Origin of the sequence: Glaciibacter sp. 2TAF33, from assembly GCF_052114945.1 — a bacterium.
In the GTDB taxonomy this organism is placed as follows: domain Bacteria; phylum Actinomycetota; class Actinomycetes; order Actinomycetales; family Microbacteriaceae; genus Cryobacterium.
Window position 1 is genome coordinate 1 of sequence record NZ_JBFRFS010000014.1, and the last position, 57,671, is coordinate 57,671.

The following is a 57,671-nucleotide window of genomic DNA, read 5'->3' on the forward strand; positions in this document are numbered from 1 at the left end:
CATCACCGAATACATCCACTGGTACAACACCGACCGGATATCGACAAAGCTCGAGGGCCTGAGCCCGGTGCAATACCGAACTCAGGCCCTCGCGGCTTGATCCCCTGCTAACGTCTGAATAACCAGTCCAACTTACGGGGACCAGTTCACCGTCCGGGGCTTCTTCATTTGTAGCTCTCAGCGCGTGTGCGCCTCAGCGTTACGCGGTGGCGCGCTGGCGACGAACGATGTTCAGCACGACGACGAGTGCGAGGCCGAGGACCAGTGCGCCCGCTGCAGCCCAGATGAGCAGCATCGGAGCGTCGTAGCCGGTGCTGGCCAGACCGTTGGTGGATGCAGCGCCTGAGTCGACAGCTGCGACGGTGATCGCGGCGGTTCCGACGGTGCCAGACGAGAGGCCGGTGGCCGTGGTGGTGTAGGTGCCGGTTGCGCCAGCAGGCAGCGTGACTGCGACGCTTGCAGCGCCGCCAGCCGTTGCGGTCTTCGTGAGGCTGACCGTGGCAGCCTTGAACACCGCGAGGGTGGCGGAGCCTTCACCGGTCACAGCGAACGAGACGGACTCGCCGGCGGTGAAGCCGCTCTCGAAGGTGACGTTTACGGTGCCGCCGGGAGTGGCAGCCCCTGACACGGCCACGTCAGACGACGGGACGTAGCCAGCAGCGTTAGCTGCAACCGGTACTGCGAATACTGCGAGAACGGCGAGTGCGATCGCAGCGAAAGATTTCTTGCCCATGTGAGGTGCCCCCAGAAAGTTGATGATCATCGTGCGGAACCCGAATAGCGTCACACGAAACGTTCTCTCACCATAGAGGAGATTCACAGGTTAACGCCAACTCCGCGGGATCATTTCTGTAAATTACAGGTGTCGATTGGGTTAAGACGTCCCCGACGAACGCATTCGGGCCAAGCCAACCGAATGTCAGCACAGTGCTCTCGCCGGGTGCGAGTTCTACGCTCACGAGGCTCACGGGATGTGCTGAGTCCGTTGTGGGGTGATAGGCGATTGCCGCGCCATCACGGGTCAGACCGAGATTTTGCATCCCCGGTACCCCGTACACCGACACCAACGTCTTCACGTTCCCGGGAGCCACACCGAACGCTCCCCCACCCGTCACATACTCGGGCAACGCCGTGGCTGCGTCTGCTGGCGCGGTGTTGGTCAACGTGACGCTGACCCCATAATTGGGGCGTTTATCCTGGCGGCAGGTTACCTGGCCAACGCCTATCTTCACGTCCAGGTACATGTCCATCTTTGCCCCAGTGGCATCGTTCAGGTACACCCCGAACCGATTGGTGTGCGCATCGCTCCGCGGTAACCCGCCTGCCAGCGCGGTGTCCGCCAGAACCGCCTGGTCCTCCTCGTGGGCACTCCACACCAACATCCGATGTTCGCCGCCCGCCTTCGCCAAGGCCTGGATCAGGGCTTTCGGGTCCGTATTGCCGCTTGAGACGGCGGAGAAAACCGATGCGGCCGCCGCTGCGAAGAACGCGTCCTGGTCCTGTGGATCGTCGTATCGCGCATAAGCGTCACTCAGAAGCAGCTTGACGGCGTTGTCCGATGACAGCACGTCACCGGTGGACAGGGTTATCGGGCCTGTTGCCTTCAACAGGTAGCTCAGCGCCACCGGATCGATGGACAGCACGCCGTCGGCTTCCACACCGTATTGCAATCGCCACATCTCACGGGCGAGTTTGCCCGAGGTCGCGAAGTCTGGCGTGAGCGTGACGTCTTGCATGTACTGGCCCATGATGTCGCCGTAAATTCCACGGCTGTCCGCGGGTAACTCGAGAACGGGCTCTTTGTAGCGCGGAAAACTGGAAGCCGACGCCTGCTGCGTTAACTCCATGCGTCCGCTATCGGTGTGGACGAGGGCAACCGCTCCCGGAATTCCACCCGAGGCCCGTAGCTCTGCCGGATTTTGGAAGAGCAACAAGTAGTTGCGCGGCCCCGAAGCACCGAGCATGGTCGGAATAAGGCGTACCGCGCGGTCCGCCACGCCAACCGCATCGGTTGCGTTTTCGACGGCCGACTGCAGCTCCGCTCTTGCATTCGTTACCACGGAGATGGTGCCCGACGTGTCGATCGACCGCACCTCACGTTCCGCACGGGCGAGTGCCGCGTTCGCCGCAGCCACGTGCGTCTGGGCGTCTATGAGGGGCTGCACGTTCACTGCTCCGTCGACAGGCTTGAAATCACTCACCTGAATCCCGCTAGCGATAGCGCTCAGCGGCTGGATCGCCTGGGTGGAAATATCATCGACGACCGCCGCCAGCTGGCGCACAGCCCGAAGGTTCTCACCCAGCATCGGCACGAATTCGAACATTTTCCAAACAGGGTCGCTCGTGAGACTGGCGGCACTCGCCGCGTGCGATGAAAGATCCTTGGATGCCTGGCTGGCTCCCCCCGCGTTACCTGCGACGATTTCATCCTGGATCTTCGCCGCCAGCGGTACTGCACTCTGGAGTTCCGTTTTGGCGAGGAGCGCTCGCACGCCGACCCACATGAGCGCACCGATAACCACCACGCAAAGCGAGCCCACGATCCACCATCCCAAGACGCGGCCACGGGACCGGGTTCTCAAGCGGCGTCTGGCCGCGCGCGAGGGTGTCATTTCACATCATCCAAATCAGAGCCTAAGTAGTGCCGCGGATTCGCCGGCACCTCAAGCTACTGACGAATCGCGCCGACGTGGTCGCGGTACCACTTCACAGTGGAACGCAGGCCCTCTTCCAGACCTATGGCCGAGGTCCAACCCTCGTTGGCCAGCTTGGACACGTCGAGCAACTTTTGCGGAGTTCCGTCGGGCTTAGATGCGTCCCAGGTTGTGGCTCCCGTGTAACCCACGACTCGTGAAATCGTTTCAGCGATCTCGGCGATCGTGACGTCTGACCCAGTGCCGACGTTGACCTGTTCCGGCCCGTCGTAGTTCTCCAGGAGATGAAGGCACGCGGCAGCCATGTCGTCCACGTGCAGGAACTCGCGCCGCGGCGTACCGGTACCCCAGTTGGTCACCGTCTCCGCGCCGGACTTCACCGCTTCGTCATAACGCCGAATGAGCGCCGGAAGGACGTGTGAGCCCTGCGGGGAGAAGTTGTCACCGGGGCCGTAGAGGTTAGTAGGCATGGCTGAAATCCAAGGGAGCCCATACTGGCGGCGCACGGCTTGCACCTGCAGTATGCCGGCGATCTTCGCGATGGCGTATGCGTCGTTGGTGGGCTCAAGATGCCCGGTGAGCAGCGAATCCTCACGAATCGGCTGCTCGGCGAGCCTGGGATAGATGCAGGACGAGCCCAGGAAGAGGAGTCGTTCAACGCCGTGTTCACGGGCGGCATCCAAGACGTTTACCTGAATGCGCAGGTTGTCACTGAGGAAGTCGACCGGGTAGGTGCTGTTCGCCAGGATTCCGCCTACCTTCGCCGCGGCGAGAACGACGTAACGAGGCTTGGTCTCGGCGAAATACGTGAAGACCGCGTCACGGTCCTTCAAATCCAGTTCAGCCGAAGACCTTCCGATGAGGTCGGTGAAGCCTTCGGCCTGCAGCTTCCGCCAGATGGCAGAGCCGACGAGGCCGCGGTGTCCGGCAACATAGAAGCGAGAAGACCGGTCCAACGGCGCCGGTTCGAACTCAACGCGGTCGCGCTCGTCGGGAACCAGCTGAGCCTTTTCACTTGCCATGGCTAGTTGGTCCCCCAGCTCGCGAGTTTGACCTCGTCGATCCAGTGTCGGCCGGCGTGCTCGAGCGCGCAGATGTCGGCATCGACCATGATCCGCGCGAGCTCTGCCGTGTCGACCGTGGATATCCAACCGAGCTTCTCCCGGGCTTTCGAGGCGTCGCCAACCAAGGCGTCTACCTCAGTCGGCCGAAGGTAGCGTTCGTCGAATTTGACGTGGTCTTCCCAGTTGAGTCCAGCGTGGCTGAATGAGGTTTCCACGAAGTCACGCACGGTGAAGTGGCCTCCCGTTGCTAGCACGAAGTCCTCGGGTTCGTCGGCTTGGAGCATGCGCCACATACCCTCGACGTATTCGGCGGCATAGCCCCAGTCGCGGATGGAATCGAGGTTTCCGAGATAAACGTGTTCTTGCTTGCCAGCCTTGATGGCCGCGACGGCCCGGGTGATCTTGCGGGTGACGAAGGTCTCGCCCCGCCGAGGCGACTCGTGATTGAACAGGATGCCGTTGACCGCGAACATGTCGTATGCCTCGCGGTAGTTCTTGGTCACCCAGTAGCTGTATACCTTTGCTGCGCCGTACGGTGAGCGCGGGTAAAACGGCGTGTCTTCATTTTGCGGTGGAGGCGTGGCTCCGAACATCTCGGAGCTTGATGCCTGGTAATACCGCGTCGTGATCCCCGACATACGCACCGCCTCGAGGAGCCGGATGGTCCCCATGCCCGTCGTGTCACCGGTGTGTTCCGGCTCGTCGAACGAGACCCGTACGTGTGATTGCGCAGCAAGGTTGTAAACCTCGTCCGGCTGAATCTCGGCAAGGAGGGTTACCAGACGGGAGCCATCGCTCAAGTCGCCGTAGTGCAAGAAAAGCTTGGCGGTGGGATCGTGCGGGTCAACGTACAGGTGGTCGATGCGCGATGTGTTGAAAGTCGAGGCACGCCGAATCAGACCGTGTACCTCATAGCCCTTCGCCAGCAGCAGCTCGGCCAGGTACGACCCGTCTTGGCCAGTAATGCCTGTAATGAAGGCGCGTTTTGACACAATTTCCCCAATAATAAATGTCGGCAAGGGCGGCCGCGCTAGCGGCCGCGCTCCGCTGCCAAGCTTGTCAGTATCCCAGCATAGCGATTGAGCGCGGCCTCCTCGCCGAGCACTTCTTCGCGATACCGCAGGCCACTCGCACCGAGTATTTGCGCACGTTCGGAATCCTGTCCAAGAGCCACTGCCGCATCGAGGAGCGCCTGTGGGTCGCCCGCCTCGACGACCGTGCCCGCGCCCGCAGCATCGATTTCACCTGCGGTCACTCCGCACATGTCTGTGGCTGCGAGCACGGGGCGTCCTGCATTGAAATAGGAGGTCAGCTTGCTGGGAACAGCCATCTCGGAGACACCGGGCTTCTCGTTGACAAGTAGGACGTCCGCAGCAGCGAGGATGCTCTGAAAAGCGTCATCGTCGAGAGAATCGATGAATTGTAGTCTGGCGATTCCGTAGGCGAGTTCGTGAAGGCGGTCTCGTTGACTGCCATTGCCCAGCAGAACGAATCGCACTGGCGCACCTTGAACATCTGAAAGCCGTGCAGCGTCGATGACATTCTCGAGCCCCTGCTTGGCACCCATGTTTCCGGCATGAAGCACCACCGTTTCCTCGTCCCTCCAGCCATGCCGACAACGAACCGCCTCACGATCGACATATACCGTCGGCTGAAGATGAGTCCAATTGCGAACGACTTCGATTTTCGAGGGATCGACACCGAGTGAGTTCGACACGTAGGCCGCGAATCGTTCGTGTATGACGACAACTCGCGTGGCGGCCTTCAGCGTTTTCGACTCAACCCACGTCATCAGTCGCGCGACAAGCCCACCGCCCGCGCCCGTCTCGGTGATCCCCAAGCTGTAAAGGTCTTGCACCCAAACCACGACAGCGGGCTTCGCTGGGCTGAATCGTGCTCGCAGAACTGCTACAGCTGTCGAAAATAGCGCAGGCGAGACCATTACTACGATGTTTGGTCTTCCCCATCGCGCAAACAAAAGCCGGGCGCCAAACGAGAGTTCGGAGATCAGCCGCCGCACACCCTCAGGGCGGGTTGGAAGGTAGTGACGCAAGCGACTAACCCGCACGCCGTCGATGTCCTCACGACGTGACCATTGGCCGTAACCTTTCCGGAAAGCCCATTCCGGATAGTGCGGATGAGTAGTCAAGACACGCAAGATCATCCCGCGTTCGACTAGACCGTGGGCGAGAGACCCGGTATACGGAGAGATGCCGGTCGGCTCCGGAGGAAAATTCAGTCCTAGAATTGCTATTCGGGTAGTCGACGGCATTCTTCGAGACTATGCGATCAGGGAGTGACGAAATTTCGGGGGGGGCTTAGTGGACAACGAGCAGTCTCCACTGCCCGGGGAAATCCCAGTCATCAACTTGGCGCACGCACCAGGCGAGCGCGCTGCGTGGGACCGTCCAAGGTTTTTTGTCTTTCTGTGGGCGGTAGTCGAGTTGATCTTTGTAACAAACCCCTGGCAGATCAGCTCTGGCCTCCGCGTACGCATCCTTCGCCTCTTTGGCGCTGAGATTGGTAGCAAGGTAGTGTTCCGCCCGCGAACTCGCGTCAAGTTTCCGTGGAAACTCCATATCGGCGACCGATCTTGGATCGGCGAAGGTGTCTGGTTCCACAATCAAGATCAAATTCATGTCGGTTCCGACGTTGTCATCTCCCAGGAAACCTTCTTGACAACTGGTAGTCATGCCCACCGCGGCAATATGGCCCTGATCACCCGACCGATAACGATCAGCCATGGCGCATGGATCACATCGAGGTGCGTTCTCCTAGGCGGTACAAACATCGGGCAATCGGCGCTTGTGAAACCTGGAACAGTGGTTGGCGGCGATGTGCCGCCGAATTGCATCTGGGGTGCGCCAGCGAGCGCGCAAGCTGTGAATTTGGGCCAACGCTTCGCCGCGTAGTGCATACGAATGGAATCGAAAACAGAATGAGCACCAACAAAATCCCCGTGACAGCAATCGTTCTGACGAAAAACGAAGAGGCAGGGATCGCCGAGACTCTAGGAGCGCTTCACGAATTTGATCAAGTGATCATTGTTGACTCTCACAGCTCGGACGGCACGATCGAGATCGCACAGGCCAACGGAGCCGAGGTTTTTCAATTCACGTGGGATGGCAAGTATCCCAAGAAGAAGCAATGGTCGCTCGACAACGTCAACGCAAAGCACGATTGGGTCCTTCTTTTGGACGCCGACGAGAGGCCAACGACGGAGTTCATCGTGGAGATCAAGGCCCGACTCGATGAGATGTCGGATCGACGATTCGCCGCCTACGACATACTCCTGTCATACAGATTTGCAGGGCGTTTCTTGAAGCATGGACACAGGGTGACGAAGAGGTCGCTTCTTGACCGGAGGCAGACTCGATTCCCCGTCATCGATGACCTTGATGCGCCAGGAATTCGCGAAGTTGAGGGTCACTATCAACCTGTCGCAGTAGGTCGCGTTGGTGCCTTCCGAAGCCGGCTACTCCACGACGACCGCGACCCAGTCCAAAGCTGGTTTGATCGACATAATCGATACTCGGATTGGGAGGCCTACCTGGCTCAGAACAAGGCGTTAAAGTCAGACATCGCTTCGAAGCGCACAACTAAAGGCAGAGTGTTCGATTCGGTGCCATTCAAGCCCGTGGCGTTTTTTTTATACTCATATGTGGCGAGGCTCGGTTTCCTCGATGGTCGGTCCGGCCTCGACTATGCGATCGCACTTTCCACCTACTATTGGCAGATTTCGGTAAAATCCAGGGAGCTTGCGCGTGTCGGGGAATGACCAACCGATTCGCATCGCGCAGTTCGCCAATACAATCGCTATCTCTGATGGCGGTCCTGCGCGTAACTCGTTCGAACTGAACTTAAGCCTAAACGCCCGCCCAGGGGTGACCGCAAATCTCTTCTGGTTTAGAGGTACCGAACGTGAGTCCGTCCTTAGTTCGGTAGATGAGTCCCAGTTGCCGTCGCCGGGACCTCGCCATATCGTTCCAAGATTGAGGGAGCCAGGCCGGATTCTGCCTCTCGTCAAGGTATTCAACGAAATCACAAACTCGGACTTTGTCATTATTCACGGCTACTACATTTTCTGGATTCCACTCGTAGTGCTGCTGTCGATGCTGGCGCGTAAGCCCGTCGCCGTAATGCCACACGGCGCGCTGACGACCCGACAGCAACGACTGAGCCGTCCGAAGAAGGCGTTGTTCGAATGGGTTGCCGGTTGGCTCATTCGCCGATATGCCTCAACGTTTGTGACCGGTTCGGAATCGGAAGCTGAAGCGATTCGAGCACGCTTTCCGTCAAGCAGTGCACAGACTGCTGGCGTAGGCACGACAATGCAGCCTCCAGCGAATTATGCCGGGCTACATGCGCCAATTCGCTTGCTATCTGTTTCGAGGATCTCCAAGAAAAAGCGCATCGACATGATGCTCAACGCGGTTGCCCTTCTTCGTTCCGAAAATATCGAATGCGAACTCACTATCGCGGGCCAAGGTGATCCAGGTATCGTGAAATCCCTTCGAGATCAAGTGCATAAGTTGGACATCGAGGATTGCGTAAAGTTCGTCGGTCAAATTGATGGAACCGCCAAACGCAATCTTCTTTGGAATTCTGACATCTTCCTGTTGCCCAGTGATGATGAGAATTTTGGCATTGCGCTTGCCGAAGCGCTCGCGCATGGCCTGCCTGCCGTTGCAAGTCAGCACGTAGCCGCAGCGTCCGTCATTCGCAACAATCCCGGTGGACGGATTATGCACTCCCACTCCCCTGAGGCGCTGGCGCACGGAATCGTTGAAATCTCAGCTAGCCCGCTTTTTAGCCAAGCGCGAATGTGCGCGTTTGCTGCCGCGGAGCGCTCCTTTTCTTGGGGACAAGTTGCTGAATCGTGGGTTTCGATCCTTAACGCCACCCGGAGACCTTGAGTGTTACTTGGCCTTGACGGAACAATCTCGTGCGGTCTCCTGCCGTTTCATGCTGGGGAGTCCTGGCTTGGGGACCCGAGAAGACAGACGGTGGCTCGCATCACGTTGAAGCCGCTCCAGAAATAGTCCACGCGGAAGCATGTTGAGCCGGAACTCGCGATCGAGCGAGACTTCTGGTTCCGCGCAAGTGGTCAATTGTTGGGACGTCGGAGAGACCTGCGGCGCATTGACCTAGCCAGCTACGTGGCTCGCAGCCCGCGTGAAGCTTCAGGACGCTGAGCTCGAAGTGGACATGTCTACGGAAGGTCGCGATGAAGAAGCGCTGTCGAGGGGTTTACCCCTGCGCAAGCCCAAGTCAGTGAGGAGCATGGTTAGGACGCCGACGGTCAAACGGTAACCGATAACGCGTTTACGGCCACCAACGCATGACCTTTGCCCCAGGCAAGGCGAGCAGAATCGGATCGATTATCGGCTCATAGCCCGTTCTAATTCCGGAAAACCGTGGCCAGACGCAGGACCGTTGGCTACTTGGTTCTTATGAACATATCGGTCCAAGTTCGCCCGATTGCGTCCCAACCGAACGCGTCAACCGCCTCGCTGCGAGCACTCTTTCGCCGTTCAGCGAAATCACTTGAGTTTGCAAGCTCCCGGATTGCTTCGGCGATCATCGGAGCAGTCGGGTCAGCGATAATTATTCCAGCGCTGGTCGACATAAGGGCAGAGGCGTCAACTTGTGCACTTACTATGCTCAATAGTCCGTGCGACATCGCTTCGGCAAGTCCAATTCCAAAATTCTCGTCGTCACTAGGGAGCAGGAAAATGTCCGATGATTTCAAGCACTCGCGCTTCCCTTCGCCACTGATCATGCCGACAAAGTCAATCTTGTCTTCGAGTTCCAACACTCGAGCTTGCGCTTTCAACTCTCTTTCCAGCTGAATGTCGCCAGAGCCGGCAATCACGAGCTTCACAGCAGTGCCAGCATCGCTCAACTCCCCCACGGCCGCAATCATGAGGTCAATTCTTTTCTTCCGCGCGATTCTAGAAAGGGATAACAGCCGGACCGGTGAATGGCATGGTCCGTCTGCATAGCCCGACAAGGGGATAGTCGTCCCGGCACCAGTCACTTCTACACGCGCATGGGGGATTCCAATCAGAAGCTCGTCGCCCTCACGCTGCGACATGACAATGAATCGGCGGACTTGCCTGTCGACTGCCCAACGAGAAATAAGCGTGAAGAGCCACTTCTTAATTCTCGAAGTATTCCGTTGGTGCAAAGTCAAGGAACCATGTGGGGCTAGGTAGATTGGCGTTCCAAGCGCTCGAGAAATGAGCGTCAAGGGCGGGATCCAAGGAAGGTAGTACCCGTCGATAATGATGGCGTCGGATTCCCGTACCTGGCGCAGTAGCTCCACTATTCCGATCGAGGCTTTACCCGAGGGGGTCATCCGAAAAAATCTAACCGAACTTGACTCAGCATCGCCGGGAAGCGGTTCGGCAAGAGAGTTTGGCATTCTCGGACGGATGCTCACGAGTCGGGCGTGCACCCCAGCCCTCCGCAGAGCGTGGTGTAGATCTAAGGAATACCTAGCTGGTCCGCCGTCGCTCTCAGCGAGCGTATTGCAGAACTGTAAGACCTTTATCAAACTGAAATCCCCAAATCCCATTTGCGTCGGCAAGAATGCAGCGACTCAGCAGCCTACGACAAGTAGTAGGCGCGTAGTTTCCAAATGGAGTGTCGCGCACACGTTTTTTCCTGCGGTCTTGTACGCACGTAAGTATGAGGCGCCGCGCCCCTTGACCTCTCGGCCCGCGTCGGCGCTCTAGCTGGTTCACAGATCAACACCCGCGAGCAAGCTGGGAAATTCGCTCGGTTCTGATAACGATCGTTCGGTTGAGTCAGCCGTCCATCGACCGATAGGTTCGAATAGTTGCATTCGAACCATCGACCGAGGGTCCAACAACGGCTGTTCACTCCCGGCGCACCGTCGACAGAACCTGACACGATCGAGGCAGTCTACTTTCCTCAATTTCAGGGAGCCGACGGCTGGAAATCGCGCGCTGCCTTCTTGACACTCTTGCAGGTGGTTGCCCCTCATCGAAGAGTGCCGGGCACCCTTCCTGCGCGGGATATGATCAATTGGGTACCAGGGGTGGTTCTGCAGCTGAACTCGGCGGCGGGTACGAGCACGTTCTGATCAATTGAAAGGACGAATGTGGGGGTCTATGCCGTCCAGATGAGCGGCGACCGCAACGCGGTTCCGGCCTTCCTGCGGATTTCCCTCTACGCACTGCTGATAGTCGGAGCAGCCCTTAGCGTCCCTAGCATTGGAACCTATTCGCCTTTGCCTGTCGAGACTCTACTCGATGCATGGATCATCGCATTCATGGTGACCTACCTAGTGCGCGGATCGATCCGTACGACAGGACTACTCCTACTTCTGGGCGGATATTCGCTGACACGAATCATTCCGGCTCTCGCATCAGAGTCTCCAATGGTGGATTTCTTTCAGGCGTACCGCTGGCTCCTTTACTTGGTCGCTTTTGCTTTTGCCGTCGGCCGAACCTGGGGACCTGCGAGATCGCTCGTACGGCTGATGTGGATCCTGCTCGGGCTTGCCCTAGCGAAGACCGCACTCACCCTTTTGACGTTGGGGCCGGGTGCACGGTCTGGGCTACTGACCGAAAACAACTTTGAAATCGCGCTGTTCTCCGGTCTGGTCGCGGTGCTATATTCGCGCCTAACGGATCGCAGTCGGTTCTGGGCCATGCTCTTACTCGGAGTTCTCGTCCTCACTTCGGGCTCCCGTAGTGGTGCGATTGCATACGCGATCCTCGTCGTCTACGTAATCCTGCAGGCCAAATCTGCGAACCTATTCGTTCGCTACCTGCTCGCGTGCACGCTGCCCGTCTTAGTGATTGCCTTGGTGCAGGTCTTCGAAAGCCGCGCGCAAAATGGAGGGATAGACCGTCTAAATTTTCTTAACGTGTTCCTCGGCGAGACGCAGGCTTGGAACGTTCTCACGTGGCTGTTTGGGACCGCTCCAATTACCCCGCTTAGCTCAGGCGGGTGCGGTCGTCTGTCGTTTTATGTCAACCTTTTTTCGTCGACCGGAGATGGACACTGTTATTCAGTCATCTTTCACGCGTTCGTAATGCGGGTGGCCTTCGACGCCGGGATCGTCGGACTTATCATCGCGTTTAGCGTGACCTGGTACACACTTCGCCGATCCAATGTTGAGCTCGGCTTGAGCGCAACATTACTTCTGCTCGCGTTCACCAACGGGCTTTCCGTAAGCGGACTGAACAATCCCTACGTCGCACTGCCAATCCTGCTTGCCATCGCAACCGCTACTGGCACTTCGATCGTTGAACTTCCCGCTTATGACACTCGAACAAAGCGACGAACTCCGGAATCAGTCAGGTGAATCCGGAGGGAATCTGCCGGATTTCGCCTCAGTTTCCTCTGCCCTCTTTTGCCAACTATGCGAACCAGATCGTTCCCGGGCCGGCGCAAAATTATTTGGGCTGGCAGGTGTGGGAAAGCGCTCGGTTCCTCGCTCGCGAAGCAACCGATGGTCGCCGTTGGGCATTTGCGTAGACCATGCCCTGGACTAGTGTGGCCGCCCGAACGAGTCTCCTAGCATCATGTCGCGGATGGCGGTCAAAGCTCCTGAAGCGTTGTGACCGAAATCCTGGTTCTCCCCTTACGTCGTTATTGAGGACACTGCTATCTGCTCACCGAGCTATACGCCTTCGGTGGACCGCTGGCAACGAAGAGTTCTGCCGAAAATCTGCGGGTGAGGAGCGCTCAGAGTCAAACGAGTTGACGAGTGTGCACCGAAACGGCCACCTGAAATTCGGTGTGCGCCGTTAGAGTTTCGCATCAATTCCTCCGCGCAGACGTCAATACTTCGCCCCGTTCGCAATTTGGTTTCCTACAGACCTCAGGCGGCGTGTTACTCACGCCACACTAGGTTGGGCCTGACCGAAGGACGGCAGCGAGATCATTACGCCAAAAGCTGCACACTTCAGCAGAAAAATCACAGCGAGGAATGCGGCTCCGATCGCCGCTCCTCCCCACATAACTCCAATCCCAACACCGAAGAGCGATATCGGTGCAAACAGAAGGCCGAGTCGTCCTACGGCGACCTCATGCCCTTGGCTCTGGAGAATTGCTCCGAGGGGTGTCGACAACGCGATGAATGTCATTCCAAGCATCGACCAAGCAAGAGTCGTCCCGGCTATGCCGTAATCGGGCCCAAATAGTGTGCTCATAATCTGCGACGAGAACAAGATGGTGGGAATGAGTGCGATAAGCCCCACCGCCAAGGTAGCAAGCGCCACTTTCCCTGCTGCGCGTCTCGCCGCTATCGGAGCTAATCGGGCACTGTGAGGCATAAGCAATGTCCCCAACGCTCCTGGGATGAGAAGAAGGGGACTGGTTATTCGCGCCGCGGCGGAGTAGATCCCACCGACTGTGGCTCCCGCCACGACTGCAACGAGCGTTGTGTCCAAGATCCGCGTCTGACCCGAGAGGTTATTCAGCATATATGGGAACGACGCCCTCACAAGCTCGCGCCAGTGCGTTGGAGAACAGCTAGACCATGAGGGTGCTGCCTTACGGAGCACCCATCGGCGCAGGTGGGCCTGCGCCGCAATACAACCGAGCAGGTACGAGAGCCCATACGCGAAAAGCCCATCGAGGCCAATCCAACAACCCACCACCAGGAGCACGAGGCCAAGCCCGCGGCGCAGCAAAATTGACACTCCGGGCGACCATCTATCCCCGTCAGCGACCGCGACCCCTAAAGCCACGTCGATGTTCTTCTCAAGCGCAAATGCCACCGTAAGGGGCAGGACATAGACAAGTGAGGACCCAGCTGCAGCGTACACCAGCAGCGACCCAAGAAGGAATATGATGCCGGATGCGGCCGTTGATATTCGGTTTAGCCTCAGAGCACCGCGGACCCGGTCGTTTTGACCTAGCGCCCGCGACTTCGTCACGAACGAGGCCAGGCCCAGATCAGCGACGGCGAAGGTTACGACTGCAGCTGCAGAAAATGCCGCGACGAGTCCGAAATCAGCCACGCTCGCCAACCGGGCGACGATGATCAGAGATACTGCTTGCGCCAAACTTGCCAGGCCTCGCGCTAACACGAGGTTTGTTAACTGCTTTCGCATGCAAAGCCAATTCGAATAGAGATGATCACGACGGGTTCGGCCGAAGAACTGTTGATCAACGCTCGGCCGATGAAGAGCGGTGCGTCGGGCCGCTCGTCGTCACTCGCCCTATGGTTCGTGTGAAGTACAGACCTCCCAATTTCGACTTAGCGGGTATGGCTCTTGACTGAACGTACAGACTGTTATTGCTGTCCAACCTGCCGGATAGTGTTGCGCCCATCCCGGTCACAATTGAATCCGAAACGTTGGTTCCAGGAGTTACACAAGTGTTGGACGAAATGAGACAGTAACTTCCAATTGTGATTCCCTTTGTTTTTTGCTGCGATTCCTCCCAGTTGATGCCGTGAGTGATAAAGGTGCTTCTCACGCCGGCGATCGTCGTAAACTCACCCACCCGCAATCCACCGCTGACATCCGCATAGTGCCGCGATGTAAACGCACTATGGGCGCCCAAGGTGAAGGATCCTGCTCCACCAGCAGCAACGAGTTCTTTAGACGCAGAGACCCAATTCCACTGACCGACCCCGCTGTGCTCCGCGAGGCTAAGACGCGCAAGATCTCTGAAAACGTTGAATGGCCCGATTCGAGCTCCCGCTCCCATGGAGAGGTCGCCCACATTTAGAATGAGGCAAGGGCCTATGGTCGCTGTCCGGTCTATTGTGTACCCGAAGCATTCGAGTGCGCGATTCTTGCCTCTTGATGCGGGCAGCATGCCAATCGCGACGATAAGCATTTTTCGCAAGCTGTTCATAGAGTGACTCCGTAGTTAACATGACGCGCGATCGCGTGCCTCTGTCTAGTCGGGGGGTTCCTGGACCCACCGCGCCCCATCACCTCAACGCCGAAAATGACGTAAAGTACACGCCTGCGACAGCTCATTCGGAACGCCACTGGGCGTCATGGGCCCGATTCTTGTTACCCCGAAAACCAGACATTAGTATGCTCCGTTCGGAGCTAACACCGCCTTTAATGTCCGCCAAAGAATCACCAGGTCTCCGGCCAATGACCAGTTCTCGACGTAGTAAAGATCGAGCCTCACGCTGTCGTCCCACGATAGGTTTGAGCGACCGCTTACCTGCCAGAGACCAGTTACACCAGGCTTGACCAGGAATCTGCGGTGTACGTGAGTCTCGTACTTCTCCACTTCGCTTTCCAGCGGAGGCCGCGGGCCCACCAACGACATATTTCCACCGAAGACATTGAACAACTGCGGCAGTTCATCAAGGCTGAATCGTCGGATGAAACGCCCAACAGGGGTAACCCGCGGATCGTCTCGCATCTTGAACAGTACGCTGTTACCTTCTGCACGCTCAAGACCGCGCAACGCTGGAAGTTTCGCTTCGGCATCATCAATCATCGAACGAAACTTAAGCACGGTGAACCGCTTGCCGTTGAACCCAACTCGATTCTGCCGGAATAGTACTGGTCCGGACCCGCTCAATCGAACCGCAATGGCGATCACCGCGAACAGTGGTGACAAGAGCAAAATGAAAATCCCAGATGCGACGAAGTCCAGAGCACGTTTCGTGAAAAGCTTGCGGCCCTCGTAGCGCGGCGTCTCAACATGTATGAGTGGCAGTCCGGCCACAGGGCGCGTATGGATACGCGGGCCGCCAATGTCGGTCAGGCTCGGAACCACGACGAGGTGCTGCCGGCCAGGTTCCAGACTCCAACTGAGTTGCCGCATTCGTTCGGGGGAGATATCGCCGTTGCTCGTTACGACCACGGTGTCCGCGCCTGTAACCTCTATGCTCAGCTGCAGATCATCGACATCCCCGAGCACCGGAATCGTAGTTCCGGGAACATAAGCCCGCGTGAACGCGCTTGGCACACAAGCGCCGACAACCACGTAGCCTGCTGCCGGCTGTCGAGCGAACTCCCTAGCGATACGTGCTGCCGACACGACCGAACCAACTAAGAGCACCTTCGCTGAATAGCGGCCATGATGTCGCTGCACCCCCAGCCATTGGCGCCACATCCAGCGCGAGAACATAAGCACGACCATCCCAAATGGGAAGGCGATGATGATGTAGCCGCGGGCGAGATCGATCTGGAACAAATACGCGACGATCGCCAGCAATCCGAAAAGCCGTACCGAGGCGCTCGCAATGAGCTTGTACTCGTCCGGTCCGGTGCCCAGGATGCGAAACTCTCGAGTGCCGAAGATGCTGAGCATGAGCATCCAGCAGGTAATGATGATGATAGAAACCGTCGTGTAGCTCACCGCAAGGGCACCGCGGTCGCCGCGGAAAGCTACCGCGGCGGTATCAAAGCCGAACCAGGCTATTTGCACGCCAAAGACTACCCAGATCAGTACCAGCAAGTCCGTTAGCGAGAGGCGGGCTGAATAGACTCTGCGCCAGTCTCGATTCCGCGTTTTACGTTCGGCAGACACAACTACATCCGTCGATTCCTCGCCCACTGTCCCCCCAGACTCCATGCGGCCGCGATAACCGTAGACGCGGGTTCTACTTTACCCCGCCGATGTCCCCTTTTAGACCGACACCCGCTCGGGGGGGGTAGGACTACCGCCAGGTCGCGCCGTTGTCCGCGGACCGCACGAGAGAGCTGGCGGCCCAAAGCCAGATTGTTCCTGAAGCATGTGAGAGGGCGACGTTACCAGAGAGGGTCTCGGCGGGCTCGACCAACGGGTAGCACCCAATTGGAGTCGAGGCTAGCTCGTTCGTGAGCGAAAGAATCTGCACCCCAGCGCAATCTGCGCGGCCGGCCGAAGCCGCGAAGTATCCGGTGTCAACGGCCGCTAGGGCGATGGCGCCGGGAATTGTTGCGGGCCCTGACCAGGAGCTGGCGGTATCCGCTGTCGTGTATCCCTGACCATTGGCGCAGAGGACGGCGGCGGACTTAGAGTCTCGGGGCGCCAGTGCTACAACAGCGTCACATGGCGCCGCGTGGTCCCCTGTTGGACTGTGCACGCGAGCGCGATCTGCCGGGTCAACGTACCAGGCGCTGTCGAGTTCCTTGGGGTAGGACGCATAGTTGTCGCCGGCGATGAACGTCTTTACGAACTGCGGGGCGCAATTGGCTTGCGCAAGACCCACCATGGAGGCCACTTTTTCGCTTGTGACCATGATGCGCTGCAGCGCGGTGACCTTGGCCGGCCCGGTGGCATTCGTGGACTTCCACGTGGCGCCGCCGTCCGTGGTGAGTTCGGGTGAAGCTGTGGCTTCGGGGCAGGCTCCGGTGGTAGCGCGCCAAGCGGTGTTGGCGTCAAGTGCAGCGAGGATACGGGTCGCTGGGACGGGCACGACCTGTGTGTCGACGGGCGTTGGTTTCGGAGTAGCGGTAGGGAACGTGGTCTCGACAGGCTCGACCACCGCTGGTTCGACGACTGGAGAGAAGGGTCGCGGCTCGGCGGCATCGGCGTTACTGCGAGCGGCGCCAAGGGCCCAGACTATAAGGAGGATGTCGGCAAAGATGAACGCGCCGACGGCGACGTAGATCCAGAGACGGCGACGGGATGTGTCCTTGGGAACATAGCGGGGCGGCCGACGAGTTGTCATGTTTAGGCTCTCCGAATCGCTCGGGCGAAGCCGGTGGTAACCGTTGTCACCGCGTCGTCTATTGCGTGTCCCGCTTGCTCGTAGATCGCTTGCGACTGACGGTAGGGGTCGATGATGTCGTCGTCGTCGGCATGCACCGGCGGCGGGGCATAACCGCGGGTGGCGGCGATCTCGGCGGTGAAGTTGCGGAGGGTCTCGACAAGCTCGACCACCGCGACAGGCTCGACCGCATTGGGCCAGGCAGGGTCGACGGCGTCAATGAGGCGTGCGAACTGGTTGAGGGTGAAGGTGCGGCGCAAAGCGCGCGGAACAATGGAAACGGTGTCCGCGCGGTGCTGGCGGGTCGCTGTGAGGATGAGATCGGCGCCGTTGATGAGGTCGGCAGTGATCTGCCGAGCGGCGTGGCCGGCAGGGTCACCGCCATAGCGCTGGGAGAGTGAGGCAGCCTCGGGCGTCATCTCGTATCCCACGAGAGCCCCGGTTCCGGCGCTGTGGACGACGGCCGGGATACCGGCGGCAGCGAAACGGGCCCGAATCAGCTGCTCGGCCAACGGGGAGCGGCAGATGTTGCCAGTGCAGACGACGAGGACCGTGAAGGGCTTGGTCTCGACCGGCTCGACCAACGAACCAGGCTCAGACTCGGACGGTTCACCCATCGGCTACTTCTTCAGCCGCTCACGACGAGTGGTCGTCTCATCGACGATAGCCACCTCGTCGCCATAACCGTACCCATAGCCGTAGCCGTACCGGCCATAACCGTACGCGTCCGGACCCTTGGTGGGGAGCATCGTGAGTACAAGGCCGGAGACAGGGGCGCCCACGTTGTTGAGCGCCGAAATCGCACCCGTGAGCTGGTTCTTCTGCGTGCGCCCTGCAGCGACGATGATGATCGCGCCACCGACACTCTTGGCGAGAATGGCAGCATCCGTCACGGGCAACAGCGGCGGCGCGTCGAAGATCACGACATCGAAGGCTTTGTTGAACTCCGCGATGTAGTGCTCCATCCGAGCGGAGCCCAGGAGTTCGCTCGGGTTCGGCGGTACGTGGCCGGCAGGAAGGACGTAGAGCTTGTTTCTGCCCCACGGCTGGATGACGTCCTTGAGTTCGGCGCGACCGATCAGCACGTCGGTGAGACCGACTGCGCCCTCGAGGCCCATGTAGTCCGCGATCTTGGGGCGGCGAAGGTCCGCGTCGACCAGCAACACACGCACGCCGGTGTCGGCGAGTGCGATGGCCAGGTTCGCGCCGGTGGTGCTCTTTCCTTCGCTCTCGATGGACGAGGTGATCACGAAGCTGCGGTCGACTCGACCCACGTCGAGGTACTGCAGGTTCGTGCGCAGGGTGCGGAACGACTCCGCGCGCGGGCTGCGCGGGTCGACGTGCACGATGAGCGGCCGCTCCTGCGCCTTGGGGTCGAATACGATGCCACCGAGGATCGCCACGTCGGTGATCTGTTCCACGTCGTGTTCGTTGCGAATGCGGGTCTCGAGCGTCTCGCGGAGAACTGCGATTCCGACACCGAGCGCGAGACCGATCAGCGCGCCGAGCGCGATGTTAAGCGGCACGTTGGGGCTGACCGGCACGGACGGCACTGAGGCTTCCTGGGCACGCGTGAGTTTGACGGGCGACACCGAGTCTGATGCCTGCGAAGTCTCGAAGTCCTCCACGACAGCGGTGAGGCTTGTTGCCGTAGCGTTCGCTATCTTGGCGGCGGTGACCGGATCCGTGTCGATGACGGTGATGTCGATGATCGAAGTGTCGAGCGGAGCGGATGCGGTCACGTGCTTCGCGAGGTCATCAGTGGGGATGCCGAGATCCAACGAGGCGATGACGGGCAACAGCACGACGCTGGTGGTCACCAGGTCTGAGTATGTCTTTACCCGCTGCACCGTGAAGCTGGCGCCCTGCTGGAGTTCTGACGTTGTACCGCTGGACTGCGTGGAGACGAAGACCTTGGCGGTGGCGCTGTACTTGGGCGTCTGCAGGATAGAGAAGGTGGCGGCGGCGCCGATTCCAACGAGCGCGAGCACGAGGATCAGCACCCAGCTCTTGCGCAGGATGCGAATGTAGTCGCGAAGTTCCACTCAGCGGCCTTCCTCTATATATAGGTACGAGGCCGTGCCGTGTGCTGGTGCCCCCATGTTATGTTGCCACACAATTCACGCCGGGCTCTGCGTAACGCACCACATGCCTTCACCCAGTGCGCGTGACAGAGCGGGTGCCCCGAGGGGCCAGGCGGATAGTCGCCTGGCCCCTCTCGACTCCATCGGTTTTGCTTAGGCTGCGGCCGTCAACGAAGTCCCCGTGAGGCGCTCGATGACCTGCGACGACGAGGCCACCGTTCCGAACATGGGCATGATGGCCATGGACGCGGCGTGCGCCGCCTCGGAGAACGAGGCACACATGTCTTCGACGACCGTGACCTGCAAGCCGGCGTCTGAGCCGTGCCGGGCCGTCGACTCGACAACGATACTGGTGGCGACTCCACCGATGATGACGTCGCGGATTCCCTCGGCGTGCAGCACGTGCAGCAGTGGCGAGCCGACGAACGGGTCGACACAGGCCTTGTCGAACACAGGCTCGCCGGCGAGGGGCGCGAGCTCGGCCACGATCGCGGCTTCCGGGGAATCCCGCAGCATCGCGCGGGAGTTCGGGTAGCCGTCAAACCGCGCCAAGCGGTTGGTGCGCAGCAGATAGGTCTCATCGAAGGCGAGTCGCACGTGCACGATGAACGCGCCCGACTCTCGCGCGGCGGCAAGAACCGCCTGCGCCTTGTCGATCACGCCGCGTTCCGCGACCTGGGCGGCGAGCGCGGCGGCCCGTCCGAGTGGCCCCTGGTCGACGAGTGCGACCTGGTAGTCGAGCATCAGCAGTGCGGTGCGGGGAGGTGTAGTCATCGTTCAGCTTTCCGTTTCAGTGAGTGGTGTCGTACGTGGATGGGGGTCACCAGGCCGACCAGCCGCCGTCGACATAGACGACCTGGCCGGTCATGTAGTCAGATGCAGCGGATGCGAGCAGCACGACCGGCCCGGCGATGTCGCGGTCCGGGTCGCCCAGGCGGCCGAGCATGGTGCGCTGGGCGAACCAGTCGAGTTGGTCGGGGTCGTTGGCGAGCCCGGCCGTCATCTGGGTCGGGTAGAACACCCCGGGCGCGACGCAGTTGACCGTGATTCCATGGCGACCGAGCTCCGAAGCCAGTGACCGGGTGACATTGGCGATCCCCGCCTTTGACGCGTAGTACGCCGACTCGGGCACCGGCCCGACGCGTTCGGCGTAGACCGTGGAGAGGTTGACGATCTTGCCCGACGCTTGTGCGGTCATCCGTTTGCCCGCCTCACGGTTGAGCAGCCAAGTGCCGGTGAGGTTCACCCCGATGACCCGCTCGAATTCCTCGAGCGACGTTTCGTTGTAGGCCTTCCGCAGCATGACGCCGGCGGCATTCACCAGGATGTCCACCCGCGCGTGGTCGCGGATCACCGCGTCGAAGAGGCTGGTGACCTGCTGTTCGTCGGTGACGTCGCAGAAGTTCGTGGTCGTGGCGGGGCCGCACTTCTCTTTCGTGCGTTCAAGGTCGGCCGCGCGCTCTGGCTGGTCGGCGAGCGAGACAGTGGCGCCCTGCTCGGAGAGCGCACGTGCGATGCGCCCTCCGAGCCCTCCTTCTGCCGCGCCCACGACAAGAGCGATCTTGCCGTCAAGGCTGAACAGGTTGCTCATGCCGCGTGTACAGGGTTGACGACTGAGTCGTTCATCGTGCTCCGACGGACTCGGAGTCGATGATGCTCGCCGGCGAGCCGGAGGCCCCGAGCGACGATCCGCGGGTCTCCTTGAACGCCCAGGCGACCAGTGCCAGCACACCGAACAGTCCGGCGCTCAGGAAGATGATCGGCTGGTAGCCGAACACCGGCAGCAGCGCGGCGGCGATCAGGGGCGGGAAGAACGACATTCCCCGGCCGACCTGCAGCGCCGAGGAGACCGCGGTGGCGCGAATCTCAGAGGGGAACAATTCGGTGAACAGCGCGCCGAACACGGCAGCTCCATTGGAGCCGGCGAAGAGGATGAAGAACGGGATGAGGATCCACGTTCCCTCCAGCAGGTGCGCCCAGGAGATGGCAAGGATGAGGCCGCCGATGCACGCCGTGCCGGCCAGGATGCTCAGGGTGGCGCGGCGGCCGATGCGGTCGCTGAGCAGCGCTCCGCCGTAGCAGCCGATGGCTCCGGCGACCGCGGTGAAGATGAGCCAGGTGGATGCGCCGGCCACGGAAGACCCGTTCTTCACCAGGTAGGTCGGCAGGAACGAGGCCAGTCCGTAGTAGGCGAAGAACTGCAGGGCCGCGGCGAGGAAGCAGAGCAGCCACACGCGCACAATGTGTCCGGTGATCTTCACCCGAGCCCGGGTGGCCTTGGCGTTCTTGTCCCGGTTGAGCCAGATCTCGGACTCCGGCGTGCTGCGACGAACCCAGAGTGCGAAGAGCACCGGCAGGCCGGAAAGCACGAACGTCCAGCGCCAGCCGATGGCGGGTGCGACGTAACCGCCGACCAGCGCGCCGGCCAGGATGCCAACGTAAATGCCGCCATAGAGCAGTCCGCTGTACCAACCCCGGCGTTTCGCCGGCGCCGTCTCGGAGACGAGCGTCTGGCCGACGCCGTACTCGCCGCCGATACCTGTAGCCGCGAGCGCGGTGAGAACCAGCAGGACTTCGTAGTTCGGGGCCAACCCGCGAGCAAGGGTGCCGAGGGAGAAGATGAGGATGGTCACCATCAAGACCTTCTTGCGGCCGATCTTGTCGGCCAGGTAGCCGAAGAACACACCGCCGATGGCCAGGAACAGGAGCTGGATCGAGAAGAGGAAGCCCACCTGCACGGTGCTGAGATGGAATTCGATCGCGATCGGGATGACCAGCATCGTCATCAGGAATACTTCGTAATAGTCGAAGACCCAGCCGATGAATGCGCCGAGGAAGGCTCCGCGCTGGGCCTTGTCCAATCTGATCTTCGTGCCAACAGGTGCTGTGACAGTGCTCATACGTGAACCTCTTCGTTCTGGTTGATGGTGGTGGTGCGGGACGTGTCATTCACTGCGTTGCGTCCGGCCATGCGGCCGAACGTGATGGACCTCATGACGGATGTCGACCCTGCGTACGCCTCGTAATAGAGACCGGTCATTTCTCCGGCCCCGTACAGGCCGGGGATCACGTGCCCGTCGGAGGTCACGACCCGTGCGGCGGTGTCGGTTTTCACTCCCCCGAAGGTGAAGACGTTGGCGCAGATCTGCGGGTAGGCGAAGAAGGGTCCGTCGACCAGCGGACGGGCCCAATTGCTCTTTGCCGGCTGGCTGTCGGGCTGGGCAGCGAGACCGTCGAGGCCCTTCGAGTCGAACCCTTCCTGGTCGAGGAGGCACGCGTTGTTGAAATCGGCGACCGTCTGCACGAGCGAGCCGGCCGGGAGCGAGAGGAGAGCCTCGAGTTCCTCGATGGTGTCGGCCGAGTATGGCTCGACGTCGGTTCCGATCGCGTGTTCGTAGCCGGGGATTCCCTTCACCTTCTGGTCGAAGACGGCGTACGCGATGCTGTCGTCCTCCTGGGCGATCTGGCGGGCCAGGCGCTCATAGGTGAGGTCGACGGTTTTGGCGCCCTCGTCGATGAAGCGTTTCCCTGACGTGTTCACGATGATGCCGTACGGGAAGGTCATGACGACGGCCTCCGCCACTGAGCTCCGCGGGTCCTTGGGCTCGGCGTGGAACAGGTCGAACTGTCCAGCGGTGCCGGCACCAACCTCCAGCGCCATCCGGAGTCCGTCGCCCCGGTTGTTCTGTCCGCCGCGGGAGATCGGGGGGATGCGGTACGCGTTTCGCCCTACGTACCGGGTCATGAGTTCCTCGTCGCCCTGGAATCCACCGCACGCCAGGATCACGTTCGACGTGCCGTAAGCGTGGGACCGCCCGTCGGAGTCCAAGACGTTGAGGCCGATGATGGCGCCGTCGACGTCGGTGATGAGGTTGCGGGCCGTCGTCTCATAAAAGATGGACGCCGAGGTGCGCTCCAGCACCTCGAACAACGGTTCTACGATCTGGATTCCGCCGCCGACGGGCTGAAAGCGCGTCGACGAGGCGGTCAGGAAGATGGTGGGAAGCTGGGCCAGTTTCACGCCTTGCTCGAGCAGCCAGGTGAAGGCGGCCGGGACTTCATGGGCGAGTACTTCGTAATAGGTTCGGTCGGCGTAGCTATTCGACGACTCGACGCCGTATTCGACCAGGTTCGGCACCGGCGACGTCGGGCTCTCCAGCCGCAGGTAGGCGCCGGACCAGCGTGTGTTGCCTCCGCGGATGTCTTTCGTCGAGCGTTCGAGAACGGCGACCCTCGGTTCCGGGCGGCCTGTTCGTTCTGCCTCCTGGATCGCGGAGAGCGCCGCGGAGAGTCCTGCTGCTCCTGCGCCGACGACGATGACGTCGAATTGCTCCTCAAACTGTTGCTTCATGTTCCACTCCTTTGTGATTCGGGCGTGCGATGTGGGCGGCTCTCACCCGTGTGCGCTGGTGCTGCGGTGCGGTGACGCGGTCAGGCGCGCGGGTTGAACGGGTCCTTGACGCCCTGCCCCATGTCGACCCAGATGCTCTTCTCCTCGGAGTATTCGCGCAGAGCGTCAGGGCCGTTCTCGCGGCCGACCCCGCTCTGCTTGTATCCGCCGAACGGCGTCGAGTACCCGGTCTTGCGGTAGTTGTTGATCCACACGGTGCCCGCCCGAAGTTTGGACGCCATGCGATGCGCACGTTGGACGTCCTTCGTCCAGACGCCGGCCGCGAGCCCGAACTGGGTGTCGTTGGCGATACTCACCGCATCGTCTTCGTCGTCGAACGGGATGATCGCGGCGATCGGGCCGAAGACCTCCTCCCGGGCGATGGCCATGTCGTTCGACACGTCCGCGAAGACCGTCGGCCGCACGAACAGGCCGTTTTCCAGCCCATCCACGGTGGTGGCGACGCCTCCGGCGACCAAACGGGCGCCCTCCGCCCTGGCGACCTCGATGTAGTGCAGGACTTTCTCGTATTGGGGGCGGGAGGCGATCGTTCCCATTTCGGTGGTCTCATCCTGCGGGTCGCCCACCCTGATCCGGTCGGCCCTCTCGGCCAGCTCTGCCACCACCCGCGCGTAGATCGACTTCTGCACGAGGATGCGCGAGCCGGCCATGCAGGTCTGCCCGCTGGCACCGAAAATGCCCGCGACCAGCCCGTTGAGCGCACTGTCCAGATCCGCGTCTTCGAACACGACGTTCGGGGACTTGCCGCCGAGCTCCAGTGACACGCTCTTCAACGTGTTGCCCGCGGCGGAGGCGATGGCCTGCCCCGTGGCAGTGGACCCGGTGAAGGCGACCTTGTCGACCTGCGGGTGAGTTGTGAGAGCCGTTCCCGCGGGATTGCCCAAGCCGGTGATGACATTGAACACGCCGGCGGGCAGCCCGGCGTCCCTGGCCAATTCTGCGATCCGGATGGTCGAGATGGGCGTGATCTCCGAGGGCTTGGCGATGACGGTGTTGCCCGCTGCCAGAGCAGGGCCCAGCTTCCAGGCCAGGAGCAACAGCGGGGAGTTCCACGGGGTGATCGCCGCCACGACGCCGAGCGGTTCGCGCACGGTGTAGTTGAGCATGTCCTTGAGGTGGGTGGGGTTCGTGTTGCCGAGCGGCATCTGCGCCAGCCCCGCGTAGTAGTTGAAGTATTCGGGCATGAGCCTGGCCTGCCCGGCCATCTCGCGGATCAGCTTGCCGTTCTCGTCGACCTGGAGCTGAGCAATCTCGTCGGCATTGTCGGCGATGGCCTGCCCGAAAGCGATCAGGAACTTCGCCCGGTCGGCGGGGCGCCAGGATCCCCATTCGCCGTCGAACGCCGCGCGCGAACTCGCGACGGCCCGATCGACGTCTGCGGTTGTCGCATTCGGGACCCGAGCCCACACTCGCCCGGTGGCGGGATTGACCACGTCTATGACGTCATCGTGATCGGGGTGCACGTGCTGGTTGTCGATGAAGTATCCGTAGCTGCGCACAGCCACGGCAGTTTCGAGAGTCGATGTGTCCACGAGGTCCTCCTTGAGCGTCATTGCTGGGGCAACCGCGGGTCGTTTTGCGCTTTCGCGGGCAGCCGCTAGCCAATGTAGCGGATCGTCCTACAATCCACCAAACCTACAGTGGGACTGATTCGCGGTACGCTGGGCACAGAGATCAACGTGAAGGGAGGCCAAGTGAAAGCCATCAAGGCATTGGCGGTGCGAGAGCAGAGCGTGAACGCGATTCGCGCGTCGATCATGAGCGGCGAACTGGCCCCCGGGCAGCGGTTGGTCGAACGCGAACTCTGCGAGGCGCTCGACATCTCCCGTAACACGCTCCGCGAGAGTTACCGGCAGCTGGAGGCAGAGGGGTTTCTCGAGATTCGGCCGCACAAGGGGCCGATCGTCGCGGTGATGAGCGACGACCAGGCACGCCAGATCTACGAGGCGCGTGAGGCGCTGGAGTGCTACGCGGTCAGGCGGTTCACGGAGCGTGCAAGCGATGACGCCGTGATCGAACTACGTGTGGTTGCCGACGAGTTGGCTGCAGCCGTCTCCGGCGGAAACGCGCACGACGTCGACACCTGGAAGACCCGGTTCTACGAGGATCTCTTCGATGGGGCGGAGAATGATTTCCTCCACGACCAGGCGCGATTGATGTACTCCCGGCTCACCCGCCTGCGGGCTCGCTCGCTGTCATATCCGGGCCGTGCCGCCCAGAGCGCAGGCGAGATCCGCGGCGTGATCGCGGCCATTGAACGCCGTGACGCAGACCGCGCTGCCGACCTGTGGTGCGATCACGTTCGCCATGCGGCGGCGGCGGCGCTCAGCTCCCCCGTGGACCCCATCGTGGAAGCACCCACTCTCGCAGCGCTGTGATCGCCGAGCACACGATCGCCACTTCCGCGATCCAGCGCCAGGAGCTACGCATCCGCTTTCAGTGCCGCGACAAAAAGCGAAGCAGCCTGCCGCCAGGAACTCGAGCCGCCCGCCGCCAGCAGGCATCGTTCGGAGGCGAGCGCATAGGCGTGCGGCTCGACGAGTGTTCTCACCGCGTCGGCGAGGGCCTCGACGCTCACACTGTGCGCGACCACACCGCTCTGCGTGTCTTCGACCTGCTCGATCAGGCCACCGACCGGGGTCGCGACGGTGGGAACCCCGGCGGAGAGGGCCAGGCCGTGAACACCTGATTGGCTTGCCTCACGGTAGGGAAGAACCAGGACGTCGATCTCGTCCATCACCTGCGGAAGGCCGGACTCGGGGATCCACCCGATGCGCCAGTCGATGATCGCGCTCGTCGACTCCACGACGGACGCCGGCACGTCGCCGCGGCCGGCGACGATGCCGCGCACGTTCATCCCTTCGCTCGTGAGCGAACGGATCAGGTCGATGAACAGGCCGAGACCCTTGTACTCAACGATCCTGCCCACGAAACCCAGCCTGAGGGGCGTGTCACCCCGCCCATCGAGCCGCCTCGGTTGAGCGGTGGGGGCGTCTGCCCCATGAGGGATCACAACGATCCGCGTGTTCCGACGGGCAAGCCTCGGCTCGAGCGCATCCTTCGTGGCGACCGAGTGCACAACGACGACATCCGCTCGACGGAGTTCGAGATTCCGGCACAGCCGAAGCGCCCAATGCTGCTCCCCGGGATGCTCCGCCGCGTCGTGGATCGATGCCACGAACATGGTGCTCCGGGGGAGGAAGAAGAACGTGCAGACCGTCTGCCAGAGCGAGCTCATCGCCGAGTAGACCGTTGTCACACCCCGGCGCTTGAGGAGGCGTCGCATGCGCATGCCGAGGAGGCAGAGACGCGGCGAACACAGCACCAGGCCCCAAACGGTGCGATACGTGGTCACCGGCAGGGTGTTGGCCAGTTGCAGGTCGTCGAGGCCCAGGATTTCAGCGTCTCTGTTGAGGGAGACGTAAACCGCACCCGGCCATTTGCCTCTGAGTGCTTCCGCCATCCGTACCGCAAAGCGGGGTCCGCCGCCTGATCGCCCCCAGTGCATGACGAGGATGGGACTGGTCAGTTCTGTTCGCTCCACGACCGAGCCGGCTGCGGGTTCGTCAAGTCGTGAGCGGCTCATGCGTGGCCCTGACGTTACTCTCGTCCTCGTGGGTTGCGCCGTACACGTACTGGCCATACTCGTGGAGGTCCGGCCCCCGTGTCGGCAACATCGACATCACCACACCCACCATCTGACTGCCCACCCGCTCAAGCGCGCTCACCGCAGCGGCCAGCTCGCGTCGGTTCGTGCGGCCCGAGGCGACCACCATCAGCGCCCCGCCGGACAACTTGCTCAACACCGCGGCATCCGTCACCACCAGCAGGGGCGGAGCGTCGATCAGCACGATGTCGAACTGTGCGGTCAGGGTCGCCAGCACTCTGGCCATGGCGACGGAGCCGAGCAGCTCACTCGGGTTCGGAGGAATCCGACCACTCGGAAGCACATAGAGGCCGCCGGTGCCCCACTGCTGAAGCATGTCGGCAAGCTCAACCCGCCCGATCAAGACATCGGTCAGCCCCGCTGCGGCCTCGAGCCCCATGTACTCTGCCAGCCGCGGGCGCCGCAGGTCACCGTCGACCAAAGCCACCCGTGCGCCGGTCTCCGCCATTGCGATCGCCAGGTTCGCAATCGTCGTGCTTTTCCCCTCGCCGGGGATTGCGCTCGTCACGACGAAGCTGCGGGGCCCCGATTCCACATTGATGAACTGCAGGTTCGTGCGCAGGCTGCGAAACGACTCGGCTCGAGGGTTCTTCGGGTCGAAGCGCACGACGAGGGGTCGTTTCGGCGTCTCGGGGTCGTAGGTGATTGCGCCCAGCATCGGCGCGTCGGTGACGAGCTCCACATCGCGCAGGCTGTGGATGCGGGTGTCGAGCAGGTTGCGCACCACAGCGAGCAGGATGCCGATTGCGAGACCGGCGATGAAGCCGAGAACAATGCCCAGGGGCACATTCGGACTCGCCGGGGTCTCGGGCACCAGGGCCGGTTGGATCGTTGTCACCGTGACTGGATTGCTCACCCCGGCGGGCTTTTCGATTTCGTCGATGACGGCGTTGCTGAACGTTCGACCGATGGAGTTCGCGATCGCTGCGGCCAGCTGAGGATCGCTGCCTGCGACCGCGACGTCGATCAACACTGTTTCGGCGGGCGAGGACGCCTCCACGGACTTGGCCAGCTCGGCCGCCGTGATGTCAAGTCCGAGGTCTGAGACCACCCGATCGAGCACGATTGCGCTGTCGATGACCGCGACGTATGAGCTGACCGCCTGCCGGGCGAAGTTCGTGCCCTGGGCGAGTTCCCCGGTTCCCGCACCGGCGGCAGAACGCACCGAGACGTACAGGCGCGTGTTCGCGACGTATTGCGGGGTGACCACGAAGGAGTATGCAGCAACGCCAGCGGCACCGACCAGCGTGCACACGACTATCAGGATCCAGCTCTTATGCACAACCCTGATCAAGTCTTGAAGCCCCACGCGCCCTCCAGAGTGGTTCGCAACAGGGAACCGCTGGTAGCGGGAACTCCCACCCGCCTATAGTGGCACACGTACCGGGAACGGCGCGGAAGGTCGGACAGCCAAGTGACGAGAACATTCCTGGTGGCGGGAAGCCTCACCAATGCCGTCTTCACGGTATCGGTGCAGCTGATCGCATTGGCCTTCCTGGCGCCCGCCGAGTTCGGCTTGTTCTCGTTCGTCTACTTGTTCTTCGGCCTGGGATTGTCGATGTCGCACTCCCTGGTCATCGACGTGTGGGTGCGCAGCAAACCCGGAACCATCGCGTGGCGAACCTACGCCTCCGTCCTCATGTGGCTGGGCCTCGCCCTGTCGTTGATCGCCTTCGTCGGCGCCTTCGCCGTCTCGCGCTCCGTTGTTGACGCCGTCGCCGTCGCCGTCGGCATCGGAGCCGGCGTGTATCGCAACGGATCCCGGTTCTACTCCGCGCGAGAGTTCAGCTGGCGTCACGTGATCGTGCCGGATGCCGTCGGCTGCGTCGTGCTCCTCGGTGCGTTCTTCTCGCTGGCGGCGGTGACTGGTTCGTTCCAGTCCGTGCTTGTCGCATGGGCGCTCGCGCAGTGCACAGCCGCGCTCCTGTCCCGGCGTGCCACGCCGCTGGCTCCCCGCGCACTCGCCCACTGGCTCACCCACAATTGGAGAGTCATTCGGCAGCTGTGGCTGGATTCGTCACTCCTGGACGCGAGCGTGATCATCACGCCACTGATCGTTTCCGGATTCATGAGCCTGTCGAACTTCGGCGTCTACCGTGCCATCTCGAGCGCGGCGCTGCCGGTGCGACTGCTGCTGTCGCCGCTGCGCCCGAACATCAGCAACCTGCCGCTGCGGAGTTTTCAGAGCACCAGGACGACGCTGGCCATCCTGGGTGCTGGCGTGTCGTTGGGTGCCGTCGTGGCGTTCCTCTTAATAGGGGTACACGCCTCGGGAATTCTGCCGGGCTCGATCCTGCCGCATCTGGCGGACTACGCGGTCGCCGCCAGCGTCTTCACCGTCGGGAACCTGGTGTCCAGCGTCTACTACGTGGCCGCCCGGTCGCACCTCAGCTTCGACAAGGTGCGCTCGGGGCGTTACTTCGAGACGGCGGTCATGATCGTGGGGCCGTTGGCCGGCCTTGCTGTCGCCGGAGTCGCCGGCGCGGTCTGGGGTTTTGCGATCAGTTCGGTGTTCGTCGCGGTGAACTGGCTCCGGATCGCCCGCCGCCCCCGCTGAGCGCCGCCCAGCACCAACGGCAGCAGCAGGAACACGCAGGCCCCTCGCATCCGCACGATGATTCCGTAGTTCGTCAGCGACAGCGACATGCCGAACAGGAGCAGGGCGACCGCGAGCAGCGCCACCATGCGCACGCGCCGCCGGCCCTCGAAGGTGAGGCTGCGGATGGCGAGAATCAGCAACACCAACCAGGCAATCGTGTTCGTCGCCACCCAGATCCAGGCCGGAGCCAGCTGGATCTCCCACGGGTAGGGCCCCAGCACCACTCGCGGAAAGACCTGTGCGGCGGTCGAGAGGAGACCGAGCAACCCGGGCTGCAGGCTGCTGCTAGCAAATCCGGTCGTCGCATCCGCTGAAATGTAGACTCGGTTGGCCTGGAGAAACTGCTCGGAGAAGCCGAGTCCATCGAGCACCGAGCCCAGGACCGTTGAGGCAATGGCCACTCCGGCTGCCATGGTCAGCGCCACCATGAAGTATCTCTTTTTCGCGAGCAGGATGCACACCATCCACGACATGGCGAGCGCGGTGATCACCAACACGGCAAGCGAAGTGCGAACCGCGAACAGTGCCCCCGCACCGACGAGAATCGGCCAGACGGCGTGAGCCCGGCGGCGGGCGAGCGCCACGGCGCCGAACGCGAGCATCGAGATTGCCATCCAGCAGAGGGCTTCGCGCATCAGCGATGGGCCGAGCAGGGCGATCAGGGGAGTGCCGAAATACCAGAGGTACAGGGCGGTCGGCGAGAATTTTCCCCACAGCAGTTTTGCGGTGCTCGCGACGAAGACCGCGCTCACTCCGACCGCGATGCAGTTCAGCAGGATCCCGACGAACGGCACGCGTCCCACCAGGGAATACGCGGCTCCGAGCAGCAGCGGCCAGCCTTCCTTGCCGCCGGTCAGCTCGGCGTGCAGCCGCTCACCGTGTAAACGCAGGGAGACATCCACTGCCTGCAGGTCATACTCGGGTCCGTCTGCGCCGAGGAAGAACGGGCCGAAGATCATGGTGATGATGCACCCGATCACCACGAGCCCCGTGAACACGGTCACACCGTAGCGGGCGAGCCCCAGCATCCGCATGCTCAGAAAGCCGACCAGCCCGAGGCCGGCCACGAAGACGATCACGCATGCCAGCCAGGCGACGAGCATCTCGGCAGAGCCGAGGTGCGCGTTCACGTCACCGAATATCATGGTCCCCGTCCTGGCCGGCTCGTGATGCCTAGCGACGCCCTTGGCTCACAATGCTAGTGAGGAATCCATGGATCTCGGTCGCCACGGAGCGTGTGTCAAGGCCGGCCAGGCCTTCCTCCACCTCATGGATACGACCAGACCTGACATCACGGCGGATGAGGTCGGCGAGTCGACCGGGACTCGAGTCGACCCCCAGAACGGCTCCCGGGATGTCGCGGACCCCCTTGACGTCGTATGCGTAGGTTCGCCGCCCCATCGCGAGCGCCTCCAGCATCACCCGCGGAAGTCCCTCCCATTTCGCCGTGTGCAGGAGCGCGTCGGACTGTGAGAGGTGCCGGGCCACGTCGCCGCGTCCCAGCAGCGATACGGCGTCGGTGAGGCCTTCGTCGGCGACCTGTCGCTGGACGGAGTCGTACAAAGGGCCGTCGCCGAGCATCACGAGACGGGCGTCAACACCGGCATGGCGCAGGTGCATGAGCACCTCCACCGCCTGGTGCGGCCGTTTCCGCTCACTGAACTCCCCGGCCCAGAGCAGCGACGTGAGATGGTAGGAACTGCCGGCTGTCGGCGGGAACCGGGCCGCTGGGAAACGGGCCAGTGGAACACCGACGCCCCAGGGCAGCCGGAGAAGTCGCGCACCCGGAACGCGGGCGGTGAACCATGCCTCGTCGTCGCTGTTGATCGTCACGACCCCATCGGCCCGTCCGACAAGGGAGGCTTCGATCGCCTGCCACAGGAGTTCCCCGGCCGCCTCGCCTTCATTCCAGTGCAGGCCATGGCAGAAGTACACCACCGGGACCGGCATGCGCCGCACCCGGGCGAGGGCCGAGGCGGTAGCCGTGTTGGTGACGAGGATGTCGGCGCCGGTCTTCCGCAGCCACCGGCGCAGTTCCGTCGGGGCGAGAAGGTTGGACGGCGCCGGCCGGCGGGTGAGCCGGCGAAGCCGGGTGAAGTCACCCACACCGGATGCCGTGGACGCCCCGGTCAGAACGGTCGAGCCTCGCGCCACCCATTCGCTGACGATCTCGGGGAAGAAGGAGTCCAGCGTGAGGCCGACGCTGGAGATCAGTGCGATCTTCACCGCAGTCCTCGGGCGGGGATGCCGACGACCGTCGAGCCGGGCTCGACATCCCGGGTCACACAGGCGCTCGCCCCGACGGTGCTGCCACGACCGACGACCAGGCCTTGCAGCACCACGGCGCCCGCGCCGATCAAGGCGTCTTCAAAGACGAGCACGTCGCCGGAGATGATGGCGCCTGGGTTGACGGAGACGAAGTCGCCCAGTTCGCTGTCATGGCCGATGGTGGCGTTCGGATTGATGTGCGCGTGAGTGCCGATGCTCACGTTGGTCGACACCTGTGCGCCGGCGCAGATCACGGCTCCCTCGCCGATGCGAGCCTGGGAGCCCACCACCGCCGACGGATGGATCAGCGTTGCGGCAGTGTGGCCGGCCCTCCGAAACTCCGCGGCAAGTTGTCGCCGCAGAAGCGGGTTCCCGACTGCGACGACGTACAGCGCGCCGGTTTCGCCGGACAGGTCGCGGGACATCCATTCCGACGGTGTGGCGATGACCGCGACACCGCGCGCTTCGAGGCGCCCACGATTGAGGTCGCTGGGCTGGTGGTCGAGCACCCCCAGGAGCTCGTATTCCGGCTCTGGCGCGCTCGCATTGATGGCTGCGACCACATCCAGGGTCTCGCGTCCGAACCCCCCGGCACCGATCACGACCAGGGGTCGGGTCACCACGCGTCCGCCGATCGTGACGAGCCGTGGAATTCAGTCATGGTCGCGTGTCCGGCACTGGAAATTCCCTCCCGCGTGAGCACGGACTTCACCGTCATCCCCACGATCTTCAGGTCGAGTGCGGCGTTCCGATTGTCGATGTAGTGGATGTCGAGGGCGAATTTCTCATCCCAGCCCAATGCGTTCCTCCCACTGGATTGGGCCAGCCCGGTGATGCCGGGCCGAACCTCGTGGCGTCGAGCCTGTTCCGGGCTGTACCGCCCCAGGTACTGCACCAGCAGGGGTCGCGGACCCACCAGACTCATCTCCCCCCGCAGCACGTTCACCAAGGTGGGAAGTTCGTCCAGGCTGGAGGCGCGGAGAGCCCGGCCGAACGGCGTCAGCCGCTGTTCGTCGGTCTGCAGGCCCCGCTCGATGTCGACACTTTTCATGCTGCGGAACTTGTAGAGCCGGAACACCCTGCCTCCGCGGCCGGGCCGGTCCTGCGTGAACAGGACCGGGCCGCCGAGGTTCACCGCCACCGCTATCGCGATCAGGATGAGGACGGGCGAGAGCACCAGGAGGCCCACCGCCGACGCGACCAGGTCAACAGCCCGTTTCACGAGGTCGTAGGTGTGCCGGGTGTGGGCGGCGGCCAGGTGCCGCCCGGTCATCGGCGGCCCTCCAGGAAAGCGCGAATGCACCCGTGTACCCGCTCGATCTCGGATTCACGCAGCGCGGAGCCGCTCGGAAGGGTCAGCCCCCTGCCGAACAACGCCTCCGACGTGCCGTTCACGACCCGGCGCGCGTCGGAGAAGACCGGCTGAAGGTGCATCGGTTTCCACATCGGGCGACTCTCGATGTTCTCGGCCGCGAGGGCCAGGCTGAGTTCTGCCGGTTCCCAGCCGGCGCGCTCGGAGTCGACGACGATGGCGGTCAGCCAGAAGTTGTCGTTCTCGTCGTCGTCGCCTCCGAAGATCTCGACGCCGTCGGCTTCCGTGAACAGGTCACGGTACCGTTCGCGCATCTCGCGACGGCGACCGATCATGGCATCCAGCCGGGACAGTTGTGCGCGCCCGAGGGCGGCGAGCAGGTTGCTCAGCCGGTAGTTGTACCCGATGTCGACGTGCTCGTAATGAGCCAGCGGCAGCCGAGCCTGGGTCGCCAGGTAGCGCGTCTGTGCGGCGAGTTCGGCGTCATCGGTCAACAGCATGCCGCCACCCGACGTGGTCATGATCTTGTTGCCGTTGAATGAAACGACGGCGGCGTGCCCGTGCGACCCGGCCGGGCGTTCGGCATGGCTGGCGCCCAGCGATTCCGCGGCGTCGGCGAGAACGGGGAGTCCGTATTCCGCGGCGATCGCGCAGATCTCGCTGTAATTGGCGGCCTTGCCGAGCAGGTCGACGGGGACGATCGCCGCCGCCGACTCACCGTCGTCGGCGAGTTGTTCGAGGGCCTGGCGCACCAGTGCGGGGTCGATGTTCCCGGTGTCAGGCTCGCTGTCGATGAAGTACGGTTTCGCTCCGGTGTAGGTGATGGCGTTGGCCGTTGCCGCGAAGGTCATCGTGGAGGTGAGCACCACATCGCCTGGGCCGATGCCGAGCCCGAGCAGTCCGAGGTGCAGGCCGGCGGTGCCCGAGCTCACCGCCACCGCATGCTCGACGCCCACCCGCGCGGCCAGCTCGGCTTCGAACGCGTCGACGTCGGGGCCGAGCGGCGCAATCCACCCCGAACGCACGGCGGCGAGCAGGTATTCTTCCTCACGCTCGCCGACGTCGGGCGAGGACAGGAAGATCCGGCCGCTCATGCGACTCTCCCCCGGTTGAGCACCCAGTCGGGTGGGGGGTTCTGCACCCCGCACCGGCATCGGGCGTCCCACGCCGACTTGTCGAGCCGCTGCGGCGGGATGGCGTCGATGGACGTGTGCGAGATCTTGGGGTGGATGGGACGCTCGTCGGATTCGTTGTCGCCGATGAGCTCCTCATGCAACTTCTCGCCGGGTCGCAAGCCGGTGAAGACGATGGAGATGTCGCGGCCGGACATGTCGATCATCCGCCGGGCGACATCCATGATCTTCACCGGTTCACCCATGTCGAGGATGAGCACTTCAGCCGGGCGTCCGATTCCCCCGGCCTGGATGACCAGCTGGCATGCCTCGGGGATCGTCATGAAGAACCGGGTGACGTCGGGGTGGGTGACGGTCAGCGGTCCCCCCGATTCGATGAGCGAGGTGAAGGTCGGCAACATGGAACCCCGGCTGCCGATGACGTTCCCGAACCGAACCGAGAGGTAGCTCTGCCCGGACTCCCGCGCCGCCCAGGCGGTGAGCCGTTCGGCCAGGTATTTGGAGTAGCCGAGCACGCTCGTCGGGTTCGCCGCCTTGTCGGTTGAGATGTTCACGAACGTTGTGACGCCGGCCGCCCGCGCCGCGTCGAGCACGTTCCGGGTGCCGAGCACGTTTGTCTTCCATGCCTCGTCCGGGTACTGCTCGAGCATCGGCAGGTGTTTCAGTGCCGCAGCGTGGAAGACGACTTCCGGCCGGCGTTCGGTGAAGATCGCGCGGAGCGCGTCGGGGTCGCGGATGTCGGCAAGCACCACATCCTTGGTGTCGAGCAGGCCGTGCCCGAGGATGGAGAGCTGCGCCACCTGCAGGCCGGTCTCGTCACGGTCCAGCATCATGAGCTCGGCAGGACCGTATTTGTGGATTTGCCGGCACAGTTCGGAGCCGATCGAACCCCCGGCACCGGTGACCAGGACCCGCTTGCCCGCGAGGTATCCGGCGATCGACTCGACGTGGGTGTTGACGGGATTGCGGCCGATGAGGTCTTCGATGGACAGGTCACGAAGGTCCCGGAGCCGCGACTTGCCACCCAGTACCTCTTCCAACGGCGGGAGCAGCTTGACCTGGAGCCCGGCGGTGGCGGCGGCATCCGAGATGCCCCTTAATAGAGAGGAGTCGGCCTTCGCGATGGTCACCACGAGCGTTGTCGCTCCGGTGGCGCGAGCGATCTCGGCGAGCGCCGTCCCGCTTCCGAGTACCCGCACCCCGTCAATCCAGGTGTTCCGCTTGAGCTGGTCGTCGTCGATGATTCCGACGGGCAGGTACCCGGAATGGCGGTCCGTCTTCATCCGTCTGATGATCGACGCGCCCAGGTAGCCGGCACCGTAGACGAGCGCCCGTTGCACGTCTCCGGTCGGCGCCAGCGACCGCTCAACGTGCAGCCGTTCCAGGTAGCGGATGGCGCCCATCAGGACGAACGCGATCGGCAGGGCGATGAACACGGTGCTCCGGGGCACGCCCACCGTCGCGCCCGCCAGGAGGAGGGGCCCGCCGACCACCGCCGTGACGGCGACAACGGAGGCCAGGAGCGCCCGCACTTCGGCGAAGCTGCCGTATGCGTGTCGCCCCTGGTACAGGTACGACAGCCACCCGGCGATCAATTGGACGACGCACGCCGCACCGGCCACCGCCAGCAGCGGCACCCATGCGATCGACCCCGGCTGGAATTCATGACGAAGGGTTTCGGCGCCGGCCAGCGCGACAGCCCACGCACCGGCATCCGCTGCGTAGTGCCGACCGAACCTCACCAGGGGCGCCGATCGGCGGACACCCCGAATCGAGAGTGGTGTGAATACGGTGATCGCCATGTCGCACTACCGCTGCCGAGTCGTCGTGGCGCTCAACCGACGACCTCGATGGCGGAGACCTTCGGCTGGTTCACGCTGGCCGAGAAGTCGATGTTGAGAACGCCATCGGTGACGGTGATCGTGTTGGTAGTGACGTATGCGGTCATCGGGGCGACCCGCGCATTCAGGTCGAGCGCGTTCACCTCGACCGGGCCGCCCTCGAGGTTCGCGTTGAAGACCCGCTTGCCCGTGCCTCCCGCACCCCCACCGGTGGCGCCCCAGTAGATCTCGGCGAAGTGCAGCTTGACCGTGTAGGTGCCGTTGGGTACCGGTATGGCGTAGCCGAAGGTGCCGAGGTTCGCAACGGAGCTGCGTTCGGTGAGGTAGATGACGTCGTCCGTGGTGCCGGCGATCTGGGTCACGGCCGGGTTCGAGTAGGTCTTGCCCCCGGTCGAGTAGGTGTCGGCCAGCCATGCCACGCCGTTGGTGGTCACCGCAGGTCCGCCCGCGTTGATGCGGATGGCCTGGGGCACCGCCACCGAGGAGATGTCGACGCTGATGCTGGTCAGCGGCGCCGAGGCGTTCCCCGATGCGTCAATCGCCAGCACCCGGTAGTAGACGGTGTTGCCGAACGGCAGTGCCGCGTCACGGAACGTCGTCGCCGCCAGTGGAGCGGCGCCGCTGATGTTGGTCCAGGGGCCGTTCGCGGCCGAGGCCCGTTCGACGCGGTACCCCGCGAGGTCGGTCTCGGTCCTGGCCGTCCAGCTGAGGTTCACGCCGGTGCCTTGAAGCACCCCGGCCAGCCCGTTCGGCTGCACCGGCGCGACGGTGTCGGACGGCGTGACCGGCAGCACGTTCGTCACGAGGTACACGTTGTCCTGGAAGTCGCAGTTCGTCGGCCCGGTGCCGCACTGGTTGGGGTGGTCGATGTAGTCGTGAACGGCGAGCCAGGAGCCGGGCACGATCGCCCCGTTCCGGTCCCGGACCGGGAACGTCTTCACCGCCATGAAGGTGGCGTTGTTGGTGTTCTGGCCCGCGACGGTGATGTTGAAGTTGCCGGTGGGGTTGGTGCTCAGCTGCGTCGGTCCGCTGAGTGCGTTGTTCAGCGGCAGGACCGACTGTCCCCAGGCGGGGTTGTGAGTGGAGCTCGCCCCGTTGATGTTGATCGTCTCGGTCGCCGTGCAGCATCCGTGGAACGCCGCGAGCTGGCGCGCCTGCACCGGCTTCGACGGGTCGAGGCGCTTCCACTGGCCGGACCGCACCTCTTCGCCGTTCAGCGGTGAACCCTGGTTCTCGGAGCCGTTGCCGAGGCCACCGTCAGAGAGCGGCCCGACGTTCGTCGTCATGTCGAACAGGCTGATGATCTGCGGAAGGGTCAGCTCATTGGTGCCCTCCGGGCTGGGCATGTAGCCGCCGCGCAGGTTCACCGTGGTCATGGCCTTTGCCGGGTCGCTGGAGGCCACGGTGATGGTCGCGCTCCGCACTCCCTTGGCGCCGCTCGTGGCGATGAACTTCGCGGTCAGCGGTACGACGCCTCCCGGTGGGATCACCAGTGGCAGGGCCGGTGGGGTGACCAGCTCGAACTGGGTGGGGCTGGTTCCGCCGAGGGCCAGGGACGTGATGCGGAGGTCCTTGGTTCCGGTGTTGCCGAGGTTCACCGTCGCGGTCTCGGTGGTGGTGTGGGTGGTCTTGCCGGCGTTGATCCGGTGCATCACGAGCGTGTCCTCGTAGAAGCCGGGGACGACCTCGGTGCCCTGGCGGGTGGCGCCCTGGTTGCGCAGGGTGAGCGTGCCGCCGATGTTGAGGATCTCGAACTGCACTTCACGCACGGTCTGGCGCCCCCCGTTGTCGGTGGCGGTCACCGCGAGGGTGTGGGTGCCGACCGTGTTCAGCACGAGCGGGGACGTGTATGCCGTCTCGGCTCCCGCGTCCAGGCGGTACGTCAGGGACGCGAGGGTGGCACCACCGGCGACGGATGCCGCGATCGTCACGTTGGCCGCGCCCCCGCTGAAGGCGGTTCCGACGTCGGCGCCGTTGGCCTGGATCGTGATGGCCGGTGCCGACAGGCTTGCGCCGGCGATGGTGATCCAGTTCAGCTTCGTGTTGACCCCGGTGGGGGTCAGCGTCAGCTTTCCGTCTGACACATTCACGGTCGCGGAGCCGGTGGCGAACGGCGTGGTGCCGGTCGGTGCGAAATCGGTGATCAGCGGGGTGTTCTCCGCCTTGATGCCGTGGATTGAGTCCAGGAAGCCGGCGTCACCGACCGAGACGGCCACCGTGTAGGTGCCGTTGGCGATGGCGTACTCCCAGGTCCCGTCTGTGCCCCCGGCGGGAATGGTGCCGCTGGTGGTCATCGCCTGCGTGATGATCAGGGTCTGGCGCAGGCGGTCCCCGGTCGGGAATGCGATGCCGGAGGCCGCGGTGGTGCGATCCCGGGTGGCGACCGACCGGTCGGCCGGCACCCCGTCGATCAGCCAGCCATAGCCCTTCGCTGCGGAGAACGCCTGGCCGGTGTCGGCCTGCCATCCGCTCGGCACGGCGGATGCCGCCGGCTGGAAGTTGATCTTCGTCTGCGGCTGGGCGGGCGGCCCGTCCAGGCCGTCGCCCTTGATGGACACCCAGTTGATCTTGGTGTTGGTGCCGTTGTTGGTGATGGTCAGCTTGCCGTCGCTCACCGTCACGGTGCGCACACCGGTCTGGAACGGCGTCGTGCCGGTGGGCACGAACCCGGCGACAACCGGCTGGCCTTCCGCGCTGACGCCGTGGGTCGAGTCGATGAAGCCGGCGTCGCCGACCGAGACGGCCACCGAGTACACGCCGTTGGGAACGTCGTATTCCCAGGTGCCGTTCGTGTAGGTCGGCTGGCTCGCGTTGTCGAGGAAGGCGAAGCTCTGCAGCAGCGGGTCGGCGGGGAAGGCGATTCCCGACGTCGGAGCCGTGCGGAGGCGGGTAGCGGCAGAGCGGTCGGCGGGCTGGCCGGTGGCGGCGTTCAGCCAGCCGTAACCGCGAGCGGCTGAGTAGGCCGTGCCGGTCTCGGCGGTCCAGCCGGCGGGTGTCGGAGCCGCCGTGGTCTGGAAGTTCACCTTGACCTGGGCGCCATCCGTCGGGTCGTCATTGACGGGCCCGCCGGTGACCGGCACCACGTCGATGTAGCCGATCTTGGTGTTCTTGCCCCCGATCGCGTCCACGGTCAGCGCGCCGTCCGTGACGGTCACCGTAGCGGTGGCGGTTTTGTGCCGGGTGGCGGTGCCGATCGCACCGGTCGGGGTGAACAGGTTGATCAGCGGGGTGCTCTCCAGGTTGATCTGGTGGATCTCGGGATCGGATGTCGATGGTTGCGGATCTCCGACGCCGACCGTGACCGTGTAGTCGCCGTTCGGAAGCGCCAGCTCCCAGAAGGCACGGCTGACGATGCCGTTGAAGGTTCCGGCGACGTCCGCCGACTGCATGTGCATGAAGCTGTCCAGACGTACATCAGGCTGGACGGTGCCTCGATCACGCCCGTTGCCCGGGGTGGTTCCTCCGACCGACAGGTCGAGGTTGTTCTCCGTGACCTGGTCCTTCCAGCCGAAGGTGAGGCCGCTGCCCTGGTCGGGCCGGGTGCGCGGTCCGTACGCCTGACCGAAGTCGCGGAGGTAGCCCGCCGCGAGGTCGCCGGCTGCCGTGGTGAAGTCGACCTTCACCGCCCCGTCGATCGAACCGGTGTCGGTGACCGGCTTCAGGCCGGTCGCGACGAACAGGTAGTCCTGGTAGTCGCCGTTGCTGGCGTCTTCGAACGCGATGATGTACGTGTTCGGCAGGAGGGTGCCGGCCCGATTCTTGGCCGGGTATACACGGGCACGGTGGGCGATGCCGGTGTTCAGGCGGTCCTCGGTGAATCCGGTGCGGGAGAAGACGTTCGAGTGGTAGTACAGGCCGAACGTCTCGCTGCCCGGGTTGAAGCTCGTCATGCTTCCCGACGACGTCGGGGGAAGAAGGGACTGGTAACCCGCCGACGAGATCTGGCCGACCTGGTGCTGGTTGGCCGCGGTGCCGTCGCCGGTGTACCAGCCGAACGGGATGTTCTCGTTCGGCGCGTAGAAGGCGATCGGGGTCATGGTGACCGAGGCGGTCCCGCTCTTCACGAACAGCGGCTCGAGTACCTCGTCGCCCTTCGCGGTCGGGGCGACTCCGCCCTCAAGGTTGCTCCAGCCGACATTGACGTTGTAGCCGAGCGTGCCGAGCACGTTCTGCAACGTGGGTTCGTTTGAACCTTCGATGCCGAGCATGGTCAGGCCGTAGACGCCCACCGTCACCGAGGAGGTGCCGGCCGAGAGGGTCAGCTGCGCCTGCCGCTGCCCGACGGTGCTGCCGGGGTTGAACCTCAGCCCGACCGTGGTGCTGGCCCCGGCCGCGAGGGTGGCGCCGTTCCCGGAGACGACCGAGAAATCGCCGGCGTTGGCTCCGCCGAGGGCGGCGGTCAGGGTGACCTGGTCACTGCTGCCGTTGGTGACGGTGATGCTCTTGATGGCCGAGGTGGTGTTCCTGACCCCGGAGAAGATCATCTCGTCGTGGGACGTCGAGATCTTGGCGGCCTGCTGGCTGGCCGGTACGCGGAGCAGGTAGAGCTTCTGGCTGTTGCCGCTGCGGTCGTACTGGTTGACGTACAGGTTGCCGTTCTTGGTGTCTTCGACGACCTCGAGCGGGTCGTTGAATCCGCCGACGCCCTGCATGGTCGTGTTGGGCACACCGGTGATGCCGGTCTCGATCTGGCCGCCCAGGATCTTGCCGGTGGCCGCATCGGGCTGCAGGAAGATCAGGTCGTTGTTGTTCGAGAATCGGGTGGTGACGAGCCGGCCCTTGAGCTGGCCGCCGAATGTCTCACTCTTGTACTCGAGCGAACCGTTGGGTGACTTGTTGAACTCGTAGTCGTAGGCGATTCCCCGGTAGTTCGGGTCTGCTTTCACGCCGACCGGGTACTTCGATCCACCTTGCCCGGGCGACAGCGGCGGCTTGGCCGGGTCGTTGCCCTCGTTGAGCACCCACTCGCAGCGGGTGGGGTTCGGGTGGCCGTAGTAGCCGCCCTCGACCACATCGAAGAGCAGGTCGCGCTGGGTCGGCTGGTTGCCGACGGCCGGCACTGAACCGCCGGTGTAGTTGCGCGCGACACACTGTGCTGTCACGTCCTCGCCGTTCACCGTGGAGAACCCGGGGATTCCCGGTGCCGCCACGCGGGTGAACGTGCCATTGGCGTTGGCGGTCACGCCGGGTGTGTTCGCACCGCCGGCGGTGCCGTTGGTGGCCACGTAGAGGTGGCCGTTGGAGTGCCAGACGAGGTCATAGGCGTTGCGGATCCCGGTGGCGTAGAGCTTGAGTGGCGCCCCGGGAGCGTACGGGTTGTAGGTTCCGCCCTGCGCGGTCTTCACGCTGATCGCGCCGCCACCGGCTGCCGCCGCGGCGACCTGGCTGTTATTCGGGTCGAACACCAGGGTTGCGGCGGTGAGGAGTTGCTCGCCGCGCTGGCCCCACGCGTTGTCGAGATCGCCGGAGGCCTGGTTGGAGCCCTGCTGGAAGTAGATGCGGCCATCGGGCCCGTAGGTCATCGAGTTCGTCAGGTGATCGGAGAGCGAGCGAGGCAGTTCGCTGAACACCTGGCGGCGGGTCTCGAGGTTGGCTCCGGTGAGCAGGCTGATGCCGCTCACCCATTGGCCGGACTCATTGAAGTTGGCGGTGGTCGTGGTGACCCACAGCTTGAGGTTCCCGGCCGTCGCGGTCTTGTCGAAGACGAGCCCGACCATCGCCATACCGGGGTAGCCCAGGTTCTCCAGGTTGGAGAGCGTGCCATCGGCGTTGACCGTCATGCGGAACAGGCCCTGGCCGATCGTGGTGCCGTAGAGCTTGCCGTCGGGGCCGAAGGCGAAGGACGCCCAGTACTTGCCGGCGCCGATGGGGAGCTCCACCTTGTCGAAGGCGATGTTGGTCAGGGGGGTGAATCCGGCTCCGCCTTCCACGACGCCGGTCCCGGTGGTGAACACCGAGGTGAAGGGCACGAAGGCCGCGCCGCGGTTGTCGTGCACGCCGCCGGTCACGACAAAGCGGTAGCTGGTGCTCGGCTTGAGCGGGTTGTCGGGCGCGAGGGAGATGACGTCGTTGCCGCCGGAGCTCCCGACCGTTGTCGGAACTTCGGTGCCGCCGGGCAGCTCGTACAGGTGCACGTTGCCCGGCAGGGTGCCGGCGTCGACGCCGAACCCGGCGTATGGCACGCGGATCGTCGCCGAGACTCCGGCGTTCACGTCGTGGTCGGTGGTGCGGTTGTCGGGGAGGACGGTGTCCACGTGCGGCGCACGGGGGATGGCGACGACGTCGACGTAGCCGATCTTGGTGTTGGTGCCGCCGCGGGCGTCGATGGTCAGCCGGCCGTCCCACACGCCGACGGTCGTCGTCACGGTCGTGAACTCTGCTGCCGCCCGTCCGATGAAGGATTCGATTCCCACCGACCCTTCAACGTTGATCACGTGCGTGGAGTCGTAGGCGTTCTCGGCACCGGGCTCGTCGCCGACCCCGACGGTCACGGTGTAGAGGCCGTCGGGAACGGCGAGCTCCCACACCCCTTCGGTCTTGATGCCGGCGGTTCCGGTCCCGCCGTTGGCGTCGCCGTACTGCATGTGCACGATCGAGTCGAGCCGCTTGTCGACGCCGGCCCGGCCACGCTCGCGTCCGTTCGTGACGAGGCTGAGGTCGTGGCCGTCCACGTCACGCCAGCCGTAGGAGAGGCCGGCGCCCTGGTTCGGGCTGGACCGGACTCCGTAGGCCTGGCCCCAGTCGGCCACATACCCGGCCGCCGGTACCGCATTCGTGGCGGTGAAGTCCACCTTGATGTTGGTGTTGTTCGGAACCTGCGGCACCGCAACGACTTCGTTGGAGCCGGCTGATTCGTTGCCGGCGAGGTCGACGGCGGTGACGGCGTAGAAGTAGGTCGTGCCGTTGGCGACCGTGGGGTCGGTGAATGAGACGCCCGCGACCGGTGCGGCGCCGGAGACGACAGTCCCACCGATCCGGACGGCCGGCTCGAGGGCGCGGTAGACCCGGTAGCCGATGGTGTCGGCGGAGGCGGAGGCGACCCAGGTGAGTTGGACCGATGCGTTTCCGGCCACTGCCGCCAGCGCTGTCGCAGCTGCGGGCGCCTCGGTGTCCGGGGTCACCGAGTAGAGCCCCGGTGCCTCATTGGACACCGCTGATTCGTTGCCGGCCGCGTCAACAGCCGTCACCACGTAGTAGTAGGTGGTGCCGGAGGTGACGCTGGCGTCGACGTAGAACGGCTGGGTGAGGAGGGTGGTTCCAGACTTCGGCGTGCCGGTCGCGGTGACACCGGGAGTGGTTCCCCGGTAGACGCGGTACCCGGTGGTGTCGCTTGACGTGCTGGGCGTCCAGTCGAGGCGGATCGTCGCGTTGACCGGTGAGGCGACGGCTCCGGTCGGCGCGGCTGGCGCCTCGACGTCGGCGCCGGCCTTGTTGTAGTCGACGATGATCTTTGCGTCGCCCCAACCCTGGTAGTACTCGACGACCACGATGTGCGGTCCGCCGGTCAAGGTGGCGAAGCCGGTGTGGGTCACGTCGCCGCTCTGGCCGTACCAGGCGTCGATGACAACTGTGCCGTCAACGTACACGCGCACGCCGTCGTCGCTGGTTGCGGTGAACGTGTAGTCGCCGGAGCCTTCGTTGATGGTCTTGGTGAAACGTGCCGAGTAGATGCCGGAGCCGACACCGGCCGGGCCTGAACCGGATGCGTAGGCCTGGTTGACCCGGCTGGCGCAGTCGGAGACCACGGGGAGACCGGAGAGCGACGTACCGGCGAAGTAGTCCACCGACCATTCCGCGGCGGTGCATCCGCTCACGACCTTGTGGTAGTCGACGATGATCTTCGCCCCGCCCCAGCCCTGGTAGTACTCCACCAGGATGATGTGCGGGCCGTCGGTCAGGGTGACCATGCCGGTGTGGGTGACGTTGCCGCTTTGGCCGTACCACTCGTCGATGACGAGGGCTCCGTCGACGTAGACACGCACACCGTCGTCGCTTCGGGCGCTGAACGTGTATGCGCCCGCGCCCTCGTTGATGGTCTTGACGAACCGGGCCGAGTAGATGCCCGACCCGACGCCGTCTGGTCCCTCACCGTCGTTGAACGTCTGGCTGAGGTCGGCGAAACAGTCGGACTTCACCGCGGAGCCGGCCAGCGATGTCCCCGCGAAGTAGTCGACCGACCACTCCGACGTGCTGCAGCCGGAGACGACTTTGCTGTAGTCCACGATGATCTTGGCGTCGCCCCAGCCCTGGTAGTACTCGACCACGACCGTGTGCGGGCCCTCGGCCAGGGTGACTGTGCCGGTGCGCTGGACGTCGCCGCTCTGTCCGAACCAGGAGTCGATCACGGCGGCGCCGTCAACGAAGACCCGCACGCCGTCGTCGCTTCTGGCCGTGAAGGAGTAGGTTCCGGCGCCGTCGTCGATGGTCGTGGTGAACCGTGCCGAGTAGATGCTCGAACCGACTCCGTCGGGACCGGAGCCGGCGGCATAGGTCTGGTTGATGTCGGACACGCAGTCCGTCACGACCGGGAGCCCGGCGAGCGAGGTTCCGGAGAAGTAGTCGACCGACCACTCGGAGGTGGTGCAGGCGGAGACGACCTTGGTGTAGTCGACGACGATCTTGGCGTCGCCCCAACCCTGGTAGTACTCGACGACGACCGTGTGTGGGCCGTCGGTCAGGTTGACCGCGCCGGTGCGTGCGATGTCGCCGCTCTGGCCGTACCAGGCGTCGATCACCGACGTGCCGTCGACGAGAACGCGAACGCCGTCATCGCTCAGGGCAGTGAAGGTGTAGGCGCCCGCGCCGTCGTTGATGGTCTTCGTGAAGCGAGCCGAGTAGATGCCGGACCCCACTCCTGCTGGGCCGCTCCCCGAGGGGAACGCCTGGTTCACGTTGCTCACGCAGTCCGTGACGATCGGCGTGCCGCCGAGCGACGTGCCGACGAAGTAGTTGACCGACCACTCCGTGCTGAGGCAGGCGCCGGGGATGACGGGCTCGTCGGGGATGTCGACGCGCACGGCCGCCGATGCGGCGGAGTTGAGGCCGGCGGAGCCGAGGGCGACTACGACGTAGAAGTAGGTGGTTCCGGGCTGCACGGTCGTGTCCGTGTAGGAGAGACCGGCGACCGGGGTCGCTCCGTTGAGCGGGGTGCCGTTGACCGCGACGTTCGCGGACGAGCCGCGGAACACGTTGTAGCCGGCTGATCCGGCGACGGCGTCCCAGCTGAGGAGGGACTTGTCGGCGGTGTTGACGCTTCCTGACACGTTCGTCGGGGCGGCCGGGGCTTCGGGTGCGGCGGGGATCGCGATGCTGGCCGGGGCGGATGCGGCGGAGGCCGGTGATCCGTTGCCGAGCGCCACGACCACGTAGTAGTAGGTGGTGCCGGCGGTGGCGCTGGTGTCGGTGTACGCCGTCGTGGTCAGCGGTGCGGTGTTGAGTGCGCTCCCGGTGGTGTCGACATCCGCCGTGGTGCCGCGGAACACGTTGTACCCGATGGCGCCACCGACGCCCTGCCAGGCCAGGTCGACCGTGGCGGGGGTGGTGAGGGCGACGGTGAGACCCGTCGGCGCGGGCGGCGGAGCCACTGCGAGCTGGTAGATCTCGGCGTAGTTGATCTTGGTGTTCGTGCCTCCCACGGCGTCGATCGTCAGCTTTCCGTCGGTGACATTCACCGTGGCGACGGATTCGTCGTACTCACGCGCCGCAGAACCCACGAAGGGGGAAGCCGTTGGAGTGCCCTCGACCCGCAGCACATAAGTGCTGTCGTAGTTTCCGGCTGACGAGTCGCCGGCTGCGACGACGACGGCGTACTGGCCGTTCGGAACGGCGTATTCCCAGACGCCTTCTTCGGAGATGACGCCGTTGGCTGCGGTGCCGGTGGGGATGTCGCCGTACTGCATGTGCATCACCGAGGCGAGGCGCGGGTCGGTGGTGACTCCGGCGTTGGTGCGTACCCGCCCGTTCAGGGAGAAGTCGAACGGGGTCTTGTCGTCGGCGGTGATCCAGCCGAAGCCGCGACCGGCGTTGTAGGCGAGGCCCGAGTCATTCGTGTAGCCGGGGACGGTCGGCCCGGTCGCCGTGGAGAAGTTGATCTTCGTGACCAGGGTGCCTTCCGGGGCTGGCGGGGTGGCGACCGCTGATTCGGTTGCCGCGGACACGTTGCCGGAGGTGTCAACGGCGACGACCGCGTAGCGGTAGTTGCTGCCGATGAAGGTCGTGGTGTCGGTGAAGGTGGTGTCGGCGAGGAGCGCGGCGCCGGACACCGGGGGGCCCGTTGTGCTGACCGGAGACGTGGCGGAGCGGTAGACGCGGTAGCCGGCCACGTCCGCGTCGGGCGATGCCTGCCAGCCGATGTCGATTCCGGCCGAGGTCGGCGCGGTCAGGAGGTTGGCGGGGGCCGCCGGGGGCACGTTGTCGATCTCCGCGACCCCGAAGGAGTCGAAGGAGTACACGAGTGGTGTGGCGTCGGTCATGTTGCGCTTCGTCGCGAAGATGCCGCCGAACGAGTCGACACCCGGGATCGGCGTGCCGGTGAGGAGGGATCCGTCGATGAAGTTGGCTGGGATGTCGAGGGTGCCGATCGGGCTCAGCGAGCCGGTGCCGATCCGGTACGAGCCGGTCGCTTTCAGGGTGGCTGAGTTGATGTCGAGAACCAGTGTGACGACTGCGCCGTTCGGAACGGTGGCGGTGGTCGTGTCGACGTTGATCTGGTAGGCAGCGACGCTTGGCGAGAGGCCGGCGACTTCGCGAGAAATCTGGAGCTGGCGGGCCGGGGCTGCAGCTGTGGTCCCGGGTGACGCCAGGACCACCTTGATGAAGTTGTCGTCGTTGGGGCCGAACCACAGGCCGCCCTGCGCTGCGTTGAACGCCCCGGTCGGGCTGTTGAGGGTAGTGGTCAGCCGCAGGGTCTTGCCGGTGGCCGCGAGCCCGGTGCCGAGCGTGTTGTCCTGCTGGTTCCGGGTGGCTCCGTTTCCGGCTGCCGGGTCGTTCTGCAGGTAGGCGATGCCCTTGGTGGTGGTGATGTTGAGTTTGCCGTTGACGACGGCGAGGTTCTGGGGCAGGTACCAGGTGGAGTCGGATGTCGACGGCTGCACCATGGTGAACCCGGTTCCGGCGTCGGCGGCGTCGGGTATCCCGCCCTGCGCTCCGTCAAAGTCGAGCGAGAGCGCATTGCCGGGCGCCTTGACCTCCGCCGCCGGAAGCGGCGAATACGGTGTCGACGCCCAGTCCGCTGGGTTGCCCGGTATCTCGGCGATCGGAATGGCGGAGGCGGGGGAAACTCCGAGGAGTGACACCACCATGGCGGCTACCGCCACCGTTGCGATTCCACCGCGTCGAAGCGACGTGGCGAGGCGATTAGCGGATGCGGGGGCAAGCAGCGACATCATGATCCTTACTGACCAGAATCATGCGTCACGCGGGTTTTCGGCGTCGAAAAGGGTACTCAGACGTCGGCTCGGGTGGGCAGAGTTCGGGTCTCTACGCGGAGCTGCAGCCTGGCAAAGCCGGACTGCAGTAATTCGGGTTGTAGTGCAAGTTGTGTTGCCGCCACCGCGGCTGGGTGTGCCCGGGGCGTTGATTCGGAGGCTAGCGAAGACCGCTCACCAAATGCCATCGAAACTCATCAAATGCCCCCCTTACTGGGGGGTAACACACATCTAACGCCCAGCTGAACCATAGCTATTTCTTAGGGCGCCCCATGGCCGCGCGGCGCGGTCGGCGCGAGGTTACGCAGCCCGTCGCGCGGTGCATCCGCTGCGCCACAAGATCACAGATCGGCTGATTCGGCGCCACAACATCACGAGCCGGGCGGTCTCCGAGCCGGCTTGATGTTTTCGGGCACCGCGGCGGAGCGCGTGGGCTCGCCGTTGTGCCCGAGCTCTACTCGAGCGGCGTGCCCGCCACCCGGGGCGCCCCAACGGCCCAGCTGTTCTCCGCGGCCCGCATCCACGGCATCGGCAACAGTTCGGCAAGATGCGCCCTGGCCACCGTGCCCTCGACGTCGACCAGCACGGTGATGGCGGGGCCGAACGTGCTCATCAGCTCGCGGCACACGCCACAGGGGTTGGTGACCTGCGGCTCGCCGGCCTCGTTCATGCACACCGCCACCACCGAGGCCAGCTGGTCCTCGCCCGCGATGCGCGCATTAGCCACGGCGCTCGACTCAGCGCAGATGCTGACCCGCTTGGACCCGAGGTGCAGCCCGAGGTAGATCTCCCCGGAGGCGCCGCGGATCGCGGCTGCCACCCGATGGCGGTCGACGTGGTGCGCCGACGTCAACAGGGCATGCGCTGCCTCGTAGAGTTCGACATCCGATTCGGTCAGGCTGAAATCGACCATGGTGGGGCTCCTATGCTGACTGGTTCTGTGGCGCGAGGCCGGCGATGAGAGGCGGGTCGGCGGCGAGCTCGAAGAACTCGACGTTGGCGCGGGTGTACTCGGCCCACTGGTCCGGCACATCGTCTGCGTGGTAGATCGCCTCGACCGGGCACACGGGATCGCAGGCGCCGCAGTCGATGCACTCGTCGGGGTGGATGTACAATGACCGCTCCCCCTCGTAGATGCAGTCGACCGGGCACGCGTCAATGCACGAGCGGTCCATCACATCCACGCAGGGTTGCGCGATCACGAAAGCCATCTGTCTGCTGCCTAGATTCCGGTGTAGACGGTCTTGCCCCAGGTGAAGAAGTCCAGGGCGGTGCGACCCTGCTCACGGAACGTGTTGGTGGACGAGTCCTTGACCCCGCCGAACGGCACGTTGAGGTCGAGGCCTGATGTCGGCCGGTTCACCTTGATCACGCCGGCCTGCGCGCGACGGGCGAAGTCGGTGGACGTGGCGAGGCTGTCGGTGCAGATGCCGGCGGTGAGCCCGTATCGGGAGTCGTTGATCGCGGCCAGGCCCGCCTCGTAGTCGGCGACTTCGAGGGCGGCGACGACCGGCCCGAAAATCTCTTCCCGCACGGCGGCGTCGTCGTGGGCGATGTCGGTGAGCACGGTGGGGCTGAAGCGCAGGCCGTTCTCATCGTGGCGCCCGACCAGGCGGGTCGCACCGCGGCCGATGGCGCCGTTCACGGCAGCCTGGTTCTGGGCGAACTGGTTGTCGCTGACGACGACGCCCATCTTGGTGTCGTGCTCGAGGCCATCGCCGGGTGCGAAGTTGCCGGCCTCCTCGGCGAGCGCGTCGAGGAATGCCTGGCGGATGCCGGGCGTGTAGTAGACCCGTGACGTGGCCGTGCAGGCCTGGCCGGTGAGGCCGAATCCGCCGGCGGCGACCACTTTGGCGGCCTTCCGCGGGTCGGCGTCGTCGAGCACGAGCACGCCGTTCTTGCCACCGAGTTCCAGCTGGACCCGGGCGCGACGCTCGGAGAGGATCTGGTGCAGGCCGAGGCCGACAGCGGTCGAACCGGTGAACGAGAGGCCGGCCACGCGGTTGTCACGGGCCAGGGCGTCGCCGACGATGCGGCCCTTTCCGTGCACGATGTTGAGCACACCGGCGGGGAGTCCCGCGTCGGCCAGCGCACGAGCGAGGTGGGTGGCGGACATCGGGGTCAGCTCGGCCGGCTTCAGCACGACGGAGTTGCCGCTGATCAGCGCCGGGGCGGTCTTCCACGCCGGAATGGCGATCGGGAAGTTCCACGGCGTGATCAGGCCGACCACGCCGAGCGGTTCGCGGCGGGTGTAGATGGTGGTGTCTGGCGTGCCGCTCGGCAGCACCTCACCGGTGGGGGCCCAGCCGAGCGAGCCGAAGAAGCGGAGCACGTCGATGGCGCGGCCGACCTCGCCGAGGGCTTCGGCGATGGTCTTGCCCTCCTCGCGCACGAGGTCTTCGGCGATGGCGCGCTTGCGTTCGAACAGCAGGTTGCCGGCGGTGATGAGGATCGCGCCGCGGGCGGGCATCGGCATCTCGGCCCAGCCGACCTGTGCGTCGACGGCGGCGGAGATGGCCTGGTCGAGGGTCTCGGCGCTGCTGCTCGGGGACACCACGGCGAGCTTGCCGGGGCGGGCCGGGTTCATCCGCTGGGTGTCGGCGGCGCCGAGCCATTCACCGTTGATGAGGTTCTGGGCGATTGCTGAGTTGGTCACGAGGGTCCTTTGGATCGTGGGGCGAGAGTTGAGGGGTGCGGCTACAGGCTGCGGACGAGCCCGCCGTCGCAGCGCAGGGCGACGCCGGTGATGTACGAGGCCGGGCCGCTGCAGAGGAACGCGGCAGCGGAGCCGAACTCGGCCGGATCGCCGTAACGCCTGGCGGGGATGGTGGCGCGGGACTCCTGCTGGATCGCCTCGAGAGTGCTGCCGCGCCGCTTGGCTGCCGCTTCGTCGATGGCGACGACCCGCTCGGTGTTGATGCGGCCGGGCAGCAGCAGGTTCACCGTCACCCCGTCGAGCGCCACTTCGGCGGCGAGGGTCTTGAGGTAGCCGGCGAGCGCGGCGCGCCCGGCGTTGGAGAGCGCGAGGTTCGGCAACGGCGCGGCGATGCCGCTGGACCCGATCGCGAGGATCCTCCCCCACCGGCGCTCCCGCATGCCGGGCAGCACCGCGGCGACCAGGGCGTGCTGTGGTTTGACCAGCAGGTCGAAAGCGGATGCGATGTCGTCGCCGGTCAGCGCCGCGGCGGCACTCGGCTTCGGCCCAGGACCGTTGAGCACGACGATGTCGACCGGTCCGAACGCTTCGGTGGCGGCCAGAACGGCGGACGCCGGGCCGCCGGGCTCGGTGAGGTCGACGGCGACGCCGATGGCGCTGCCGCCGGCCGCGCGAAGCTGTGCGGCCACCTGCTCGGCGACGTCGGCGCGACGGCCGGTGATGACGACGTCGGCTCCCTCGGCCGCCAGGGCGGTGGCGGTGGCCAGGCCGAGGCCGCCGGTGGAGGCGGCGACGAGGGCGGTCTTGCCGCGGATTCCGAGGTCCATCAGACCCTCACTTTCTCGGTGGTGGGTGCGCTTGCTTCGTGCGCTGCAGCTTCAGCTTCACGCAGGTGCGCCAGCATCGCCGGGCGCAGGCTCTCCGGGAAGGTGGCGGCGGGAGCGCGCACGCCGGACTCCTTGACCAGCCCGCGCTGGCGGAGCAGTTCCTTCCGCAGCGGCAGGGCGACCTTCGCCTGTTGTTCGAAATTGATCAGGGGCAGGTACGGCAGCAGGGCGTCGCGAGCCGCCTCGTATCCGCTGTCCTGCCAGGCCCGCACGCAGGCGATGAGGGCCTCCGGGTAGGAGAAGCCGGTCATGGCGCCGGCCGCGCCGGAGACCAGTTCGTCCAGCAGGCCCTGGCCGCCGAGCCCGCCGAACACCGGGATGCCGAGGCCGGCGGTGAGCTGGGCGACGGCGACGGAGGTCGGCGGCGCCTCGGCCTTGATGGCCACGACGAAGTCGCACGCGGTGGCGACGGCGATGACGGCCGGCGTCGGAATCGAGACTCCGCTGGCCAGCGGGTAGTCCTGCAGCACGACGTTGGCGCCGGTGGCCTGGTGGATCGCGCGCAGGTGCGCGATGACCACGGCCGGGTTGGCGGAGTTGGCCTGCACCATGACGGCGGCGATACGGTCGCCGGCCACGGCCTGCGCGGCGCGGACCTCCTCGATCGCCGGCTGGGTGGCGAGCGCGGTGATGCCGACAATGAGCTGCAGGGTGGTCGACTCCGTGACGACCTCGAGCACCACGCCCCGCTCGGCGCTGGAGAGCGCCGCGGCTTCGCCGAAGACCCCGAGCACGGTGAGGCCGGTCACGCCGATGGCCTCGTAGTGTTCGACCAGGGTGGCGAGGCTGCCCTCGTCCAGGCCCTGGGTGCTGCCCTGGAACGGGGTGGCGACGACGCCCCACACTCCGGGGCTCACCGGTTGCGGGTTCACCATCGAGTTTCCTTCCGTCACTTGCCGGGCCATTCCGGTCTGCGCTTCTCCTGGAAGGCGCGCACACCCTCGGCGGAGTCGGCGCTGTCGAGGGCGTTCATCAATGCCGGCAACCGCACGGCGCGGGCGTCCTGCGACGACAGGTGCGCGGTCTGGGTCACCATCTGCTTCACCGCCCGCACCGAGGTGGGGGCGCACGCGAGGATCTGGTCGACCCAGCGCTGCACGGCGGCGTCGAGCTCGGCGGCGGGCACGACCTCGTTGACCAGGCCCATCCCCTGCATCTCAGCGGCCGGCGCCTTGCGCCCGGTGAGGAGCAGGCCCATCGCCTGGTTGTACGGCACCCGGCGCACCAGCTGGGTGATTCCGCCGTCGAGGGCGAGCCGGCCGACCCGGGGCTCGGTCAGCCCGAACTGGGCGGTGTCGGCGGCCACGACGATGTCGGAGCCGAGCACCATCTCCATGCCGCCGCCGAGGGCGTAGCCGTTGACCCGCGCGATCACGGGCACGTCGAGCGTGGTGCGAAGGCTGAGCCCGCCGAACCCGTTCGGGTCAAGGTCGGCCCAGTACTCGAGGCCGGTCTTGGCGACACCGGCAGCCGACATGTCGGCCCCAACGCAGAACGAGCGCTCCCCGGCACCGGTGAGCACGACGACGCGCACCTCCGGGTCGCGCTCGATCTGGTCCCAGATCTCATTGAGCCTGGCGTGAGTCGCCTCATCGACCGCGTTCATGACGTGCGAACGGTCGATGGTGACGGTGGCGACGTGGTTCTCGATGACGAGTACCACCTCGTCGCGTGGCTCAACTGCGACGCGGGCTGCGGCATCCGTTGTGATCGTCATCGAAGCACTCCCAACTCCTGCAGGTGGGCGATGGTCTCGGCGTCGTAGCCGTTCTCGAGCAGCACCTCCACGTTGTGCTCACCGAGGCGCGGGGCGCTCCGGCGCACAGACGGCGGGGTGGCCGAAAGCCGGATCGGCGCGTTCAGCATCCTGACCGTGCCGACCGACGGATGCGGGGCCTCCACGATCATGCGGTTCGCGGCGGTCTGCTCGTCATCCAGTGCCTGCGCGAGCGAGTGCACCGGCGCGTTCAGCACGCCCTCCGCCTCGAGCCGCTCCACCCAGTGGGCGGTGGTGTTGGAGGCGAACGCCGCCCGGAAGGTCTCCTGCAGCGCCGGCTTGTTGGCGAACTGGAGGTCGAGGGTGGCGTATTCGGGGCGCTCGCCGAGGTTCTCGTCGAGTTCGAGCGCCGCGGAGATGTGGCGGAGCGGGTCCTCGGTGAAGCCGCCGACCATGGTGACCGCGCCGTCCGTGGTGGCGAAGACACCGGACAGCGGCATCTGCCCCCAGTTGACCTCGTAGCCGCGGTTCAGTTGCATGCAGGCTTCCTGCATCTGCATGTGGAGCATCGAGTCCCACATGGTGACCTCCACCTTCTGGCCGACACCCGAGGCGTCGCGGGTGCGGAGCGCCAGCAGGATGCCCTGCATCAGGTGCATGCCGGTGGTGTAGTCGCAGAGCGAGGTGGAGTAGGTCGAGAGCGGCGCGTCATCCGCTTCCCGGCGCCACATCACGCCGGAGTAGGACTGGGCGATGACGTCCTGCCCGCCCTTTGAGGCGTACGGGCCGACGTCGCCGAAGCCGGTGCCGGAGGCCCAGATCAGGCGCGGGTTGGCCTCTTTCAGGTCGTCGTAGCCGAAGCCCATCCGCTCCATCACGCCGTTGCGGAAGTTGGACACCACCACGTCGGCGTCCCGGATCAGCCGGTAGAGCACCTCGCGGCCCTCTGGCTTCCGGGAGTCGATGGAGAGGCTGCGCTTGTTGCGGTTGATCGACAGGAAGATCGGGTTGTCCTGGCCGTCCTTGTCGGGGAAGGAGTTGCGCGAGATGTCGCCGAAGCCGGGTCGCTCGACCTTGATGATCTCGGCGCCGTAGTCGCCGAGCATCTGGGTGGCGCTCGGCCCCATGTACACCTGGGTGAAGTCGACGACCTTGATTCCGGCGAGCGGCATCGGGGTCACGGCGTCGGTTTCAGCGGATGCCTCCGGTGCGGTTGCCGTTGTTTCCGGCGCAGTCAGCGTGTCGGTCATGCCACCACCAGCGCTTCCTCGTCGATGGTCGCGTTGGCCGAGGGCACGTCTCCCGGGTCGGCGCCGTTCAGGTGCATCTGGCGCTGGATGTCGCGGGCGTCGACCTCGCGCACCAGGATGTTCTGGTCAAGCGCGATCGCGGCCGCCGCACCGACCGCCTGGCCCATGGCCATGCAGGGCGGGATCTCGCGGGACATCTTCTGCGCATCCGGTGTGGCCGAGTAGTGGCGGCCGGCCACGAGCAGCTGGTCCACCTCCTTGGGCAGCAGCGACCGGTACGGGTAGTAGTAGTCGCGGCCGCGGGCCACCGAGTCGGCGAAGTGCCGGCGCGAGGTGACGTCGTCCTTCGTCATCACGTACTCCCCCTCGAGCAGGCGGGTCTGGCGCACGCCCATCTGCTGGGCGACGTCGACGATGTAGCAGTTCTCGAAGCCGGGCAGGTTTGCCTTGACGTAGTCGACGGACTCGGAGATGCGGTCGCGGGCGTCGAACTCGGCGCGGGTCATGTCTTCGGGGTCGACGCCGTTGTAGCCGGTGAGGTGCGGGGCGTTGCACCAGACCATGCCGGGGATCGGGGTCTTCAGCCACCACAGTTCCCAGGCGCCGCCGAGCATCCGCTTGATCTTGCGGTTGATCGCGCGCGCCTCCTTCGGGTTCTCCTGCTCGAACTTCTCCGCTGCGACGGTGTCGACGCCGCCGAGGCGGAAGACCAGGGTGGTGAGGTAGTTGTCCTGCACGTAGCTGGCGCCGGCGCGGGAGGCGACGTCGATGTCGCCGGTGGTGTCGATGACGATGTCGGCGGTGAACGCCTGCGGACCGGCCTTGGTCTCGCAGATGACGCCCTTCATCACGCCATTGTCGACGATCGGCCGGGAGAACCAGGAGTGCAGTCGCAGGGTGACGCCGGCTTCGCGCACCAGGTCGTTGGAGACGCGCTTCCAGCCGTCGGGGTCGAAGGCCGCGGCGTAGCAGATCGGCTTCGGGTTGCTGTGGGAGTGGAAGTCGAACAGGCCGAAGCGGCCCCACTTGTTCCAGGTGTCGGTGGAGGCGTGGCGGTCGTCCTCCGGTGCGACGACCGCGAGGCCCAGGGTCTCCAGCCGTTCGACGTACTCGGAGACGATGCCCGTGACCGTGATCTCCTGGCCGTTGATCATGTCGTCAAGCACCAGCACCATGCCGCCGGCGGCCAGCCCCCCGAGCGCCGAGTAGCGCTCGAGGAGGGTGACCTTGGCCCCGGTGCGGGCGGCGGTGACCGCGGCGGCGACGCCGGCCGGTCCACCGCCCACGACCAGGATGTCGGAGTGGGAGATGACGGGTGCCTTCAAATCGGCTGTGGTGGTGCGGAGGTCTAACGAGGTCACGGTGGTTCCTTACTTTCCGACGAAGATGCCGTTGAAACGGCGAGCGAGCAGGTAGAACACGACGCTGAGCAGCGACAGCACGGCCACGTAGACCGGGAACACCCAGTCGGCGCCGATGGACTGAAGCCAGACCAGCAGGTAGGAGGCGGTGCCGCCGAAGACGGCGACGCCGATGCCGTAGCCGAGGGCGACCCCGGTGCCACGGCTGGCCTTGGGCATCAGCGAGGTGCTGATGACGTTGTAGAGGGTCATGTTGAGCACGAGCACGATGGACCCGCCAAGCAGCACGGCCGCGAATCCGCCGATGCCAGGGGAGACGTAGAGCAGCATCAGGAACACGGACGGGATGGCGAGCAGGCGGGTGACGACGAACCAGCGCGACAGCGGGCGGCCGTCGACGACCTTGCCGATGATGTAGCTGCCGATGACCAGGATCACACCGAGGATGGTGGTGAGGGCGAAGACCGATGTGGGGTCTTCCTTGAAGTTGCCGCGGGCGGCGCTCGGGAGGCCGACGTTCCAGGCGTAGTTGTAGGCCTGCACGGCGCCGACCACGAAGATGATCGCGAGGATGCTGAGCCAGTGCTTGCGCACATCGAGCCAGATGGACTTGGACGACGAGTCGGCCAGCTCATCCGTTGTCATCGTCTCCGGCAGGGTGCGTCGGAGGTAGATCACGACGAAGGCGAAGAGGCCGCCGATGATGAACGGCACCCGCCAGCCCCACTCGCCCATGGCTTCGCCGCCGATCACCAGGCTGCACAGGAAACTGACCAGCGAGGCGAGCAGGATGCCGATGTTCACGTAGGACGAGATGATGCCGGCGACGAGGCCTTCCCGGCCGGCCGGGGCGAGCTCGACCGCGTGGGCGGTGGACAGCGGCGCCTCGACGCCGGTGGACAGGCCCTGCACGACGCGGCAGACCAGCAGGATGAGCCCGGCCCAGACGCCGATCTGGTCATAGGTGGGGGAGATCGCGATGACGATCGTGCTGATGGCCATCATGTAGATCGACAGCAGCATGACCCGGCGACGGCCGATGCGGTCGGCGAGGGTGCCGAGCAGGATTCCGCCGAGCGGGCGGAACGCGAACCCGACGGCGAAGACGGCCAGGGCGGAGAGCGTGGCGGCGAGCGGGTCGTGGTCGGGGAAGAATTTCGGCCCGATGAAGGTCGACAGGAGGCCGAAGATCATCCAGTCGTACCATTCGAGGGTGTTTCCCAGTCCCAGGCCGAGGAGCCCGCGGCGGACCTCGGGAGTAAGGCGGGTTGGGCGAGCATTCGTTTCAACGGCAGTGTCGAGCATCTGAATCCTTCACTTCTCGTGGCGTGCGTGTGTGTGGGTGCGGCGCATCGACGTCGACCGCGCGAGGCGCGACGACGGAGAGGGTCGGCGGACCAGCTGCCTAGCCGGCAGCTCGTGTCACCAGGTGGGGGGTGTGTTCACCCAGATTGCTACGCAGGTCTCTTCGTAGTGGTTGGTGAACCAGTGCGGAATGGTGGAGTCGAACGTGATGCTGTCGCCGGCTTCGAGGGTGTGTCGCTCCCCGTCGAGGTAGACGTCTTTGGTGCCGGAAATGACGATGCCGAACTCTTCACCGCCATGACGAAAGGGGGTGTCACTGGTGTCGTGACCGGGGGGACTCACAATCCACTGGGCTTCGAGGGCGCCGTTCAGGTCGGGA

At 64.5% G+C, this 57,671-nt stretch carries 40 protein-coding genes (1 of these 40 running past the window's edge); 5 read left to right on the forward strand and 35 right to left on the reverse strand.

What is annotated here, in order from left to right:
* On the forward strand, window positions 1-100 hold a 100-nt coding region (locus AB4Y94_RS14910), incomplete at its 5' end, for an IS3 family transposase (RefSeq protein ID WP_441728809.1).
* Between the two features lie 99 nt (window positions 101-199).
* On the opposite strand, the gene AB4Y94_RS14915 is transcribed toward AB4Y94_RS14910, so the two are convergent.
* From AB4Y94_RS14915 to AB4Y94_RS14940, 6 genes are all read right to left on the reverse strand, one after another.
* Window positions 200-733 (reverse strand): hypothetical protein, encoded by a 534-nt coding sequence (locus AB4Y94_RS14915; RefSeq protein WP_441728706.1) that lies wholly within the window; start codon window positions 731-733, stop codon window positions 200-202.
* A gap of 67 nt (window positions 734-800) precedes the next feature.
* A complete protein-coding gene (locus AB4Y94_RS14920; RefSeq protein WP_441728707.1) occupies window positions 801-2,555 on the reverse strand; it encodes a DUF4012 domain-containing protein in 1,755 nt (584 codons plus the stop codon).
* Between the two features lie 113 nt (window positions 2,556-2,668).
* Window positions 2,669-3,676, reverse strand: a complete 1,008-nt coding sequence (locus AB4Y94_RS14925; RefSeq protein ID WP_441728708.1) for a GDP-L-fucose synthase family protein — start codon at window positions 3,674-3,676, stop codon at window positions 2,669-2,671.
* Window positions 3,677-3,678: 2 nt separating this feature from the next.
* Window positions 3,679-4,710 carry a GDP-mannose 4,6-dehydratase gene (gene gmd, locus AB4Y94_RS14930; RefSeq protein WP_441728709.1) on the reverse strand — a complete coding sequence of 344 codons (1,032 nt, stop codon included), beginning with the start codon at window positions 4,708-4,710 and terminating at the stop codon, window positions 3,679-3,681.
* 38 nt (window positions 4,711-4,748) lie between these two features.
* Window positions 4,749-5,990, reverse strand: coding sequence for a glycosyltransferase (locus tag AB4Y94_RS14935; protein WP_441728710.1), 1,242 nt, complete (start codon window positions 5,988-5,990; stop codon window positions 4,749-4,751).
* Window positions 5,991-6,036: 46 nt separating this feature from the next.
* Complete coding sequence (locus AB4Y94_RS14940) at window positions 6,037-6,462, reverse strand: hypothetical protein (RefSeq protein ID WP_441728711.1); 426 nt, start codon at window positions 6,460-6,462, stop codon at window positions 6,037-6,039.
* A gap of 215 nt (window positions 6,463-6,677) precedes the next feature.
* Here AB4Y94_RS14940 and AB4Y94_RS14945 point away from each other — a divergent pair, with 215 nt between their 5' ends.
* A complete protein-coding gene (locus AB4Y94_RS14945) occupies window positions 6,678-7,496 on the forward strand; it encodes a glycosyltransferase family 2 protein (protein ID WP_441728713.1) in 819 nt (272 codons plus the stop codon).
* Entirely contained in the window at window positions 7,483-8,634 is a 1,152-nt protein-coding gene (locus AB4Y94_RS14950) for a glycosyltransferase family 4 protein (RefSeq protein WP_441728714.1), read from the forward strand. The genes AB4Y94_RS14945 and AB4Y94_RS14950 overlap by 14 nt, the downstream gene beginning before the upstream one ends.
* A gap of 524 nt (window positions 8,635-9,158) precedes the next feature.
* On the opposite strand, the gene AB4Y94_RS14955 is transcribed toward AB4Y94_RS14950, so the two are convergent.
* Window positions 9,159-10,298, reverse strand: coding sequence for a glycosyltransferase family 4 protein (locus tag AB4Y94_RS14955; RefSeq protein ID WP_441728716.1), 1,140 nt, complete (start codon window positions 10,296-10,298; stop codon window positions 9,159-9,161).
* A 570-nt stretch (window positions 10,299-10,868) separates the two neighbouring features.
* Between AB4Y94_RS14955 and AB4Y94_RS14960 the strand changes: the two genes are divergently transcribed.
* Window positions 10,869-12,059 (forward strand): hypothetical protein, encoded by a 1,191-nt coding sequence (locus AB4Y94_RS14960; protein ID WP_441728717.1) that lies wholly within the window; start codon window positions 10,869-10,871, stop codon window positions 12,057-12,059.
* Window positions 12,060-12,594: 535 nt separating this feature from the next.
* Here AB4Y94_RS14960 and AB4Y94_RS14965 read toward each other — a convergent pair.
* The 9 genes from AB4Y94_RS14965 to AB4Y94_RS15005 all read right to left on the reverse strand — a co-directional run bounded on the left by AB4Y94_RS14965 (window position 12,595) and on the right by AB4Y94_RS15005 (window position 25,402).
* Entirely contained in the window at window positions 12,595-13,815 is a 1,221-nt protein-coding gene (locus tag AB4Y94_RS14965) for an oligosaccharide flippase family protein (protein WP_441728718.1), read from the reverse strand.
* Window positions 13,816-14,749: 934 nt separating this feature from the next.
* Window positions 14,750-16,138 carry a sugar transferase gene (locus AB4Y94_RS14970; protein ID WP_441728719.1) on the reverse strand — a complete coding sequence of 463 codons (1,389 nt, stop codon included), beginning with the start codon at window positions 16,136-16,138 and terminating at the stop codon, window positions 14,750-14,752.
* A gap of 1,200 nt (window positions 16,139-17,338) precedes the next feature.
* Window positions 17,339-17,992: an arsenate reductase/protein-tyrosine-phosphatase family protein gene (locus tag AB4Y94_RS14975; RefSeq protein ID WP_441728720.1), complete on the reverse strand. Its 654-nt coding sequence runs from the start codon at window positions 17,990-17,992 to the stop codon at window positions 17,339-17,341.
* Between the two features lie 3 nt (window positions 17,993-17,995).
* Window positions 17,996-19,420, reverse strand: coding sequence for a polysaccharide biosynthesis tyrosine autokinase (locus AB4Y94_RS14980; protein WP_441728721.1), 1,425 nt, complete (start codon window positions 19,418-19,420; stop codon window positions 17,996-17,998).
* Window positions 19,421-19,612: 192 nt separating this feature from the next.
* A complete protein-coding gene (locus AB4Y94_RS14985) occupies window positions 19,613-20,233 on the reverse strand; it encodes a cysteine hydrolase family protein (protein ID WP_441728723.1) in 621 nt (206 codons plus the stop codon).
* Between the two features lie 46 nt (window positions 20,234-20,279).
* Window positions 20,280-21,050, reverse strand: a complete 771-nt coding sequence (locus AB4Y94_RS14990; RefSeq protein ID WP_441728725.1) for an SDR family NAD(P)-dependent oxidoreductase — start codon at window positions 21,048-21,050, stop codon at window positions 20,280-20,282.
* A gap of 31 nt (window positions 21,051-21,081) precedes the next feature.
* A complete protein-coding gene (locus AB4Y94_RS14995; RefSeq protein WP_441728726.1) occupies window positions 21,082-22,359 on the reverse strand; it encodes an MFS transporter in 1,278 nt (425 codons plus the stop codon).
* A complete protein-coding gene (locus AB4Y94_RS15000; protein ID WP_441728727.1) occupies window positions 22,356-23,810 on the reverse strand; it encodes an FAD-binding protein in 1,455 nt (484 codons plus the stop codon). Before AB4Y94_RS15000 ends, AB4Y94_RS14995 begins: the two co-directional genes overlap by 4 nt.
* Window positions 23,811-23,890: 80 nt before the next feature.
* Window positions 23,891-25,402: an aldehyde dehydrogenase gene (locus tag AB4Y94_RS15005; RefSeq protein ID WP_441728728.1), complete on the reverse strand. Its 1,512-nt coding sequence runs from the start codon at window positions 25,400-25,402 to the stop codon at window positions 23,891-23,893.
* A 162-nt stretch (window positions 25,403-25,564) separates the two neighbouring features.
* Between AB4Y94_RS15005 and AB4Y94_RS15010 the strand changes: the two genes are divergently transcribed.
* Window positions 25,565-26,248, forward strand: a complete 684-nt coding sequence (locus AB4Y94_RS15010; protein ID WP_441728731.1) for a GntR family transcriptional regulator — start codon at window positions 25,565-25,567, stop codon at window positions 26,246-26,248.
* 44 nt (window positions 26,249-26,292) lie between these two features.
* On the opposite strand, the gene AB4Y94_RS15015 is transcribed toward AB4Y94_RS15010, so the two are convergent.
* The 19 genes from AB4Y94_RS15015 to AB4Y94_RS15105 form a co-directional block, all read right to left on the reverse strand.
* A complete protein-coding gene (locus AB4Y94_RS15015; protein ID WP_441728733.1) occupies window positions 26,293-27,456 on the reverse strand; it encodes a glycosyltransferase family 4 protein in 1,164 nt (387 codons plus the stop codon).
* Window positions 27,437-28,846 (reverse strand): polysaccharide biosynthesis tyrosine autokinase, encoded by a 1,410-nt coding sequence (locus AB4Y94_RS15020; RefSeq protein WP_441728734.1) that lies wholly within the window; start codon window positions 28,844-28,846, stop codon window positions 27,437-27,439. Before AB4Y94_RS15020 ends, AB4Y94_RS15015 begins: the two co-directional genes overlap by 20 nt.
* Window positions 28,847-29,952: 1,106 nt before the next feature.
* Window positions 29,953-31,281: a hypothetical protein gene (locus AB4Y94_RS15025; protein WP_441728736.1), complete on the reverse strand. Its 1,329-nt coding sequence runs from the start codon at window positions 31,279-31,281 to the stop codon at window positions 29,953-29,955.
* 28 nt (window positions 31,282-31,309) lie between these two features.
* Window positions 31,310-32,362 (reverse strand): glycosyltransferase, encoded by a 1,053-nt coding sequence (locus AB4Y94_RS15030; protein ID WP_441728737.1) that lies wholly within the window; start codon window positions 32,360-32,362, stop codon window positions 31,310-31,312.
* Window positions 32,359-33,027, reverse strand: coding sequence for an acetyltransferase (locus AB4Y94_RS15035; protein WP_441728739.1), 669 nt, complete (start codon window positions 33,025-33,027; stop codon window positions 32,359-32,361). Before AB4Y94_RS15035 ends, AB4Y94_RS15030 begins: the two co-directional genes overlap by 4 nt.
* Entirely contained in the window at window positions 33,021-33,677 is a 657-nt protein-coding gene (locus tag AB4Y94_RS15040; RefSeq protein WP_441728741.1) for a sugar transferase, read from the reverse strand. Before AB4Y94_RS15040 ends, AB4Y94_RS15035 begins: the two co-directional genes overlap by 7 nt.
* Window positions 33,674-34,810 carry a DegT/DnrJ/EryC1/StrS family aminotransferase gene (locus AB4Y94_RS15045; protein ID WP_441728742.1) on the reverse strand — a complete coding sequence of 379 codons (1,137 nt, stop codon included), beginning with the start codon at window positions 34,808-34,810 and terminating at the stop codon, window positions 33,674-33,676. Before AB4Y94_RS15045 ends, AB4Y94_RS15040 begins: the two co-directional genes overlap by 4 nt.
* Window positions 34,807-36,591: a polysaccharide biosynthesis protein gene (locus AB4Y94_RS15050; RefSeq protein ID WP_441728743.1), complete on the reverse strand. Its 1,785-nt coding sequence runs from the start codon at window positions 36,589-36,591 to the stop codon at window positions 34,807-34,809. Before AB4Y94_RS15050 ends, AB4Y94_RS15045 begins: the two co-directional genes overlap by 4 nt.
* A 92-nt stretch (window positions 36,592-36,683) precedes the next feature.
* Window positions 36,684-48,074: a PA14 domain-containing protein gene (locus AB4Y94_RS15055; RefSeq protein ID WP_441728744.1), complete on the reverse strand. Its 11,391-nt coding sequence runs from the start codon at window positions 48,072-48,074 to the stop codon at window positions 36,684-36,686.
* A 496-nt stretch (window positions 48,075-48,570) separates the two neighbouring features.
* Window positions 48,571-49,029: a hypothetical protein gene (locus AB4Y94_RS15060; protein WP_441728745.1), complete on the reverse strand. Its 459-nt coding sequence runs from the start codon at window positions 49,027-49,029 to the stop codon at window positions 48,571-48,573.
* A 10-nt stretch (window positions 49,030-49,039) separates the two neighbouring features.
* On the reverse strand, window positions 49,040-49,327 hold the full coding sequence (fdxA, locus tag AB4Y94_RS15065; RefSeq protein ID WP_441728746.1) for a ferredoxin: 288 nt from the start codon (window positions 49,325-49,327) through the stop codon (window positions 49,040-49,042).
* An 11-nt stretch (window positions 49,328-49,338) separates the two neighbouring features.
* Window positions 49,339-50,772, reverse strand: a complete 1,434-nt coding sequence (locus AB4Y94_RS15070; RefSeq protein WP_441728747.1) for an aldehyde dehydrogenase family protein — start codon at window positions 50,770-50,772, stop codon at window positions 49,339-49,341.
* Between the two features lie 41 nt (window positions 50,773-50,813).
* The gene (locus AB4Y94_RS15075) at window positions 50,814-51,599 is read right to left on the reverse strand and encodes an SDR family oxidoreductase (RefSeq protein WP_441728748.1); all 786 of its coding nucleotides are present in this window, start codon (window positions 51,597-51,599) and stop codon (window positions 50,814-50,816) included.
* Entirely contained in the window at window positions 51,599-52,534 is a 936-nt protein-coding gene (locus AB4Y94_RS15080; RefSeq protein ID WP_441728750.1) for a dihydrodipicolinate synthase family protein, read from the reverse strand. Before AB4Y94_RS15080 ends, AB4Y94_RS15075 begins: the two co-directional genes overlap by 1 nt.
* Window positions 52,535-52,548: 14 nt before the next feature.
* Window positions 52,549-53,376, reverse strand: a complete 828-nt coding sequence (locus tag AB4Y94_RS15085; RefSeq protein WP_441728751.1) for an enoyl-CoA hydratase-related protein — start codon at window positions 53,374-53,376, stop codon at window positions 52,549-52,551.
* Window positions 53,373-54,626 carry a CaiB/BaiF CoA transferase family protein gene (locus AB4Y94_RS15090; protein ID WP_441728753.1) on the reverse strand — a complete coding sequence of 418 codons (1,254 nt, stop codon included), beginning with the start codon at window positions 54,624-54,626 and terminating at the stop codon, window positions 53,373-53,375. The genes AB4Y94_RS15085 and AB4Y94_RS15090 overlap by 4 nt, the downstream gene beginning before the upstream one ends.
* Complete coding sequence (locus tag AB4Y94_RS15095) at window positions 54,623-55,987, reverse strand: FAD-dependent oxidoreductase (RefSeq protein WP_441728754.1); 1,365 nt, start codon at window positions 55,985-55,987, stop codon at window positions 54,623-54,625. Before AB4Y94_RS15095 ends, AB4Y94_RS15090 begins: the two co-directional genes overlap by 4 nt.
* A 9-nt stretch (window positions 55,988-55,996) precedes the next feature.
* On the reverse strand, window positions 55,997-57,292 hold the full coding sequence (locus AB4Y94_RS15100; protein WP_441728755.1) for an MFS transporter: 1,296 nt from the start codon (window positions 57,290-57,292) through the stop codon (window positions 55,997-55,999).
* 117 nt (window positions 57,293-57,409) lie between these two features.
* A protein-coding gene (locus AB4Y94_RS15105; protein ID WP_441728757.1) for a helix-turn-helix domain-containing protein crosses the window boundary here: on the reverse strand, window positions 57,410-57,671 show its end. The gene runs 344 nt beyond the window's last position; 262 of the gene's 606 nt are visible here — the last part of the coding sequence; its start codon lies beyond the right edge, outside the window; the stop codon is at window positions 57,410-57,412.

Coding starts and splice junctions, on each gene's coding strand:
- AB4Y94_RS14975 (WP_441728720.1), bottom strand. CDS start 17,992: ATGGGTGAACCGTCCGAGTCTGAGCCTGGTTCGTTGGTCGAGCCGGTC.
- AB4Y94_RS14940 (WP_441728711.1), bottom strand. CDS start 6,462: ATGGCTGATCGTTATCGGTCGGGTGATCAGGGCCATATTGCCGCGGTG.
- AB4Y94_RS15040 (WP_441728741.1), bottom strand. CDS start 33,677: ATGACCGGGCGGCACCTGGCCGCCGCCCACACCCGGCACACCTACGAC.
- AB4Y94_RS14995 (WP_441728726.1), bottom strand. CDS start 22,359: ATGAGCACTGTCACAGCACCTGTTGGCACGAAGATCAGATTGGACAAG.
- AB4Y94_RS15025 (WP_441728736.1), bottom strand. CDS start 31,281: ATGATATTCGGTGACGTGAACGCGCACCTCGGCTCTGCCGAGATGCTC.
- AB4Y94_RS14985 (WP_441728723.1), bottom strand. CDS start 20,233: ATGACTACACCTCCCCGCACCGCACTGCTGATGCTCGACTACCAGGTC.
- AB4Y94_RS15075 (WP_441728748.1), bottom strand. CDS start 51,599: ATGGACCTCGGAATCCGCGGCAAGACCGCCCTCGTCGCCGCCTCCACC.
- AB4Y94_RS15015 (WP_441728733.1), bottom strand. CDS start 27,456: ATGAGCCGCTCACGACTTGACGAACCCGCAGCCGGCTCGGTCGTGGAG.
- AB4Y94_RS14990 (WP_441728725.1), bottom strand. CDS start 21,050: ATGAGCAACCTGTTCAGCCTTGACGGCAAGATCGCTCTTGTCGTGGGC.
- AB4Y94_RS14925 (WP_441728708.1), bottom strand. CDS start 3,676: ATGGCAAGTGAAAAGGCTCAGCTGGTTCCCGACGAGCGCGACCGCGTT.
- fdxA (WP_441728746.1), bottom strand. CDS start 49,327: ATGGCTTTCGTGATCGCGCAACCCTGCGTGGATGTGATGGACCGCTCG.
- AB4Y94_RS14960 (WP_441728717.1), top strand. CDS start 10,869: ATGAGCGGCGACCGCAACGCGGTTCCGGCCTTCCTGCGGATTTCCCTC.
- AB4Y94_RS15055 (WP_441728744.1), bottom strand. CDS start 48,074: ATGTCGCTGCTTGCCCCCGCATCCGCTAATCGCCTCGCCACGTCGCTT.
- AB4Y94_RS14915 (WP_441728706.1), bottom strand. CDS start 733: ATGGGCAAGAAATCTTTCGCTGCGATCGCACTCGCCGTTCTCGCAGTA.
- AB4Y94_RS14965 (WP_441728718.1), bottom strand. CDS start 13,815: ATGCGAAAGCAGTTAACAAACCTCGTGTTAGCGCGAGGCCTGGCAAGT.
- AB4Y94_RS15085 (WP_441728751.1), bottom strand. CDS start 53,376: ATGACGATCACAACGGATGCCGCAGCCCGCGTCGCAGTTGAGCCACGC.
- AB4Y94_RS14955 (WP_441728716.1), bottom strand. CDS start 10,298: ATGGGATTTGGGGATTTCAGTTTGATAAAGGTCTTACAGTTCTGCAAT.
- AB4Y94_RS14935 (WP_441728710.1), bottom strand. CDS start 5,990: ATGCCGTCGACTACCCGAATAGCAATTCTAGGACTGAATTTTCCTCCG.
- AB4Y94_RS15090 (WP_441728753.1), bottom strand. CDS start 54,626: ATGACCGACACGCTGACTGCGCCGGAAACAACGGCAACCGCACCGGAG.
- AB4Y94_RS15000 (WP_441728727.1), bottom strand. CDS start 23,810: ATGAAGCAACAGTTTGAGGAGCAATTCGACGTCATCGTCGTCGGCGCA.
- AB4Y94_RS15060 (WP_441728745.1), bottom strand. CDS start 49,029: ATGGTCGATTTCAGCCTGACCGAATCGGATGTCGAACTCTACGAGGCA.
- AB4Y94_RS15100 (WP_441728755.1), bottom strand. CDS start 57,292: ATGCTCGACACTGCCGTTGAAACGAATGCTCGCCCAACCCGCCTTACT.
- AB4Y94_RS15080 (WP_441728750.1), bottom strand. CDS start 52,534: ATGGTGAACCCGCAACCGGTGAGCCCCGGAGTGTGGGGCGTCGTCGCC.
- AB4Y94_RS15045 (WP_441728742.1), bottom strand. CDS start 34,810: ATGAGCGGCCGGATCTTCCTGTCCTCGCCCGACGTCGGCGAGCGTGAG.